Source organism: Aeromonas sp. ASNIH1, from assembly GCF_002934285.1.
Classification (GTDB): Bacteria; Pseudomonadota; Gammaproteobacteria; order Enterobacterales; family Aeromonadaceae; genus Aeromonas; species Aeromonas caviae.
The window spans coordinates 4,683,842-4,740,535 of sequence record NZ_CP026228.1; the positions used below are offsets into that span (position 1 = coordinate 4,683,842).

At 61.1% G+C, this 56,694-nt stretch carries 51 protein-coding genes and 1 pseudogene (1 of these 52 running past the window's edge); 29 read left to right on the forward strand and 23 right to left on the reverse strand.

Annotated features, from left to right (window positions below; all coding sequences use genetic code 11):
- The 3 genes from C2U37_RS22540 to C2U37_RS25405 all read right to left on the reverse strand — a co-directional run.
- Positions 1-129, reverse strand: partial view of a helix-turn-helix transcriptional regulator gene (locus tag C2U37_RS22540; RefSeq protein WP_004883058.1) — the start only. It extends 156 nt beyond the left edge of the window; 129 of the gene's 285 nt are visible here — the first part of the coding sequence; its start codon is at positions 127-129; the stop codon falls past the left edge of the window.
- Positions 130-241: 112 nt separating this feature from the next.
- Entirely contained in the window at positions 242-1,009 is a 768-nt protein-coding gene (locus C2U37_RS22545) for a DUF2285 domain-containing protein (protein WP_004883055.1), read from the reverse strand.
- 343 nt (positions 1,010-1,352) lie between these two features.
- Complete coding sequence (locus C2U37_RS25405) at positions 1,353-1,904, reverse strand: DUF2958 domain-containing protein (RefSeq protein ID WP_004883053.1); 552 nt, start codon at positions 1,902-1,904, stop codon at positions 1,353-1,355.
- Positions 1,905-2,079: 175 nt separating this feature from the next.
- On the opposite strand from C2U37_RS25405, the gene C2U37_RS22555 reads away from it, so the two are divergent.
- Positions 2,080-2,316: an XRE family transcriptional regulator gene (locus C2U37_RS22555; RefSeq protein ID WP_028699140.1), complete on the forward strand. Its 237-nt coding sequence runs from the start codon at positions 2,080-2,082 to the stop codon at positions 2,314-2,316.
- 302 nt (positions 2,317-2,618) lie between these two features.
- On the opposite strand, the pseudogene C2U37_RS25410 reads toward C2U37_RS22555, so the two are convergent.
- The 3 genes and pseudogenes from C2U37_RS25410 to C2U37_RS22585 all read right to left on the reverse strand — a co-directional run bounded on the left by C2U37_RS25410 (position 2,619) and on the right by C2U37_RS22585 (position 6,720).
- Positions 2,619-3,124, reverse strand: a pseudogene (locus tag C2U37_RS25410) (DUF736 domain-containing protein).
- Between the two features lie 618 nt (positions 3,125-3,742).
- The gene (locus C2U37_RS22580) at positions 3,743-5,809 is read right to left on the reverse strand and encodes a ParB/RepB/Spo0J family partition protein (RefSeq protein ID WP_004883050.1); all 2,067 of its coding nucleotides are present in this window, start codon (positions 5,807-5,809) and stop codon (positions 3,743-3,745) included.
- Positions 5,810-5,889: 80 nt separating this feature from the next.
- A complete protein-coding gene (locus C2U37_RS22585) occupies positions 5,890-6,720 on the reverse strand; it encodes a DUF932 domain-containing protein (protein ID WP_004883049.1) in 831 nt (276 codons plus the stop codon).
- 679 nt (positions 6,721-7,399) lie between these two features.
- Here C2U37_RS22585 and C2U37_RS22595 point away from each other — a divergent pair.
- From C2U37_RS22595 to C2U37_RS22615, 5 genes are all read left to right on the forward strand, one after another.
- A complete protein-coding gene (locus tag C2U37_RS22595) occupies positions 7,400-7,591 on the forward strand; it encodes a type II toxin-antitoxin system RelB/DinJ family antitoxin (RefSeq protein ID WP_004883046.1) in 192 nt (63 codons plus the stop codon).
- A 61-nt stretch (positions 7,592-7,652) separates the two neighbouring features.
- Positions 7,653-9,062, forward strand: a complete 1,410-nt coding sequence (locus C2U37_RS22600) for a Shedu immune nuclease family protein (RefSeq protein WP_004883043.1) — start codon at positions 7,653-7,655, stop codon at positions 9,060-9,062.
- A gap of 105 nt (positions 9,063-9,167) precedes the next feature.
- Entirely contained in the window at positions 9,168-11,306 is a 2,139-nt protein-coding gene (locus C2U37_RS22605) for an AAA family ATPase (protein ID WP_004883041.1), read from the forward strand.
- A gap of 2 nt (positions 11,307-11,308) precedes the next feature.
- A complete protein-coding gene (locus C2U37_RS22610) occupies positions 11,309-13,108 on the forward strand; it encodes a UvrD-helicase domain-containing protein (RefSeq protein WP_004883039.1) in 1,800 nt (599 codons plus the stop codon).
- Between the two features lie 288 nt (positions 13,109-13,396).
- Positions 13,397-14,644 (forward strand): hypothetical protein, encoded by a 1,248-nt coding sequence (locus C2U37_RS22615; protein ID WP_004883036.1) that lies wholly within the window; start codon positions 13,397-13,399, stop codon positions 14,642-14,644.
- 239 nt (positions 14,645-14,883) lie between these two features.
- Here C2U37_RS22615 and C2U37_RS22620 read toward each other — a convergent pair whose 3' ends face one another.
- Together C2U37_RS22620 and C2U37_RS22625 are read right to left on the reverse strand one after the other, a co-directional pair.
- Entirely contained in the window at positions 14,884-15,951 is a 1,068-nt protein-coding gene (locus C2U37_RS22620) for a PDDEXK nuclease domain-containing protein (protein ID WP_004883035.1), read from the reverse strand.
- A complete protein-coding gene (locus tag C2U37_RS22625) occupies positions 15,948-17,147 on the reverse strand; it encodes a tyrosine-type recombinase/integrase (protein WP_004883034.1) in 1,200 nt (399 codons plus the stop codon). The genes C2U37_RS22620 and C2U37_RS22625 overlap by 4 nt, the downstream gene beginning before the upstream one ends.
- Before the next feature lie 281 nt (positions 17,148-17,428).
- Here C2U37_RS22625 and C2U37_RS22630 point away from each other — a divergent pair, with 281 nt between their 5' ends.
- Complete coding sequence (locus C2U37_RS22630; protein WP_104452794.1) at positions 17,429-18,766, forward strand: IS4-like element ISAeme15 family transposase; 1,338 nt, start codon at positions 17,429-17,431, stop codon at positions 18,764-18,766.
- A gap of 64 nt (positions 18,767-18,830) precedes the next feature.
- On the opposite strand, the gene carB is transcribed toward C2U37_RS22630, so the two are convergent.
- The 3 genes from carB to dapB form a co-directional block, all read right to left on the reverse strand.
- Positions 18,831-22,055 (reverse strand): carbamoyl-phosphate synthase large subunit, encoded by a 3,225-nt coding sequence (gene carB, locus C2U37_RS22635; RefSeq protein ID WP_010675188.1) that lies wholly within the window; start codon positions 22,053-22,055, stop codon positions 18,831-18,833.
- A 16-nt stretch (positions 22,056-22,071) separates the two neighbouring features.
- A complete protein-coding gene (gene carA / locus C2U37_RS22640) occupies positions 22,072-23,208 on the reverse strand; it encodes a glutamine-hydrolyzing carbamoyl-phosphate synthase small subunit (RefSeq protein WP_104453099.1) in 1,137 nt (378 codons plus the stop codon).
- 659 nt (positions 23,209-23,867) lie between these two features.
- Positions 23,868-24,680 carry a 4-hydroxy-tetrahydrodipicolinate reductase gene (dapB, locus tag C2U37_RS22645; RefSeq protein WP_010675190.1) on the reverse strand — a complete coding sequence of 271 codons (813 nt, stop codon included), beginning with the start codon at positions 24,678-24,680 and terminating at the stop codon, positions 23,868-23,870.
- Between the two features lie 316 nt (positions 24,681-24,996).
- Between dapB and C2U37_RS22650 the strand changes: the two genes are divergently transcribed.
- The 4 genes from C2U37_RS22650 to serA all read left to right on the forward strand — a co-directional run bounded on the left by C2U37_RS22650 (position 24,997) and on the right by serA (position 29,338).
- Positions 24,997-26,343 carry a Na+/H+ antiporter NhaC family protein gene (locus C2U37_RS22650; RefSeq protein ID WP_052816483.1) on the forward strand — a complete coding sequence of 449 codons (1,347 nt, stop codon included), beginning with the start codon at positions 24,997-24,999 and terminating at the stop codon, positions 26,341-26,343.
- Positions 26,344-26,447: 104 nt separating this feature from the next.
- Positions 26,448-27,044 carry a 5-formyltetrahydrofolate cyclo-ligase gene (locus tag C2U37_RS22655; protein WP_039040382.1) on the forward strand — a complete coding sequence of 199 codons (597 nt, stop codon included), beginning with the start codon at positions 26,448-26,450 and terminating at the stop codon, positions 27,042-27,044.
- 142 nt (positions 27,045-27,186) lie between these two features.
- Positions 27,187-27,840 carry a ribose-5-phosphate isomerase RpiA gene (gene rpiA / locus C2U37_RS22660; RefSeq protein WP_039040383.1) on the forward strand — a complete coding sequence of 218 codons (654 nt, stop codon included), beginning with the start codon at positions 27,187-27,189 and terminating at the stop codon, positions 27,838-27,840.
- A gap of 265 nt (positions 27,841-28,105) precedes the next feature.
- Positions 28,106-29,338, forward strand: a complete 1,233-nt coding sequence (gene serA / locus C2U37_RS22665; RefSeq protein WP_039040384.1) for a phosphoglycerate dehydrogenase — start codon at positions 28,106-28,108, stop codon at positions 29,336-29,338.
- Between the two features lie 78 nt (positions 29,339-29,416).
- On the opposite strand, the gene C2U37_RS22670 is transcribed toward serA, so the two are convergent.
- Entirely contained in the window at positions 29,417-29,797 is a 381-nt protein-coding gene (locus tag C2U37_RS22670) for a diacylglycerol kinase (RefSeq protein WP_052816484.1), read from the reverse strand.
- Positions 29,798-29,938: 141 nt separating this feature from the next.
- Here C2U37_RS22670 and C2U37_RS22675 point away from each other — a divergent pair, with 141 nt between their 5' ends.
- Complete coding sequence (locus C2U37_RS22675; RefSeq protein ID WP_041213104.1) at positions 29,939-31,006, forward strand: 3-deoxy-7-phosphoheptulonate synthase; 1,068 nt, start codon at positions 29,939-29,941, stop codon at positions 31,004-31,006.
- A gap of 240 nt (positions 31,007-31,246) precedes the next feature.
- Here C2U37_RS22675 and C2U37_RS22685 read toward each other — a convergent pair whose 3' ends face one another.
- The 3 genes from C2U37_RS22685 to C2U37_RS22695 all read right to left on the reverse strand — a co-directional run bounded on the left by C2U37_RS22685 (position 31,247) and on the right by C2U37_RS22695 (position 33,821).
- Positions 31,247-32,020 carry an ATP-binding cassette domain-containing protein gene (locus C2U37_RS22685; protein ID WP_104453100.1) on the reverse strand — a complete coding sequence of 258 codons (774 nt, stop codon included), beginning with the start codon at positions 32,018-32,020 and terminating at the stop codon, positions 31,247-31,249.
- The gene (gene btuC, locus C2U37_RS22690; protein ID WP_104453101.1) at positions 32,007-33,014 is read right to left on the reverse strand and encodes a vitamin B12 ABC transporter permease BtuC; all 1,008 of its coding nucleotides are present in this window, start codon (positions 33,012-33,014) and stop codon (positions 32,007-32,009) included. The genes C2U37_RS22685 and btuC overlap by 14 nt, the downstream gene beginning before the upstream one ends.
- A 75-nt stretch (positions 33,015-33,089) precedes the next feature.
- Positions 33,090-33,821, reverse strand: coding sequence for a substrate-binding periplasmic protein (locus C2U37_RS22695; RefSeq protein ID WP_104453102.1), 732 nt, complete (start codon positions 33,819-33,821; stop codon positions 33,090-33,092).
- A gap of 112 nt (positions 33,822-33,933) precedes the next feature.
- Between C2U37_RS22695 and C2U37_RS22700 the strand changes: the two genes are divergently transcribed.
- Positions 33,934-34,290 (forward strand): DMT family protein, encoded by a 357-nt coding sequence (locus C2U37_RS22700; protein ID WP_010675200.1) that lies wholly within the window; start codon positions 33,934-33,936, stop codon positions 34,288-34,290.
- 56 nt (positions 34,291-34,346) lie between these two features.
- Positions 34,347-35,483, forward strand: coding sequence for a type IVa pilus ATPase TapW (gene tapW, locus C2U37_RS22705; protein WP_029314740.1), 1,137 nt, complete (start codon positions 34,347-34,349; stop codon positions 35,481-35,483).
- Positions 35,484-35,545: 62 nt separating this feature from the next.
- Here the strand turns inward: tapW and C2U37_RS22710 are convergent, their stop codons facing one another.
- Genes C2U37_RS22710 through C2U37_RS22720 form a run of 3 tightly spaced genes read right to left on the reverse strand, consistent with a single transcriptional unit; the run spans position 35,546 to position 38,328 of the window.
- Positions 35,546-35,788, reverse strand: a complete 243-nt coding sequence (locus C2U37_RS22710; protein ID WP_039041210.1) for a FeoC-like transcriptional regulator — start codon at positions 35,786-35,788, stop codon at positions 35,546-35,548.
- A 45-nt stretch (positions 35,789-35,833) separates the two neighbouring features.
- Positions 35,834-38,104, reverse strand: a complete 2,271-nt coding sequence (feoB, locus tag C2U37_RS22715) for a Fe(2+) transporter permease subunit FeoB (RefSeq protein WP_104453103.1) — start codon at positions 38,102-38,104, stop codon at positions 35,834-35,836.
- A complete protein-coding gene (locus tag C2U37_RS22720) occupies positions 38,101-38,328 on the reverse strand; it encodes a FeoA family protein (protein WP_010675204.1) in 228 nt (75 codons plus the stop codon). Before C2U37_RS22720 ends, feoB begins: the two co-directional genes overlap by 4 nt.
- Before the next feature lie 119 nt (positions 38,329-38,447).
- Between C2U37_RS22720 and C2U37_RS22725 the strand changes: the two genes are divergently transcribed.
- The 7 genes from C2U37_RS22725 to C2U37_RS22755 all read left to right on the forward strand — a co-directional run bounded on the left by C2U37_RS22725 (position 38,448) and on the right by C2U37_RS22755 (position 43,707).
- The gene (locus C2U37_RS22725) at positions 38,448-38,777 is read left to right on the forward strand and encodes a translation initiation factor (RefSeq protein WP_039041208.1); all 330 of its coding nucleotides are present in this window, start codon (positions 38,448-38,450) and stop codon (positions 38,775-38,777) included.
- 253 nt (positions 38,778-39,030) lie between these two features.
- On the forward strand, positions 39,031-39,588 hold the full coding sequence (locus tag C2U37_RS22730; RefSeq protein ID WP_010675206.1) for a TMEM165/GDT1 family protein: 558 nt from the start codon (positions 39,031-39,033) through the stop codon (positions 39,586-39,588).
- A gap of 216 nt (positions 39,589-39,804) precedes the next feature.
- The gene (locus C2U37_RS22735) at positions 39,805-40,743 is read left to right on the forward strand and encodes a DUF2157 domain-containing protein (protein WP_041213112.1); all 939 of its coding nucleotides are present in this window, start codon (positions 39,805-39,807) and stop codon (positions 40,741-40,743) included.
- Entirely contained in the window at positions 40,736-41,743 is a 1,008-nt protein-coding gene (locus C2U37_RS22740; protein WP_103242925.1) for a DUF4401 domain-containing protein, read from the forward strand. The genes C2U37_RS22735 and C2U37_RS22740 overlap by 8 nt, the downstream gene beginning before the upstream one ends.
- Positions 41,740-42,234 carry a GDYXXLXY domain-containing protein gene (locus C2U37_RS22745; RefSeq protein ID WP_104453104.1) on the forward strand — a complete coding sequence of 165 codons (495 nt, stop codon included), beginning with the start codon at positions 41,740-41,742 and terminating at the stop codon, positions 42,232-42,234. Before C2U37_RS22740 ends, C2U37_RS22745 begins: the two co-directional genes overlap by 4 nt.
- 191 nt (positions 42,235-42,425) lie before the next feature.
- A complete protein-coding gene (locus C2U37_RS22750) occupies positions 42,426-43,148 on the forward strand; it encodes a substrate-binding periplasmic protein (RefSeq protein WP_104453303.1) in 723 nt (240 codons plus the stop codon).
- Between the two features lie 280 nt (positions 43,149-43,428).
- The gene (locus C2U37_RS22755; RefSeq protein WP_233768438.1) at positions 43,429-43,707 is read left to right on the forward strand and encodes a hypothetical protein; all 279 of its coding nucleotides are present in this window, start codon (positions 43,429-43,431) and stop codon (positions 43,705-43,707) included.
- A gap of 102 nt (positions 43,708-43,809) precedes the next feature.
- Here the strand turns inward: C2U37_RS22755 and C2U37_RS22760 are convergent, their stop codons facing one another.
- A complete protein-coding gene (locus tag C2U37_RS22760; RefSeq protein ID WP_039041204.1) occupies positions 43,810-44,097 on the reverse strand; it encodes a hypothetical protein in 288 nt (95 codons plus the stop codon).
- Between the two features lie 86 nt (positions 44,098-44,183).
- A complete protein-coding gene (locus C2U37_RS22765; protein WP_104453105.1) occupies positions 44,184-45,242 on the reverse strand; it encodes a GGDEF domain-containing protein in 1,059 nt (352 codons plus the stop codon).
- 918 nt (positions 45,243-46,160) lie between these two features.
- Here C2U37_RS22765 and C2U37_RS22775 point away from each other — a divergent pair.
- The gene (locus C2U37_RS22775) at positions 46,161-47,141 is read left to right on the forward strand and encodes an IS5-like element IS5 family transposase (protein ID WP_026141915.1); all 981 of its coding nucleotides are present in this window, start codon (positions 46,161-46,163) and stop codon (positions 47,139-47,141) included.
- 507 nt (positions 47,142-47,648) lie between these two features.
- Here C2U37_RS22775 and cysS read toward each other — a convergent pair.
- Positions 47,649-49,025: a cysteine--tRNA ligase gene (gene cysS / locus C2U37_RS22785; RefSeq protein ID WP_104453106.1), complete on the reverse strand. Its 1,377-nt coding sequence runs from the start codon at positions 49,023-49,025 to the stop codon at positions 47,649-47,651.
- 190 nt (positions 49,026-49,215) lie between these two features.
- On the opposite strand from cysS, the gene C2U37_RS22790 reads away from it, so the two are divergent.
- The 6 genes from C2U37_RS22790 (at position 49,216) to acuI (ending at position 53,334) form a co-directional block, all read left to right on the forward strand.
- On the forward strand, positions 49,216-49,713 hold the full coding sequence (locus tag C2U37_RS22790) for a peptidylprolyl isomerase (RefSeq protein ID WP_010675220.1): 498 nt from the start codon (positions 49,216-49,218) through the stop codon (positions 49,711-49,713).
- Positions 49,703-50,389 carry a DUF4269 domain-containing protein gene (locus C2U37_RS22795; protein ID WP_104453107.1) on the forward strand — a complete coding sequence of 229 codons (687 nt, stop codon included), beginning with the start codon at positions 49,703-49,705 and terminating at the stop codon, positions 50,387-50,389. Before C2U37_RS22790 ends, C2U37_RS22795 begins: the two co-directional genes overlap by 11 nt.
- 13 nt (positions 50,390-50,402) lie before the next feature.
- Positions 50,403-51,128 carry a UDP-2,3-diacylglucosamine diphosphatase gene (lpxH, locus tag C2U37_RS22800; RefSeq protein ID WP_104453108.1) on the forward strand — a complete coding sequence of 242 codons (726 nt, stop codon included), beginning with the start codon at positions 50,403-50,405 and terminating at the stop codon, positions 51,126-51,128.
- A gap of 128 nt (positions 51,129-51,256) precedes the next feature.
- Positions 51,257-51,505 carry a GlsB/YeaQ/YmgE family stress response membrane protein gene (locus tag C2U37_RS22805; RefSeq protein ID WP_010675223.1) on the forward strand — a complete coding sequence of 83 codons (249 nt, stop codon included), beginning with the start codon at positions 51,257-51,259 and terminating at the stop codon, positions 51,503-51,505.
- A gap of 156 nt (positions 51,506-51,661) precedes the next feature.
- Positions 51,662-52,297 carry an acrylate utilization transcriptional regulator AcuR gene (gene acuR, locus C2U37_RS22810; RefSeq protein ID WP_104453109.1) on the forward strand — a complete coding sequence of 212 codons (636 nt, stop codon included), beginning with the start codon at positions 51,662-51,664 and terminating at the stop codon, positions 52,295-52,297.
- A 53-nt stretch (positions 52,298-52,350) separates the two neighbouring features.
- Positions 52,351-53,334 carry an acrylyl-CoA reductase (NADPH) gene (acuI, locus tag C2U37_RS22815; RefSeq protein WP_104453110.1) on the forward strand — a complete coding sequence of 328 codons (984 nt, stop codon included), beginning with the start codon at positions 52,351-52,353 and terminating at the stop codon, positions 53,332-53,334.
- 401 nt (positions 53,335-53,735) lie between these two features.
- Here acuI and C2U37_RS22820 read toward each other — a convergent pair whose 3' ends face one another.
- A complete protein-coding gene (locus tag C2U37_RS22820) occupies positions 53,736-54,698 on the reverse strand; it encodes an IS1595 family transposase (protein WP_104453111.1) in 963 nt (320 codons plus the stop codon).
- A gap of 69 nt (positions 54,699-54,767) precedes the next feature.
- On the reverse strand, positions 54,768-55,808 hold the full coding sequence (locus tag C2U37_RS22825; protein ID WP_101613896.1) for an IS481-like element ISAs19 family transposase: 1,041 nt from the start codon (positions 55,806-55,808) through the stop codon (positions 54,768-54,770).
- Positions 55,809-55,896: 88 nt separating this feature from the next.
- On the opposite strand from C2U37_RS22825, the gene C2U37_RS24950 reads away from it, so the two are divergent.
- Positions 55,897-56,547 carry a methyl-accepting chemotaxis protein gene (locus C2U37_RS24950; RefSeq protein WP_302058751.1) on the forward strand — a complete coding sequence of 217 codons (651 nt, stop codon included), beginning with the start codon at positions 55,897-55,899 and terminating at the stop codon, positions 56,545-56,547.
- Positions 56,548-56,694 lie beyond the last annotated feature (147 nt).

The following is a 56,694-nucleotide window of genomic DNA, read 5'->3' on the forward strand; positions in this document are numbered from 1 at the left end:
GCGCTGTTTCTCCAGCGTGCGTGGCGACAGGCGCAGGTACTCGGCGGCTTCGTCGTTGGTCAGGTAGCGTTGGGGCTGCGCAGGCGCAGCGACAGCAGCGGCGGCAGGCCGCAAGGGAGCGGGTCGCATGGGATGTACCTCCATCAAGCCCGGCCACACCACGCGGCCGGTTAGAGGCACTTTCAAGAAAGCGAGGCTGCTTGCTAAGGGACGATCTACGGGGGACGCGAAACGTCCCCCCCTACTGCAACGGCGGCGGAAGCTGTGCCAGGCGGCGATAGCCGCCACGCATCAGCGCATCGCCACGACGTACCAGCCGCCGCACGCGGGCACGTAAGGCGCTGTCCTTGTGCCAGTCGGCGGCGACGGCATCGGCGCCGAACAGCCCTTCGGCCACTTCGCGCAATGACGCGCCCGCCAGGGTCGCGTCGAGCGTCTGCAAGGTGTGCAGTTCCAGCACCGCGGCCGTCGTGGGCCTGGAACGGGCCGCCGCCGCAGGCGTGGCAACCGTGGCCACGGCCAATGCGTCCAGCTCGGACGCGAGCGTGCGATAGCGCGCGCAGGGCGTGGCGCAGGCGCGGGTGGCGTAGAGGTAGGCCATGCCGTCTTCCAGGCCCGGCGCGAGCGCGAGCCGCAGGCAGCAGCCGGGCCAATGCGACACCAGCACCAGGCGCTTGCCGTCGTGGATCAGTTGCTTGCGGCCAGGGACGCGCCAGAACTCGAAGGCATGGGCTTCGGGTGGCGGGTCATCGTCCGGGTAAACCTGCACGACGGCATCGTGATCGGGAAACCAGGCCGGATGCGCGTCGCGCGCATCCAGGGCTGGGTCTTCCAGCAGGCGCAGGCCCCACGCCTGCGCCGTGTCCGGCCGGCGGCGGCGGCGCAGCCAGTCGCGGCGGTAGTCGGGATTTCGGCGCAGGTATTCCCACGCCAGCGCAGGGCCGTCAAGGTGCAGAACGTAGAGATAGGCCGCTGTCGGATACCAGTGTTCGGCGCTGCGATCAGTCATGGCGAAACCTCCCTCTGTTTGGGATGCGTCGCCACGATTTCCGCGATGCGGGAACTATCGAAATGCCATCAGGTCGTCATCAAAATTGGTTAGGCTGTAACTGTCGGTGTCAAGACCATTTGGCTCTGCGTGTTGCGGAAATCGTCTGAATGCGACGGCTACGCCTTCAGGAAAATGACGCGCAGCACCGAACACCGTGCCGCAGCCCGCGCCCAAGATCAGGACTGTTTTCAACAGGATCGCACCACTTCGGTGCAAGAATGCGGATTCAGACCTGCACGGTCTTGATCAAGATTGAAATAGTCACGATGCGCCCCGGCTGGCTAGGCCGCGCTGGTTTTCATCAGTCCGTGATCGCGCCGTTCTCCTGCGCCAGCCGGACGTACTCCGATAACGGGCGCACCGCCTGGAAATACCGATCCCGCCGCACCGGCAGCTTGCGCGGCCCGACGATGCCCGCCAGGTCGGACAGCTTGACCATCCCGAGCTCAGGCATACCGATACCGAGGTCGATCAGGCCGTAGGCCGTGTCGCCATCCGCCGGGTCGAGCGACACCAGCAGCCAGGTCACATGCGCGTCCGGGGTGAACAAGCGCACCACGGGCAGCGGGTCGAGCCGCTGACCAGCGGCGAGCGCCGCGCCGTGGGCCAGCAGCCGGGCGCGTTCATCAGCGGTGACAAGCGGCAGGGTCATGGGCAGCTTCTCCACGAAACCGACGATGCGCGAATGCGCTTTGGTGCCGAAGCGCAGAACTGCCGAAACGCATCCGTGCATTCGTGTGGAAGCACCGATGTGCAAGCCATCGCATCCGTAGAAGAACAGAAGCGCCGAAGCGGAATTGTCGGAAGCCGGAAAGACACGGATGCGATTCCCCGGTTCTGTCGGAATCCGCATCTGCGGATTTCCGTAAAAGCACGAAAGCGGGCCTTTCAGCCATGAATGAACACTATAGATTGTAGCCCTATAGGGCGCAATGGGCTGTCATCTTGGTTTTTATGGGGAAACCAAGTTAGTGACAGCGAAACACTCATTGGCAACGGCAATACGGACAGTCAGGAAGGCGCGAGGCTTGAGCCAGGAAGCGTTCTCCGACGTGTCCAGCCGCACCTATATGAGTACGCTGGAGCGCGACTTGAAAAGTCCGACCCTGCACAAGCTGACCGAGCTGTGCGAGGTCATGGAAGTGCATCCGCTGACGCTGTTGACGCTGGCCTACGCCGGCGACGACACGCACAAGGCCGACGAACTGCTGGCGCGGGTGCGCCAGGAGTTCGAGGCCGTGCTGAAAGAGCGCGACGCGCCCTAGCGCGTCTGAATGCCCGCAAGCGGAGCGCGCAGCGCCGCCAGGCGCGAAGGCGTGAGGGATTGAAGCCGAATGGACATGACGCCATTGGCGGCATGGGGCGCAGCCCGAAAGCCCGGCGGCGCAATGCGCCGACACGCCATGCTGTTCCTACTGCCACGGGCTTCGAGCCATTCGACCATCACCAATGCAATGCTGGCCTTGGACATGCGGGACATGGGGCAACTGCCGAAACCCTGTGCGTGCGATGCTGCGATCAGCAGCACCGCGCCCCGCCGCAATGGGCGGGGCGCGGTGGGCGGCCGTCAGGCCGCCTTGGGCTTGCTGCGCGACCAGATGAGGTCGTGCGTGTCATTCTCGCCTTCGATCAGGCGGGCATAGACCGTCGCCGGGAATGAAGGATCGTCGATGGCCACCGACAGGTAACCCGCCCGGCCTCGCTGGTTTTCTTCCACGCCGCGCCGAAGTCGTGGCCGGCCGCTTGCAGGCGGAAGTCCGGGGCGCTTTCGTTCTCGCCCTTGTCGTTGGGAACCAGCTTGACCTTGAAGTTGAGGGTCAGGGTGCGGAGCTGGCCGGTGAAGCCGTCTTTCTCTGCGGTGAAGGTGCCGATGTTAGCCATGATGATTTCTCCTTTCGGGTTGAACAAGGTCGCGCCAGTGCGTCCTTGTTGTGATCCGTCCGGCGGGGGATGGGCTGGCCGCACCGCGCAGCGGTCGCAACACCGTGGAGAACCTGGAAGCGAAAAGAATTTGTCCCGCGAGGAATGCGCGCAGCGCAGGGGGAATTGTTTTCGCTGGAAGGTTGCGGCCATGAAGCCCAGCCACCGCCAGGATTCACAACAACACAAGGACGTACTGGCCGCCCGCTCCCGAATGGAGGCATGGCCGACTCGGCATCCCCGCGCGACGGCTTCACCGGCCTGCGCCCTGACACGGGCAAGGACAATGCCCAGCGACAAGGTGAAAGCGTTCCTACCGCTGCTTGCGGCCCTTTGCGTGAGGCGTGGCGTGGAAGCTCCATTGCAAGGCCGGGCGGCGTGTCGGTGAACCGTCCTTCGTGACGTACAGGCGACGAACCGCCAGCGTCGAGGACGGCACGCTTTCGTGCAACCTGCGGCAGCAAGCCGGGGCGTAGCCCCACACGCCCGTCCATTGCGGTGGGGCGCGTTCGGAATGTCGTCGGCGCTGTGCGCCGACGCACTTATGGGCTTCGAGGGTTTCCCGCGCACAAGGTCACTTGTGCGCCGCCCCTTCGCCGTCCGCCCGAAGGCGGCGAAGGGGCGTTCTGGCTTTGGGCTTGGAAACCGGGCGCGGCCACCGCCGCGCCCGGATTTTTGACCATCGGCACCAGGGCGGAACGGCCTGGGGCCGATGCTGATGGAACAGCGAAGCGCCCCGGCCGAAACCGGGGCGCTCGGTGGTGGTGAAGGTCAGGCGGCGAGTGCGTGGGCCTGCTGCTCGTCGTCGTTGTCGATGGCTTCCGGCTCGTCGTTCGTCACCGCCTGCGGCGCATCCTGCGCCGTGGTGTCGTCGGTGCCTTCGGCCTTGAAGATGGCAGGCATCCAGCCGGTGCCATCGGCCAGCCGCTCGGCTTCGCTGGCAATGTCGGCCTTCTTCAACTTCGCCAGCCGGGTGACGTGCGCCGGGGCGTACTGCTCCACGGCTTCCAGAATCGCGGCCTTCGGCACATGCCGGAAATAACCCTCATTGGTGGGCTTCCACCATGCGGCCATGTCCAAGCCGACAGCCTGCGCCAGTTCCGCGCCCGGTTGCTGCGGCGTGGCGCGGGGTGTCACCACGTCCACCGTGACGGCCACGGATATCGCCAGCAGCCGCACCAGTTCATCTTGCGACTTCGCTAGCAGCACGGCGAACAGTTCGGCGCTGTCCTCCGGCAAGCCTTCGCCTGCTACCTGCTGCAACTCGCGCAGCGCCACGGCGGCGGGCGAATCCGGTATATCCGGGGCGATGCCTTCCAGCCGGTCTTGCGCTTTCAGGCTCACGCCCAGCGGCAAGTCGTGGCCGTAGTGGCTGCCCTGCAAGACGGTCTGCACCATGCCATGCACCAGCGCGGCCAGCGCCACTTGCGGATGCCGGGCGACTTCGATTTGCAGCGCGGCGGTGCGGTGGGCGCTCAACCGCTGCGCCAGCTTGTCGGACATGGCGGCGGTCTTGGGCTGCTCGTCGTCCTCGCCTTCGTCGTCGTTCCCGGCTTCGCTTTCGCTGCCGAAACCTTGGCGCAGGCGTTCCAGTGTGCGCAGCGCCTTGGCCTCGGCCTCGCGCATCAACCCGCGATGAATCACTGCCTGCCCGTTGCGGTCGATGGTGACGATGGCACCGGCTGCGGCCTTCACGGTCGTGCCGTAGTCCTGCAAGCCATCTTCCAGCGCCTGCAACTGCTCGCCCACGGCTTCGCCTTCTTCCTGCAAGGCATCGGCCTTTTCCTCGTCCTCGGTATCAAGCGCGTCATCCACGGCGGCGGCCAGTTCGTGCATCTTGGTTTGCAGCTTCTCGATGCGCTGCGCTTCGCGCTTGTTCGGTTCGCGGCGCTCCCTCGGCGCACGCTGGAAGGCGTGCAGGTCGGCATGGGTCACGGCGGGGGTGGCATCCACCCACGCCCAGCCTTCGTCCTTCACCTCGGCGGCGATACCTGCCAGCTTGTCTTGCGCCAGCCGTTCCAGCAGCGCGGCATCGGTCAGATACACGCCCGCGTCACCTTCCGCGAACAGGTCACGGCGCACACCACCGCCTGCGGCTCCGTAGGTATCCAGCCCCACGAAACGCACCAGCGGATGCCGGTATGCGTCAATCTCGCGCTCGGTGAGGCGGTCGCGCAATTGGGAAGGGTTGCGCTGCCACGTCGGCGCGTCGTAGAACGCGGTTTCCTGCGCGGCGTGGTCGTCGGTGATGGCAAGGGCCATCAACTGATCGAGCGTCACGGCTTCGGCGCGGTAGTCGGCCAGCAGCCGGGGCGAGACGTTCGCCAGCTTCAAGCGGCGCTGCACCACCAGCGGCGTGACGCTGAAATCGGCGGCTATGTCCTCGATGGGTCGGCCTTCGGCCACCAGCGCGGCGAATGCCTCGAACTGGTCGGCGGGGTGCATGGCTTCGCGCTGCACGTTCTCGGTGAGGCTGGCCGTGCGGGCGGTGCCATCGGCCACCAACAGGCAAGGCACTTCCCATTCCTTGCTGATGCGGCGCTTCTTCGCCAGCAGCTTCAACGCGGCCAGCCTGCGGCCACCGGCCACGACTTCGTAATGCTCGCCATCGGCGGCGGCAATGACGATGAGGTTTTGCAGCAGGCCGACACGCTGAATGCTCGCGGCGAGTTCGGGAATGGACATGCGCGGGGTCTTGCGCACGTTGCGGCCAGCAGGACGCGACACCAGCCGCGACAGCGGAACCAAAATCAGGTTCTTGGTCGGGTCGGCGGCTTCCAGCGGGATAGCGGCGGCGGTGTTGAGGGCGCGGGCTTCGGTTTGGGTAATGGCGTTCATGGTGATAACTCCTATCGGTTCAGGGATGCAGCAGCGAAGAAAGCGGCAAGGGCTGCTGCCTGCCCCTGCCGCGTGGGGAATCAGGCCTTCAACTGGCGCAGGCCATCGGCCAACATCCAGAGGGCGCGATTGAGGCGCACATCGGAATCAATGCCCTGCACGGGGCGGGTCTGCTGGCGGCGTCCGTTGGCGCTGCGGCCATGCAATCCGCCTTTGGTCAGGTTTTCTTGGGTGCGGTTGAACACGCTCCACAAGTCCGGGCGGCGGTCGTCGAACCGGCGCGGCATCAGGATTTGGCTTTCCGTGATGGGCGCGGGCTTGTTATCGGTGGGGTCGTACTTGAGGGCCAGCGCGGAACGGGCGAACACTTCGGCTTCGCCTTCGTCCAGCGTGATAGCGCGCATCAGGTCGCGGGATTCCTTCACGCGTTCGAAGCCGCTCAACACCTCGAAAGCGCCTTCGATGACAGAACCGGCCACGTCGCCCTTGTGCGGCACGCGCACATCGGCCACGGTATCGCCGCACACAAGGCCATTGCTGCAAACGAACCGGAACATTCCGGCCAGCATCTGATAGCTGCTGGTGCCGTCGTGCGAGTTCAGCAGCACGATTTCATTGGCTTCCGCGCCGTTGATCTGACTGGCATGGCGCAGGCGAATCATGTGTTTGGTGTAGTCGCGGCGGTCGTCGTGCCGCACGCGGGTTTGCGCTGCCATGAAGGGTTCAAACCCTTCCTTGCGCAGTTCCGCCAGCACGGCGGCGGTGGGAATGTAGGCGTACCGTTCGGAGCGGCTATCGTGCGGGGCCTCCGCGAAGATGGACGGGGCTACGCGGCGGATTTGGTCGTCGGACAGCGGGTAGTCACTGCGCAGCGTCGGGGAATGGGAAGCGAATCGAGATGCGAGTTGCATGGTTTTCTCCAATGAGTTGCTGTGGTTTCAAAGCTGACCGGATTCCAAGATTCGGAGCCCGTTGTGGCTTCGGTTGGTTCGGCGCAGAGACCTGGGCCGGTCCTGTTTGCCGCCGTCTTTCCTGAGTTCATCGCCCGCGAAAAACCGGGCCAGCGAGGGACTGGCCGTCAAGGGAGAAGCGCAGGGTTGGTGCGGCCCGCAGCGCAGCGAGGACTCGGCCCTGCGCGCCTTGACGGCCAGGCACCGCGGGCTACGGTCGCGGGAAAAAGCGATGAACTTGGGGAAAGACGAACAGCGGCCAATGGGCCAGGGGGTGCGCTGAAACCAACGCCGCGCGGCGAGCGCCCCTGCGTGCCAGCGGCACGCCTAGCTGGATGGCTGTTGGTCGATCAGGTGCAACCTGTTCGGTGCATGCGAGGGGCGCCAAGCAAGGCGCGGCGGGGATGGGCTGTCCAGCCGATCCCCTGGAGGGCAAGCGCCGCGCGCAGGCCAGGAGCGAAGAGACGGCCGGAGGCATCAGGGATCAAAGCCGCATGGCCGCGACTCGGCACGAGGCGCGGGGCAACGCCCGCGAGCCCGACGGCGGCACGCCGGGATGCTCTACTGTTCACAACAAAATGTAAGTGACGCAATAGTACTTATGAGCCACAATGTAGCTACATCTATTGTGAGCGCAACAATGGCAAGTAACGACGTCGTTCGTGCCCGGATTGACGGGCAGATTAAAGAAGCCGCAACTGTTGTTCTGGCTGAAATGGGGTTATCAATTTCGGATGCGATTCGGATGCTGCTGACCCGAATCGCGGCAGATAAGGCACTCCCCTTTGACATCAATCGTGTGTCGTCCGATTCTGATCGGAAGGCACCATAAGGTTGCGCTGAGGCAAGGCCCGCAAATCGTTTCTCTGAACAGTAGGGATCAAGAATAGTTCATGGCATCTATCAGACCTTCAGCATTCAATCAACGTGAGCGTTTGGACGGCGGCCCCTTCCTTGTCATTGAAGCAGCCGAACCGGAAGAGGAAGGCATTAACGTTTTCTTCACTGATATTCCCGCAGCGGAGCGCAAGCCGGATTCGCCAATAGCGAGACTGCTCAATGTGTGTCCAGACAGATTGACCATTTGGCCTCTTAATATTCGAGAAGATCGCGACGATTACCTGCAACCTAAATACGGCACCCTTGAACGCATCGTCGTCGCTCGGCCTGTTATCGAGCCCTACATACTGCCAGAGACTACTGACGATGTCGTTGGGCTTCTTGAGCAGTTGCCGGATGGGTTTGCCAAAGATTTTCGATTCGGTTTGGGGCTTCTGTGGGAATATCGGCAAATTTGCGAAACAGCCGCCAGCTTAGAAAACGTAAGCATACTCATTGTCCACAAAGGAAATGACGCGAAAATTGATTCGCCATTCTTTATTCTCGGAATAAGAAGATTTCATGAATTAAGAAAAGAATTAAATCGCATAGCCTCTCGCCACCAGAGAGACGCGCGCAAGGACAAGCAATTTCATGTCTACCAGACCTTATTACATGCTGCCGATTCAGCACAATTTCCCGCTCTAAAGAAGAGCGTAAGACCTGATGCACTAACGGAAATGACCGATGGTGGGCGGCAGCATGTGACGCTTTCCAAGCGTGATCGGCGCGCCGCTGTTCGCATGGTTCAAGACAATATAGAAGCACTGGCGGAATCTGAGCCGCGCTCGCTGCTGGCATTAAAGAATGATATTGAGCTCATCACACTGAATCAACTGATTGAGCGATACCAGGAAATGCTTGGAAAAGGACTGACGGAAAGCAAGTGGCAAAGCTTCTTTCTGGAAAATCCTTTCATACTTAGTCTTGCATTTGCCGTTCCAGCCATGCTGGTTCAGGGGCAAGCTTATGCAGGTGGCAAGCGACTTAACGGGTCCGGCGGAAAATTTTCAGATTTTCTATACGCATCCGCTTCCACGGGCAATCTTGGCCTCATTGAGATAAAAAAGCCGCAAACCGAACTGCTAGGAAAATCTCCCTATCGTGGAGATGATGTTTTTGGCCCATCGACAGAATTGGGTGGAGCGATTGCTCAAATTCTAGATCAGCGTTTCAAATTGCAGAGTGAACTACCCGTCATAAAAAATAACATGAACCGATACGACCTCCACAGCTATGCGGTTCGCTGCATAGTTGTCGCTGGCATGACGCCACAAGAGCATCAGCAAAGAAAGTCATTCGAGCTCGTTCGAAATGCGTTCGCAGAGATCGTGATCGTGACTTTCGATGAACTACTTGCAAGGCTAACCGAGATTAAAAATGCGCTCCAACCGATTCCTACCTTAGACACGGTGCCGTTCTAAAACCAACTGACAGTTGGCCATTCCGTAGTTGGGATCAATGGCTGCAGTGTTCAACCAATCCATCGGCCGATCGGCATGTGGATTTCAACAACAAGATTGAATCAAATGCATATATCCAAGCTCAGCCTGGTCAACTACCGGAACTTTCCCAACACGAAGCTGCTGTTCCAGAAGGGTATCAACACTGTCATCGGCGAAAATGGATCTGGCAAAACCAATCTCTTTCGCGCAATCAGATTGCTGCTTGATGACAACATGATTCGCTCTGCCTACCGGCTGGAGCATACCGACTTTCATCGCGGCCTAGGGCGCTGGCAGGGACATTGGATCATCATCAGTCTTGAGTTTGAGGAAATCTCTGCGGATGAATCAGTGCAGGCGCTCTTCCGACATGGGACGGGCGTAATTGAGGAAGAGGCGAACGGCAAGGCCACTTACAACCTGATCTTTCGTCCGAAGAAGGAAATCAGGCTGCGACTTTCTCAATTGAACGATGGTGATCAGGCAGGCCTCGACGCTATCCTGAACCCGGTCACCATCGACGACTATGAAACGATTTTCACAGGTCGGAGTGAAGCCGACTTCAACGACGAGGCCTTCTATAAGGATGTGGTCGGCGACTTCGCGAATGTTCGATTCAATGAAGAGGTTGAATTTCGTGTTATCGGCGCGAAGATTCCGAACGTGCTGTCCGTCTCCAAAGAAATTTCGTTCACTTTCGTCCAGGCGCTACGGGACGTCGTCTCCGAATTTCACAACAACCGGACAAATCCGCTCTTTTCGCTTCTGAAGGGCAAGAGCGGCGATATCGACCCCGTGGCGTTCCAGGCTATCACCGACGGGGTAAAGGCATTGAATGACTCCATCGAAGCGTTGCCAGACGTGCAGGTCGTCCGGACGGATATCAGAGACACCATCAAGGATGCGGCGGGTGAGGCGTATTCGCCGTCTTCTCTTTCTATCAAGTCGGATCTGCCAGACGAAGCTGACAAGTTGTTCCAGTCGCTCAAGCTGTTCGTTGGCGAATCGGGGGAGAGCCACGAAGGACCGATCCACGAGCTGAGCCTTGGTGGAGCAAACCTGATATTCCTCACGTTGAAACTGCTTGAATTCAAGTATCAAAAGGCTAAACAGTCGATCGCCAACTTTCTGCTTATCGAAGAGCCGGAAGCTCACATTCACACACATATCCAGAAAACACTGTTCGACAAGCTCAAATACGACGACACACAGATCATTTATTCGACCCATTCGACGCACATCTCTGAGGTCAGCAATGTTCAGAACGTGAACATCCTCGGCAGAGAAGGTGATCGTTGCGAGGCATACCAGCCTGCAATTGGCCTAAACCCAGAAGAGATCGGCAACATTCAACGCTACCTGGATGCTGTCCGTAGCAACTTGTTGTTTGCCAAGAGCGTCCTCTTAGTGGAGGGCGATGCAGAAGAAATTCTCGTTCCGATCCTGATCAAGAACGTGCTAGGCGTCAGCCTTGATGAACTCGGCATCAGTTTAATTAATATCCGCAGCACTGGATTTCAGAACGTCGCGGTTCTTTTCGATGATGCCCGAATCCGGAAGCGGTGCAGCATCGTCACCGACCTTGACAAGTCCATCATTGACACAACGCCGGCGGCGGGAGACTCCGAAGGGCTGCTCCGGCGCAAGGGCAAGTATCAGGCATCCCAGGAAAAAGGGGTCGCCAGGAAAGCGTTATTGGAAGACACCTTCAAAGATAACGGGTGGGTTTCTCCATTCTTTGCCCCCCATACCTTCGAGGTCGACTTCATTGCCGCCGGCAATGCGCGTAAGGTGGTCGGCATCCTTCCTGATGTCTACAAGGATGCACCAACCATCGCGACGGCCAAGGCGGAGCTCGAATCAGCGGACATCGCGTTGTTCGGTCAGCGCGCATTGACCATGGCGGACAACTACGGCAAGGGATGGTTTGCCATCTTGCTGGGAAAGAAGATCGATCCGCAGACCGCCATTCCGAAGTACATCTTGGACGCCATCGCTTTTGCGCATCCGGTGGTCACTAAGGAAGTCTGGTTTAACGTGCTGAGCTACCGCGTGAACTACATCGATGCAGAAGATATCTTCACTGCGTCTGCCGTATTCGACGACTTTAGGGCCAAGCTGCTGGCCTTCCGAAATGGAGACATCGACTTCGTCGGCATCCGAAACGAGATGCTTGCCACGTTCCCAGATGATCGCATCAACGATGTACTCGCGGTGTTCTGATCATGTTCATGTGGAACAAAGATGATCTGAATCCCGAGCAGGAAGCAGCCATTCTGAAGCCAGGGAGCGTCTTTCTCATCGCTTGCCCGGGCAGCGGGAAAACGCGCACGCTCACCTACAAAATCGCCTATGAGTTGTCCAGGCTGAAATCGAACAAGCAGTTTGTCGTTGCCATCACTTATACGCACCGTGCCGCCGACGAAATCCACGAGCGCATTGAGAGCCTTGGGGTGGATACATCCCGATTATGGATAGGAACGATACATTCGTTCTGTCTTGAATGGATATTGAAACCGTACGGCATCTATCACGAAGCGTTGGATCGAGGCTTCCGTGTGATCGATCAGCATGAGCGCGAGAAAATCCTGGAGGCATTGTGCAAGCCTTACCAGAAGCCAAAAATAACATTCTGGGATTGTGAGTTTTATTACACCGAAACTGGATATGTGCTCTCCTGCCCACAAGATTGGAAGCATTCGGGTCTTCACGTCATATTGGGCAAGTATTTTGAGATTCTGCACGAAAGTCGGCAGCTAGACTTTGAGCTCATTCTTTACTATGCGTACCAACTGATCGCACGTCATCCTGCGATCAGCACTCTTCTGGCACAGTTGTTCTCTTTCGTGCTGATCGACGAGTATCAGGACACCAAACGAATTCAGTATTCGATCATCACCGCCATTCTGAAAGCTGGTCAAGGTGCGACCAAGGCCTTTATTGTCGGAGATCCTAACCAGGCGATTTATCAATCGCTTGGCGGATATCCGATTGCCTTCGAGGATTTCAAGGCGATGGCCAATATCGATTTGGACGAACTCGAACTGTCGCGGAACTACCGTTCTTCTGAGCGCATCATTGAGTACTTCGGAAACTACAACGTTCACAACACACGCATCGAAGCCGCATCCGAGGACAAGGCGTACCCAAGCCTTATTTCATTCGACGACACAGTGAGCAAAAATGATCTGGACGCTGAGCTCATCCGGCTCATCCGTTTCAACATTGAGACTATGGGCATCTCACCTCACGAGGTGTGCATTCTCGCGCCACAGTGGACGCATCTTGCAAGCATGACACGTCGTTTGGTCGCCAGCATGCCGGAGTACTCATTCGATGGCCCCGGTATGGTTCCCTTTGCACGGGACACAGAGAATTTCTGGTACAGGCTTTCTAAGATTGCACTTACTCAGGCATCGCCGGGAATGTATGTGCGCAGACTGCGGTGGGCCGGGGAGATTCTGAATGACCTAGAGGCGGCCGGGGCTAGCGTGTCGAAGCTCACGCGGAGGTCCTTGTTGAGGGAGTGCAATGCAATTAAGATCGATGAAACAGATGGTCTTACCTACTTGAGCGCATTTTTCGAGCGTCTGTTTGCAAACTTAGCAATCGACTTTCGCCTTTTCACGCTGCTTCAAGAGCATCACGTTGCCTTCTTCGATAGTTCGCAAGCCCGGGTAAATCGATTGAAGAGTGAAGGTAGCGAATTTATAGGCGATATTGAGACATTCAGGAAGGTATTTCAGCATAGGACTGGAATCACCATCTCGACGATACACGGCGTCAAGGGAGCCGAGTTCGATGCAGTGATCGCTTATGCATTATTAGAAGATATGGTGCCGCATTTCAATGATCCGAACGGTCAAGAAAGCGCGATGAAATTGCTGTATGTCATTGGTTCGCGGGCAAGGAAGAACCTGCACCTTGTTTCGGAACGAGGTCGAGTTCGCCAGTATTCTGGCGAAGAGTATCAAGTAACTCGCAAGCTTGCCTCATGCAGTTTTGGATACGATCAAATTCCATAGAAATCACGAGTAGCGCAACCGCGCTCTCTATGGGATGCCCTACAGCTTTGTTTAGCGTTTGGCTGAATCATCTGCGCGCGGCTCGCTCTGCATGCCCTGCTGTCGCCAGCTCAACATGCAAGCGGAGCGCGCAGGCCCGGATCACAGTGTCGGGCCGTGGAGGGCTGGCGAATGCCAGTCCCGTCAGGGATGAGCGAATAGCGAACGTGGAGCAGCGCGATCCACAAAGTGGAGACGCTCAAGGTTCCGTCGCTTACTATTTGGACTACGGCGAGTTGAGTAAAAAATATGAAAAATATCTTTGAAGAAATCAATGAATTTTCTTCGGAAAAAATCGCGTTATTCAGCTTTGGGAAATTTTGCTACGTCTTTCTTAATAAAGACCCGATCTTTGTCAAGAAATTGCTTCCCCTCATCCAAACCTCTCTGGCAAATGAGAGCTTTCAGGCAGACGTAATGCGTGCTTATACGGAGGGCTGCATGAATGAAAAGGCGGCCATTCTGAAAGAATTTGAAGCCAAACGCGACCATCCAAACGCAGCCAAGTTTTATGGGCCACAGCTTGATCTAGTGGACAAGCGATTGGCTATAAAGACAATCCAGCATTTAATGGACTACTTAAATAATTATCTCAACGAGTATCCGGGATCGCTAGAAATTCTCAACAATTCCTACAAGCATATCCATGACGAAGATGGTGTTTCGTACATAAAAGAAAATTACGCAAATTATCGCATTGGCTGCATTTTTTATTCCAAGCACCAATCAATCATGGGGAGGGCTGAGATGCTGGAGCTAAAATATTCCAAGGTAGTTGAACGTGAGTACGAGAAAATTGGAATTGACATAAGAAAGGAAGATGCTCAGTTCTCTAAATATAGTCTTGTCAGCCTGAACGAGAATATTCAGATATTCAACGACAAGGATAGTCAGACAATACGCGATGAACGCATAGGGCGACACTTCTGGATAAAAGTTCCGAGGAAGCTGCTTACCTCTATCGAGGAACTCATTGAAAAAGGAATGCTGTCCGAAATAGCATTCAGGATTGATTACGTCTCCGATTATGTCCCTGCAATGGAGGAGATGGAGTTTGGCGCTCCGTTGCGATTGAAAATATCTTCCCTTCCTAGATTGTCAAAGTTCTACTCCACCGATAAATATGAGAACAATCTATGGATTCACCATGACGCAGAGAAGCTAAGTTTGACTTTTGAAGAATTGATGGAGGACTTTGAGGTGGCAGGCGACGACGTCGTAACGCAAGTCATCCATCTTGAATACAGTTCAAAAGGCGATGATTTTTTTATAACTCACTTGGATCACGAATTTATCGTATATACGTTGGATAGCTATCAAGAAAGATTGAGCAATGCCAACATCAAGGGGCATAGAAAAATAAAGACATTCAAAATAGATAACTCAATGATCCCGTTTGATATAAATATTAGCGGGGATCTTTTTCTGTTTCAGGTTCTCGATTCGTATTTAAAAAATGATGACTTGATTCGTGAATATTTTGAAAAAATTAACTGACTTTATAGTTTGAGATATTTAATTAAAACAGCGATCGGCATAGAACATGGCGCTGCTGCCCGCGATAATCATGTGATTGGGCGCTCGCGCCCACTAGCCCCAGCGCATCCTTGAGCCGCAGGCCAGTTCCTTATCGGCCTATGGCGATTCCACACTAGCATGGAGCCTCGATAGAGCAAGAGATCCGTTGCCACATGCTCGTGCTGTGGTTTGGGTGTACGGTTGGACAGATGCTGCTGTCAGGACTTCTCGCCAGGCTGCCGCTGCTCGATCTGCAACCGCGCCCGTTCGGTCGCCTGCTGCAACCGCTCCCCCAGCACCGCACGCGGCGGCAGGGTCGTCAGGTATTCGGCTACGTGGATGCCCGACTTGTCCAGCTCCAGCAACTCGATCTGCTCTGACTTCTTGCCGGTACAAAGAATGATGCCCAGCGGCGAGGCTTCCTCCGGTTCGCGTTCGTGCTTGTCGAGCCAACGCAAATAAAGCTCCATCTGCCCCTTGTATGCTGCCTTGAACTCGCCGATCTTCAACTCCACCGCCACCAGCCGCCGCAGCTTGCGGTTATAGAACAGCAGGTCCAGGTGGAAATCCTCGTCGTCGATCTGGATGCGTTTCTGCCGGGCTAGGAAAGAGAAGCCCGCGCCCAACTCCAGCAAAAAAGACTCCATTTCGCGGATGATCGCGGCTTCCAGGTCGCCTTCCTGCCAGGTATCGCGCAGGCCCAGGAAGTCGAGGATGTACGGGTCGCGCATGACCAGCGCCGGCGACATGCGCTGCGCATCGCGCATCGCCGCCAGCTCTTGCGTGATCGTCTCGTCCGGCTTCTTGGACAGCGCCGTGCGCTCGTATAGCATCGAGTCGATGCGCTCGCGTAGCGTCCGCACGCTCCAGCGTTCGGCGCTGGCCATTTGCACGTAGTAGTCCCGCTGGAGCGGGTCTTTTAGCGGCAGCAGCGCCACGAAATGCGACCAGCTCAATTGTCGTGACAGCGTCACGACAATTGGCTCGTCCGAGAAGGTGGCGGCGAACTGCACCATCCGGCGCAGGTTCTTGTCCGCGAAGCTACGTCCGTAGTCGCGGACAAGCTGCGCCGCCAGGGTCGGCAGGATTTCGTCGCCGTACCCGGCCCGCTGCCCGGCAAGCACTTCCGTATGGATGCGCTGGCCAATGCGCCAGAACAGCAATGTCAGCTCGGCATTGACCGCCGAGGCGACGCGCTGGCGCGACGCTTCGATCAGTGCCCGGATGTCGCCCAGCAGCGCGGGCGGCGCTGCTGGCGCTGAGACGGATGCCTTGCGCCGGGTCATGCGGCCACCTCCTTGGCTCCCTGCATCCCGGTGATCGTCTTACGCCGATTCGCCACCAGTTCGGCCGCCTCTCGCACCGGCTTATCCTCGGTGTGGACGTAGCGCATGAACATGACGACGGTCTTGTGCGCCGTTAGCGCCATGCCGACCTTGACCGGGATGCCCGAATTGGCAATGTCGGTCGCCGAACGGTGGCGGATGCCGTGCGTGCCCACGTGCGTAGCGCCAGCCGCCTTGAGCGCACGGCTCCAGCCACCGTAATACTCGCCCGTGGTTAGATGCTTGCCAGCGTGGCTAGGAGAAGGCAGCACATAGCGGCTACCCTCCTGCCGGGGTGCCGTCGAGAGTAGCCGATAGGCTTCCTCGCTCATGGGCTTAGACATGCCGCCTGTCTTGCTGTCAGGCCAGACGACGCGCCGGTTCTGCAAGTCAACCCAGTTCCATTCCAGCGCGATGATTTCCGAGCGGCGGCCGGCGAACTCGAACTGCAGGCGGATTCCCAAAGGGATGACGTAGTTCTCCAGCCCCTCCGACTCGATCTTGTCGAGCTGTCGGAACAGGTTGCCCATTTCTTCGTCGCTGATGAGGTGAGTCGATTTGCCGGCAGGGAACATCGGGACGTGACGGCAAGGGTTGGTACCGTCGGGCCGATAGCCCCATACCTCGGCCATGTTGAACATCTTGCGCAAGACGCTGAATACCTTGTTCGCCTCGGTCTGCTTGTACGAAAGCTTTTCCATCAGTCCGGCGATTTCAGGACGCTTCACGTCCTGAACTTTCTTGCGTCCCAGCAGCGGAATAATGTTGCGATTGATGACAGCCTGATAGCCGGCTTGGGTGCTGAGCTTGTTGCGCTTCTTGGAGTAGTCCTCCATGAACTTCGTGCATAGCTCCTTGACCGTAGGTGCCTGGCGCGCCTCCGCCTTCTCTGCGGCGGGATCTCCGCCTCGGCGGACTTGGGCCAGCCATTCCTGCGCCAGCGACCGCGCCTGTTCGACGGTCAGCTCCCCGTACAGTCCTAGCGAGGGCTTGCGGCGCTCGCCAGCGTTCGTCCGGTACTGGAGCATGAACACCTTGCGACCCGCCGGGGTAATCTTGCACAGGAAGCCGGGGACCAGCGTGTCCCGGAGTTCGACGGCCTCTGCCTGGGGTTGCGCCGCATCGACAGCGGACTTAGTGAGTTTGATCTTAGCCATGATGACTCCTTGGAAAGACCTGGATTCCAAGGGCCGGATAGGAGTCAGGCGGTCGGAAGTCAGGTCAGGTTTCGGAAAGCACCGGCATATGTTGAACTCGCTTAAGTCATTGATAAACCTGCTGTATCGGGCTGTAGCGTAGTCCAGCGAATTTCGGTGCTGGAGTCATGGTGAAATAAAAAACCCCGCCATCGCTGGCAATGCTGATCAGTTAAGGATCCATTGACCGATCCTTCTGCTGTAGGACAATCCGGAACCAATCACTGGTTCCGGATTTTTTTATGTCTATTGCAAACGATCTGAACGATGTTGTTGAGGCATCTGGCGACATGCTGGCTCGGCTGGCCATTTTTGCCGACCATATTCCCGACGAATGGATTACTGCCGCTGCCGCCTTGTCTGAAAAGGCCACTATCCGCCGACGCCGCTTACCTTCTGATATGGTCTTGTGGCTCGTCGTGGGGATGGCCTTTTTCCGCAATGAGCCCATCTCCGAGGTCGCTCGGCGCCTCAACATCTGTGCAGAAGGGTTGGCCAATGATGCCTTGCTCGCGGACAGTGCCCTGTCTCAGGCCCGTCAGCGACTCGGCAAACAGCCGCTCGAGTGGCTGTTCAAACAGTGCGCCGATGTGTGGGGGCGGGAACGTTATCCTGAAGACCATTGGCACGGTTTACAGGTCTTTGCCATCGATGGGGCCCTGTTCCGAACCCAGGATATGCCTGAACTCAGAGCACATTTCGGCTCGGGTAACACCTCAACCAACCGGCAGACACCCTACCCGATGCTGCGGTTGGTCACGCTCATGAATGTCCGCTCGCATGTCATTGCCAACGCGGCCATCAGCCCGTACCGCAAAGGGGAAATCCCCCTGGCCAGCGAGTTCATTCACTCATTGCCGGACAAGTCAGTGACCCTGCTGGATAAAGGCTTCTTCGGTGCCGACCTGTTGCTGCGTATTCAGGCCGAAGACACCGACCGTCACTGGCTCATCCCGGAACGCAAGGGGCTGGTATACACGGAACTTGAGCGCTATGGCGACGGTGACCGTCTGTTGCAAATGACGGTCTCGCCTCAGGCTCGCAAGAAAAACCCGGCGTTGCCGACACACTGGCAAGTTCGCGCAGTGACCTATGAGGTGGCAGGCAAGGAGAAAACGGTCTTTACCTCCCTGCCCGTGGCGCGATTCAGTGCAGCTCAGGTGGCGACCCTGTACCACGAGCGCTGGGAAATCGAGCTGGGATACCGGGATATCAAAAGCGCGATGCAGCACAACGCCATCACGCTGAGAAGCAAGAAAGTGGACTTGGTCTATCAGGAGCTGTGGGGATTGCTGCTTGGATACAATCTGGTCAGGCGGGAGGCCAGCCAGGCCGCCGTAGCCCATCAGCGAGCGCCCAATGAGGTGAGCTTTAAGTTTGCCTGTCAGCTCATCGCGAACCAGATGGCAGTGATGGCGGGCGCGTTATCGCCAGCCCATACGCCACGGAGGTTGGCGGAGTTGCGGGGCTGCATAGGCGTCATGTTCATAGAAAAACGCCCCAGGCCATCGAGACCCAGGGCGGTGAAGATATCAAAGACCCGTTTTCCGGTAAATCGCAATGCGGCTCCGCTTAAGTGAACAGCATTGCGCCATCGCTGGCGGGGTTTGCGTGCATCGAGCGGGCAGCGTGCTGCCGGTGCTCTTAGCGGTTGTTCACCTTCTCGTGCAGCTCCTGCACCGAGTTCACATTGGCGGTGGCATCGACACTGATGGCCATGCAGGTGGCGAAGGCCGCGTGCAGCGTGGTGGTGTAGGCCACCTTGTGCTGCAGGGCGCCACGGCGCAGCTGCTTGGAGTCCTCGATGGCCTGACGACCCTCGGCGGTGTTGACGATATAGGTGTACTCGCCATTCTTGATGCGATCCAGAATGTGCGGACGCCCCTCGTGCACCTTGTTCACCAGACGCGGGTTGATGCTCGCCTCGCCCAAGGTCACGGCGGTGCCGTGGGTGGCGTCGAGGTCATAACCCAGCTCCAGCAGCTTGGCGGCCAGGTTGACCACCCGCTCCTTGTCGCCGTGGCGAACGGACAAGAGGGCGCGACCTTCGCTCGGAACCTGGTGACCGGCACCCAGCTGCGCCTTGGCATAGGCCTCGGCGAAGCTGCTGCCCACCCCCATGACTTCACCGGTGGAGCGCATTTCCGGACCCAGCAGCGGGTCCACACCCGGGAACTTGGCGAACGGCAGTACCACTTCCTTCACCGAGTAGTAGGGCGGGATGATCTCGGTGGTAAAGCCCTGTTCTTTCAGGCTCTGACCGGCCATGACGCGGGCGGCGATCTTCGCCAGCGGTGCGCCGGTGGCCTTGGAGACAAACGGCACGGTACGGGCGGCACGGGGGTTCACCTCGATGAGGTAAATCTCGTTGTCTTTCACCGCGAACTGCACGTTCATCAGACCGACTACGCCAAGTTCCAGCGCCAGTTTGCGCACCTGCTCGCGCATCTCGTCCTGAATCGCCTTGGACAGGGTGTAGGGCGGCAGGGAGCAGGCGGAGTCACCGGAGTGAATGCCGGCCTGTTCGATGTGCTCCATGATGCCACCGATGACCACGTCAACGCCGTCGCAGATGGCGTCCACGTCCACCTCGGTGGCGTCGTCCAGGAAGCGGTCCAGCAGCACAGGCGACTCGTTGGAGACGCTCACTGCCTCGGCGAAGTAGCGGCGCAGGTCCTGCTCGTCATAGACGATTTCCATGGCGCGGCCACCCAGCACGTAGGAGGGGCGAACCACCAGCGGGTAGGTGATGCGCGTGGCCAGTTGCACGGCCTGCTCCAGGGCGGTGACGGTGCCGTTTTCCGGCTGCTTGAGCCCCAGGCGCTCGACGGCGGACTGGAAGCGCTCGCGATCTTCCGCGCGGTCGATGGCATCCGGGCTGGTCCCGATGACCGGCACGCCGTTGGCTTCCAATGCCCGCGCCAGTTTCAGCGGAGTCTGGCCGCCGTACTGGACGATGACGCCCTTGGGCTGCTCGACCCGCACGATTTCCAGCACGTCTTCCAGGGTCACCGGCTCGAAGTAGAGACGATCCGAGGTGTCGTAGTCGGTGGAGACGGTTTCCGGGTTGCAGTTGACCATGATGGTCTCGTAACCGTCTTCACGCAGAGCCAGGGCCGCATGCACACAGCAGTAGTCGAACTCGATGCCCTGACCGATGCGGTTCGGGCCGCCACCGATGACCATGATCTTGTCGCGGTTGGTGGGGTTGGCCTCGCACTCCTCGTCGTAGCTGGAGTACATGTAGGCGGTGTTGGTGGCGAACTCGGCCGCGCAGGTATCGACCCGCTTGTAGACCGGGAAGATGTTGTGGCGGGCACGCAATTTACGCACTTCACCTTCGGCCACGCCGAGGATCTTGGCCAGACGGGCGTCGGCAAAGCCTTTGCGCTTGAGGGCGCGCAGGAAGTCGGCGTCAAGACCGGCCATGCCGCGCTCTTTCACCTGCTCTTCGAGCTTGACCAGCTCTTCAATCTGCACCAGGAACCAGGGGTCAATCTTGGTCAGCTTGAACACGCCGTCCATGGAGAGGCCGGCGCGGAAGGCGTCGGCGATGTAGAAGATGCGCTCGGCACCAGCATCCTGCAGCTCGTGACGGATGCGGGTCAGGGAGTCGGGGGCGTTCAGGTCAACCATGGGGTCGAAGCCGGTCTTGCCGGTCTCGAGACCACGCAGGGCCTTGTGCAGGGACTCCTGGAAGTTGCGGCCGATGGCCATCACTTCACCCACGGACTTCATCTGGGTGGTCAGACGGTCGTTGGCACCGGCGAACTTCTCGAAGTTGAAGCGCGGCACCTTGGTCACCACGTAGTCGATGGCCGGCTCGAAGGAGGCCGGGGTACGACCACCGGTGATGTCGTTCATCAGCTCGTCCAGGGTGTAACCGATGGCGAGCTTGGCGGCGATCTTGGCGATGGGGAAACCGGTCGCCTTGGAGGCCAGCGCAGAGGAGCGCGACACCCGCGGGTTCATCTCGATGATGACCATGCGGCCGTCTTTGGGGTTGATGCCGAACTGGACGTTGGAGCCGCCGGTCTCGACACCGATCTCGCGCAGCACCGCCATGGAGGCGTTGCGCATGATCTGGTACTCCTTGTCGGTCAGCGTCTGGGCTGGCGCGACCGTGATGGAGTCACCGGTGTGGATGCCCATGGGGTCGAAGTTCTCGATGGCGCAGACGATGATGCAGTTGTCGTTGCGATCCCGCACCACTTCCATCTCGTACTCTTTCCAGCCGATGAGCGACTCGTCGATGAGCAGCTCCTTGGTCGGGGAGAGATCCAGACCGCGCTCGCAGATCTCCACGAACTCTTCGGTGTTGTAGGCGATGCCGCCGCCCGAGCCACCCATGGTAAAGGAGGGACGGATGATGCAGGGGAAGCCGACCATCTGCTGCACGCCCCAGGCCTCTTCCATGTTGTGGGCGATGCCGGCACGGGGGCACTCGAGACCGATGCTGCGCATGGCCTTGTCAAAGCGGGAGCGATCCTCGGCCTTGTCGATGGCGTCGGCGGTGGCGCCGATCATCTCGACACCGAACTCCTTGAGCACGCCATGCTGCTCCAGCGCCAGGGCGCAGTTCAGCGCAGTCTGACCACCCATGGTGGGCAGGATGGCGTCCGGGCGCTCTTTCTTGATGATCTCGCGCACCACTTCCCAGGTGATGGGCTCGATGTAGGTGGCGTCGGCCATCTCCGGGTCGGTCATGATGGTGGCCGGGTTGGAGTTCACCAAGATGACGCGGTAGCCCTCTTCTTTCAGGGCCTTGCACGCCTGGGCGCCGGAGTAGTCGAATTCGCAGGCCTGACCGATGACGATGGGGCCGGCGCCGAGGATCAGGATGCTCTGTAGGTCGTTACGTTTTGGCATGGCTCTCTTTATCCTCTTAGGCGCGATACTGCTTAATCAATTCAATAAAGTGGTCGAACAGACCGGCACAATCGTGCGGGCCCGGGCTCGCTTCGGGGTGACCCTGGAAGCTGAAGGCCGGACGGTCGGTGCGATGGATGCCCTGGAGCGACCCATCGAACAGGGAGACGTGGGTGGCACGCAGGCTCTCGGGCAGGGTCTGCTCGTCCACCGCAAAGCCGTGGTTCTGGGCGGTGATCATCACGGTGTTGTCGTCCAGACTCTTCACCGGGTGGTTGGCACCGTGGTGGCCGAACTTCATCTTGATGGTCTTGGCGCCGGAGGCCAGGCCCAGCAACTGGTGGCCCAGGCAGATACCAAACACCGGGGTGCTGGTATCAAGGAAAGCCTTGATAGCTTCGATGGCGTAGTCGCACGGCTCGGGGTCGCCGGGGCCGTTGGAGAGGAAGATGCCATCCGGGTTCATCGCCAGTACCTCGGCGGCCGGGGTCTTGGCCGGCACCACGGTCAGGCGGCAGCCACGGTCCACCAGCATGCGCAGGATGTTGCGCTTCACGCCGAAGTCGTAGGCCACCACGTGGTATTTCAGCTCATCGGCCGCCGGGATGACGTGACCCTTGCCGAGCTGCCAGCTGCCTTCAGTCCAGCTGTAGGATTCGCTCACGGTCACTTCCTTGGCCAGGTCCATCCCCTTCAAACCGGGGAAGGCGCGGGCCTGTTCGAGGGCATGGGCTTCATCGAGCTGCTTGCCGGCCAGGATGCAACCAGCCTGGGCGCCTTTTTCACGCAGGATGCGGGTCAGCTTGCGGGTGTCGATGTCGGCGATGCCAACGATGTTGTGGGACTTGAGGTAATCGGAGAGGGATTGCTGATTGCGGAAGTTGGAGGCCAGTATCGGAAGGTCCCGGATGATGAGGCCCTGAGCATGGACCTGACTGGACTCTTCATCTTCGCTGTTGGTGCCGGTGTTGCCTATATGGGGGTAAGTGAGGGTAACGATCTGACGGGAATAGGAGGGATCTGTGAGGATTTCCTGATAACCCGTCATCGACGTGTTGAAAACCACTTCACCAACGGAACATCCCTCGGCGCCTATCGACACGCCTTTGAACACAGTTCCATCTTCCAGCACTAGCAATGCAGTGTGATTCAAGACAACCTCCAGTTATTTAGCTTTAAATTCAGCAATTTACCTGGGTGTTGCGGGCTCGGTTCCGGTCTTTGACAGGACTCGAACCCGGCAGATTTCTGGCAAATTGGGCGCATTCTACTTAAAAACGATCTCATTTCAACGTCTTTTCTCGTTTGAAATGCATCTAAATTCAATAAACAAGCAACATTACCCATTATCTATGCACTCACTCGCTTTGCAACCCCCTCTTCAAAAAGAAAAGCCAAACACAGACAACAAAGCGGCGCCCGATGCCATGCAACGTACAAAAAACCAAATTTACCACTTAATAAACAGCAAGATAGAAAATTAAAAAATAAACTACACAACAGCAAAAACACCATTTAAAGCCAGAAAAGTGAACACCAAGAATAGAAAACGTTTTTCTTGGATTGCATTTTTAGTCTATTTCACATCAAGGCGAAATGCCCCCCGCAGGGGAATATTGAGACCCAAACCCGTTACCCCTTGATGACATTTTTGTCGCAAGAGGGTGGCAGGCTTGTAAGAATGGCAGGATTTAGCGAGGTTCACTCAAAAAGTGATGATTAAGGCTCATTTCTACAAAAAAGTGACAAAAAACCCCGGCGGACCGGGGTTTGGCAACCAGTACGGGAGTCTGCACTCCCCCTGAAGACGGTTTATTTCAGACCGAGCACATCCTGCATATCATAGAGACCGGCCCCTTGCTGGCCGAGCCACTTGCCCGCCCGCACTGCACCGTTGGCGAAGGTCAGACGGCTGGAAGCCTTGTGGCTGATCTCGACCCGCTCGCCGATGTCGGCGAACATGACGGTGTGCTCCCCTACCAGATCTCCGGCGCGGATGGTGGCAAAGCCGATGGTGTTGCGATCCCGCTCACCGGTGATCCCCTCACGGCCATAGACAGCGCACTCTTTGAGATCCCGGCCCAGGGTTTTCGCCACCACTTCCCCCATGGAGAGCGCAGTGCCGGACGGAGCATCCACCTTGTGTCTGTGGTGCCCCTCGATGATCTCGATGTCGGTGTACTCCCCCATCACCCTGGCCGCCTGCTCCAACAGCTTGAACACCAGGTTGACCCCGACCGAGTAGTTGGAGGCGAAGACGATGCCGATCTGCTTGCCCGCCTCGTGCAGGGCCGCCTTGCCCGCCTCGTCAAAGCCGGTGGTGCCGATCACCATCTGCTTGCCATGCGCCAGTGCAAAGGCGAGGTTCGCCAGGGTCACCTCGGGGCGGGTGAAGTCGATGATGAGATCGAACTCGTCCTTCACCTTCTCCAGACTGTCGCTGATGATGACGCCAAGGCGCCCCAGGCCGTTGAGTTCACCCGCATCCAGACCTATCACGGCAGAGCCCGGTCGCTCCAGCGCCGCTCCCACCACCACGCCCTCGGCGTTGGCGATAGCCTCCAGCAGCACCTTGCCCATACGACCATTACAGCCCATCACGGCCACACGGATCGGATTGTCCATCTCCACCCTCTCATCTCTTTATTATGGAAAGAGACCGTTTTACCAGCCCGCGTCCCCTTTGAAAAGCCCGATCTGGCCCGCCAAACCACCCCGACATTTAAACGATAAATTCATTAAAAACAGAATAAATAACGGAATAACCAGACAAGTCAGAATCACGAAGCAAAAAGCCCTATCCATCTGGACGGCTATCTTGACCTGGGCGGGCCGACTCACTACTGTTGGCCCCCCATGGTGGCAGGATGCCCGCCCTGTGCCCGCCCTGGAGGCGCCACAGGCAACGACAGGAGGTCATTGTTCAAGTTTCGAGGAACACATGATCCAGACCCAACCCCGTGCCAGAGCCCTGCTGCCCCTTCTGGTCTTTCTTGCCCTCTTCATCGGTACCGGTACCTGGCTGACCCTGCAGGGGGTCGAGTTCGCCTTCTACCAGCTCCCAGCCCCCGTTGCCGCCCTGCCTGCCGTCATGCTGGCCCTGCTGATGGGACGCGAGGGGTTCAACAAGAACCTCGAGACCTTCTTCAAGGGGGTGGGCGAGAGCAACATCATGGCCATGTGCCTCATCTATTTGCTGGCGGGCGCCTTCGCCACCGTGGCCAAGGCCACCGGCGGGGTGGATGCCACGGTCGCCCTCGGCCTATCCCTCATTCCGGGCTGGTGCCTGCTGCCGGGGCTCTTCCTCATCTCTGCCTTCATTGCCACCGCCATGGGTACCTCCATGGGCACCATCGGCGCCGTGGCACCGGTGGCGCTGGGCGTCGCCCAGGCCGCCGGCATCGATCCGATGCTGATGGCGGGGACCATCCTCTCCGGCGCCATGTTCGGGGACAACCTCTCCATCATCTCCGACACCACCATCGCCGCCACCCGCAGCCAGGGCTGCGAGATGAAGGACAAGTTTCGCGAGAACATCAAGATTGCCGCCCCCGCCGCCGTGCTGGTGATCCTGTTCTATCTGGTGCTGGGCTCCACCGGTGAAGCGCCGGCCCCCACCGCCGAGGCGGACTTGCTCAAGGTCGCCCCCTATCTGCTGATCCTGGTGCTTGCCCTCTCTGGCATGAACGTCTTCATGGTACTGGGGCTCGGCATCCTGGCGGCCGGTGGCGTGGGGCTGCTTGATAGCTACTCCCTCGGCCAGTTCAGCAAGGACATTTACCAGGGCTTTACCAGCATGCAGGAGATCTTCCTGCTCTCCATGCTCATCGGCGGTCTGGGTGCCCTGATGGAACGCCAGGGGGGGCTCGCATGGATAAGTGAGCGCATCGCCGCCCTGATTGCCCGCTTCACCCGCCACCACGATGGCGAGCAGAACGAGAAGGCGGCCGAGCTCGGCATCGCCGGTGTGGTGAGCCTCACCAACCTGTGCACCGCCAACAACACCGTGGCCATCATAGTCGCGAGCAAGGTGGCCAGGGATCTGGCGGACCATCACGGGGTCACCCCGCGCCGCGCCGCCTCCATGCTGGACATCTTCTCCTGCGTGGTACAGGGGCTCATCCCCTGGGGCGCCCAGGCGCTGCTGCTGGGTTCCATCTTCGCCCTCTCGCCGATCCTGGTCGTGAGCATGAGCTTCTACCCCATGGCGCTGGCACTGGCCGCCATCGTGGCCGTCTTCCTCAAGCACCAGATGGGCGCAGTGGCTCCCGCCCCCCACCGCTCCTGACGCCCGACCTCAGGGGCCGCCCGGCTGGCGGCCCCGCCATCGGCTTTTCATCCCATCGGCCCCTTGCTAAGGTAGCGCCAGCCCACCTTTGCCCAGGAGTCCCCATGCCGGATACCCAACCCGAACGCCAGAACCTGCGCCAGCTCATTCGCCAGCGCAGAAAAAGCCTGAGCCAGGCCGAGCAGCAGGCGGCGGCCCAACAGCTGGTCGAGCGCTTCCAGGAACACCCCGGCATCCTCGCGGCCAGGCGCATCGCCCTCTATCTGGCCAACGACGGGGAGCTCGATCCCCTGCCCGCCATCCACTGGCTGTGGGCCCGGCAAAAGGAGGTCTACCTGCCGGTGCTGCACCCCTTCACCCCGGGTCACCTGCTCTTCTTGCGCTACACCGCCACCACCCCCATGACCCGCAACCGCTACGGCATCGCCGAGCCCGAGCTCGACGTGCAGCAGGTGCTGCCCCACAGCATGCTGGACATCATCTGCACCCCGCTGGTGGCCTTCGATGAGGCTGGCAACCGCCTCGGCATGGGGGGCGGCTACTACGATCGCACCCTCGCCTGCTGGCACGAGCACCAGCTCGGCCCAAGACCCCTGGGGCTCGCCCACGATTGCCAGCAGGTGGATGCCGTCCCCCGGGAGCAGTGGGACGTGCCGCTCCCCCAGATCATCACCCCCAGCCGCAGCTGGCACTTTGCCTGATCAGACGGGGCGCCCCCTTCGGTTCAATAAACAGGCAAACGATTTACATCTTGGGGATTTTTGCGCCGGAACGTGAGCACCATGGTCGCTCTGGGGGGGATGCTTGGATATAATGCGCCCGCTTTTTCCATAAGGATCCATCATGACTCAAGATGAAATGAAGAAGGCGGCCGGTTGGGCTGCGCTCAAATACGTGGTACCCGGCACCATCGTCGGGGTGGGCACCGGCTCTACCGTCAATCACTTCATCGACGCACTGGCGACCATGAAAGACCAGATCAAGGGCGCGGTGTCGAGCTCCATCGCCTCCACCGAGCGCCTCAAGGGTCTCGGCATCCCGGTGTTTGACCTCAACGACATCGATGCCCTCTCCGTCTACGTGGATGGTGCCGACGAGATCAACGCCAGCCGCGACATGATCAAGGGGGGCGGCGCCGCCCTGACCCGCGAGAAGATCGTCGCCGCCGTGGCCGACCAGTTCATCTGCATCATCGACAACACCAAGACCGTCGACGTGCTGGGCACCTTCCCCCTGCCGGTGGAAGTGATCCCCATGGCCCGCGAATACGTGGCCCGCGAGATCCGCGCCCTTGGCGGCAACCCGGTGTGGCGTGAAGGGGTGGTGACCGACAACGGCAACATCATCCTGGACGTCAAGGGCATGGCCATCACCGATGCCAAGGCTCTGGAAACCCGCCTCAACAGCATCGTGGGCGTGGTCACCAACGGCCTGTTCGCCCACCGTGGCGCCGACGTTGTGCTGATCGGCACCCCCGAGGGTGTGATCACCAACTAAGGCCTGCTCCCCGGACCTCTCCCTCCGGGCAAGCCCCCGCCCCGGTCAGTCAATCTGACTGCCCCAAATGGACAACGGCGCCTCATGGCGCCGTTTCTGGTTATCCCTCAATGGCTTGTAGCAGCACATCTGCAACAATCGTTGATAACTTCAAAGAATTTGACTTTCGTCACAAATATTCCCTCTCCCAAACGTTTTTGCTACTTTACGGTTTTCTTCACACTGCAAGCCTGAACGCATTTTTCAAAACAATAGAGGGAACGTCATGACAGCCAAGTTTTCGCTGGACAAGGATAAGATCAAGGTACTGCTGCTGGAGGGAGTCCATCCCAATACGGTGGAGACCTTTCGGGCAGCCGGCTACACCAATGTGGAATATCTGAAGACGTCCCTGTCGGAAGAGGAGTTGATCGAGCGCATTCGTGACGTGCATTTCGTGGGCCTGCGTTCACGCACCCAGATCACCGAGAAGGTGCTGGATGCCGCCACCAAGCTGGTGGCCATCGGCTGCTTCTGCATCGGCACCAACCAGGTCTCCCTCGACGCCGCCCACGTGCGCGGCATCCCCGTCTTCAACGCCCCCTTCTCCAACACCCGCTCCGTGGCCGAACTGGTACTGGGGGAGATCCTGCTGCTGCTGCGCGGTATTCCCGAGAAGAACGCCAAGTGCCATCGCGGCGTCTGGGAGAAGCTGGCCAACCGCAGCGTCGAAGCCCGCGGCAAGAAGCTCGGCATCATCGGCTACGGCCACATCGGTACCCAGCTTGGCATCATCGCCGAGATGATCGGCATGAAGGTCTACTACTACGACATCGAGAACAAGCTCTCCCTTGGCAACGCCATCCAGGTGCCGAACCTGGTGGAGCTGCTCAACATGTCTGACGTCATCAGCCTGCACGTACCGGAAACCGCCTCCACCAAGGATCTCATCGGTGCAGAGCAACTGCGCATGATGAAACCGGGCGCCATCTTCATCAACGCCTCCCGCGGCACCGTGGTGGACATCGACGCCCTGGCCGACGTCATCAAGAGCGGCCACCTCTCCGGCGCCGCCATCGACGTCTTCCCGGTGGAGCCCAAGTCCAACGACGAGGAGTTCCTCACCCCCCTGCGCGGCCTGGACAACGTGATCCTGACCCCCCACATCGGCGGCTCCACCCAGGAAGCCCAGGAGAACATCGGTCTGGAAGTGGCCAACAAGCTGGTCAAATACTCCGACAACGGCTCCACCCTCTCCGCGGTCAACTTCCCGGAAGTCTCCCTGCCCGGCCACAAGGGCTCCAGCCGCCTGCTGCACATTCACCGCAACCAGCCCGGCGTGATGAACCAGATCAACCAGATCTTCGCCGACGAGGGGATCAACATCGCCGGTCAGTACCTGCAGACCAGCAGCGAGATCGGTTACGTGGTCATCGACGTCGAAACCGAGCACAGCGAGAAGGCCCTGGCCCGTCTCAAAGAGATCAATGGCACCATCCGTGCCCGGATCCTGCACTGATAAGCCCTTATCTGCGCAGCAAAAAGCCCGTCGTGATGACGGGCTTTTTTATGTCAGGAGAAAGGTTGCTCTCGTAACCTACCACCAGCCCAGCAGGTTGCGGCCCACCAGGGCGCCCCACACCAGGGCATTGAGGGCCAGAGCGATGAAGACGGCGGCGGAGCCCAGATCCTTGGCGCGGCCCGAGAGTTCGTGATGCTCGGAGCCGATGCGATCCACCACCGCCTCCACGGCGGAGTTGAGTACCTCGACGATCACCACCAGCCAGCTGATGCAGACGAGCAGCAGGATCTCGTTGAGGGAGTCACCTATCCAGAATGCCAGCGGCATCAGCAGCAGGATGAGCAGCAGCTCCTGACGGAAGGCGGCCTCGTTGACCCAGGCCGATTTGAGACCTTTCATGCTGTAACCGGTTGCGTTGATGATGCGGGTGATCCCGGTCGCGCCTGGCTTTGCCACGATAACTACCTCATTTGAAATGGCTTTTGGGTTCACATCCTATCAGAGCCGCCCAAGGTTTCCATCGGGTGACTTTTGCTTTATTTTATTCCCTTGCATTTTGGCATCCCGCCCACCTTATCCACTCGAGAATTGAGTCGTATGTCCATTCACACCGATGAATTGCGCACCCGTCGCCTGGAGGCCCTGATCACCCCCAGCGAGCTGGCGCACGCCTTCCCGTTAACCGACACCATCGCCCAGAACCTGCTGGATGCCCGCCGCCAAGTGGAAGCCATTCTGTCCGGTGAAGATCAGCGCCTGCTGGTCATCGTCGGCCCCTGCTCCATCCACGATCCCGCCGCCGCCCACGAATACGCCCTGCGTCTGAACACCCTGCGGGAAGAGTACAAAGAGAGCCTGTGCATCGTGATGCGCACCTACTTCGAGAAGCCGCGCACCATCGTCGGCTGGAAGGGGCTTATCAATGATCCGCGCCTGGACGGCAGTTTCGACGTCAATGAAGGGCTCAAACTGGCCCGCAAACTGCTGGTGGACATCAACGAGACCGGCATGCCCACCGCCACCGAGTTCCTCGACATGGTGACCGGCCAGTACATCAGCGATCTCATCACCTGGGGCGCCATCGGCGCGCGCACCACCGAGTCCCAGGTTCACCGGGAGATGGCCTCCGCCCTCTCCTGCCCGGTGGGGTTCAAGAACGGCACCGACGGCAACACCCGCATTGCCATCGATGCGGTGCGCGCCGCCCGTCACAGCCACATCTTCTACTCCCCGGACAAGGACGGCAAGATGACCATCTACCGCACCGCCGGCAACCCCTACGGCCACGTGATCCTGCGCGGCGGCCACAGGCCCAACTACGACACCGCCAGCATCGACGAGGCGTGCGAGGCTCTGGCCCAGGTGGGCCTGCCGGAGCGCCTGGTGGTGGACTTCAGCCACGGCAACAGCATGAAGGATCACCGCCGCCAACTGCTGGTGGCCCAGGATATCTGCGATCAGCTGCGCCGCGGCCGCACCGGCATCGCCGGCATCATGGCCGAGAGCTTCCTAGTGGAAGGGCGTCAGGACGTGGAGAACGGCTGTGCCGCCACCTTCGGCCAGAGCATCACCGATGCCTGTCTGTCGTGGAGTGACACCGAAACCCTGCTGGCCATGCTGGCAGAAGCCGCCCAGGTGCGGCTGGAGAAAACCCGCCAGGGTTAACGGCTGCGCCATCATCCTTCGGCCAGAGCATCACGGATGCCTGTCTGTCATGGAAAGACACCGAGACCCTGCTCGCCATGCTGGCCGAAGCGGCCAAGGTACGTCTGGACAAGCCGGGCTGAACAGCGAATAAAAGCAAAGGGGCCAGTATTCCTGATACTGGCCCCTTATTCTTGCAGGCGGCCGATTACGCTTCGCTAATCGACCCTACAAACGCTATCTCTCCTCTGCGCCCCGTTCTCAAAGACTCGGCATAAACCAGGTGCGGCCGACCGCCTCGATACGATCGGTGCGGATCTGGAACACCCGCTCCAGCAGCGCCTCGTCGATGATCCCGACGTCCCCTTCCCCCACCACGCGGCCCTGTTGCAGGCAGAGCACGCGATCCGCCCAGTCGATGGCCAGATTGATGTCGTGGATGGCCACCACCACCAGCAATCCCTGCGCGGCCAGTTGCTTGAGCAGCCGCAGCAGCGCCATCTGGTGATGCAGATCCAGCCCCGCCAGGGGTTCATCCAGCAGCAGCACCCGCCCGGTCGGATTGAGGCTTGGCCACAGTTGCAGCAGGGTGCGGGCGATCAGCACCCGCTGCTGCTCCCCCCCGGACAATCGGCTGAAGTCCCGTGCAAGCAGGGGCGCCAGTTCCAGGGCGTCGCACACATCCGCCACCGCCTGCGCCTGGGCATCGGGGGCCCCCTCCTCCAGCCCCAGGCTCAGCACCTGGAACACCGGGATGTGGAACAGCTGGGGCTGGCGCTGGGGCAGCATGGCGCGCCGCGTTGCAAGCTCGGGCCAGCTCAGGGTCGTGATGGCCTCTCCTCCCAGCAAGACGGCGCCATCGGCGGGCAGCAGGCCCGCCAGGGCCCCGAGCAGGGAGGACTTGCCACTGCCATTGGGGCCGAGCAGGGCCACCAGCTGACCACCGGGCCAGGCGAGATCCAGGGGGGCGAGGCGATGGGGGATGGCCAGGGCACGGGCCTCCAGCCGCCAGGGGGCGGGATCAGCGGGACACATCGGCATCTTGCCTCAGCAGCAGATAGATAAAGAGCGGGGCGCCCACCGAGGCGGTGATGACCCCGATGGGCAGTTCACCGGCGTGCAGCGCCGAGCGGGCCACCAGATCGGCCCCGAGCAGCAGGGCGCCGCCCCCCAGCGCCGAGGCGGGCAGCAGAAAGCGCTGATCGCTGCCACCGCACAGGCGCAGCAGGTGAGGCACTACCAGGCCGACGAAGCCGATGACGCCGCACAGGGAGACCGCCACCCCGGTCAGCAGGCAGACCGCCAGCACCAGGCGTACCCGCATGCTGTCCACGTTCAGCCCCATGAGGCGAGCCTGAGTCTCTCCCAGCAGCAGTTGTTGCAGTGCCCGCCCCTGCCAGCAGAGCCAGCCGAGGGTGAGGGGCAGCACCAGCCACCACCAGGCGAGCTGCTGGCTACCGTAGGCGAGGCTCCCCATCATCCAGAACATGAATTCCCGCAAGGCGCCGTCGTCGGCGAAATACATCAGCCAGGTCATGGCCGCATTGGTGAGGATGCCGATGGCGACCCCGAACAGCAGCAGCCGCCCATGGCCGAGCCATGCCCGGCGTGCGAGACGGATGAGCAGCATGGTCACCACCAGGGCACCGCCAAAGGCCGCCAGCGACAGCCCCCAGCCCGGCAGATAGAGCCCGAGCCCCTTGGCCACCGCCATCGCCACCATGGCGGCCAGCCCAGCGCCGCTCGAGACGCCGAGCAGGCCGGGTTCCGCCACCGGATTGTGCAGCATCACCTGGAGCACGGCACCACCGCAGGCAAGGGAGGCCCCCGCCAGCAGAGCCAGCAGGGCGCGCGGCAGGCGCAGCTCCAGCAGGATGCGCAGCTCCAGATCTCCCAGCGGCTGCCAGGGCAGCAGCACGAACTCCCCGAGGGCGAGGGAGAGCAGGAACAGGGCCAGGGTCAGCAGCGACAGCAGGAGCAGCCAGCGGCGCTGCCAGCGCTGCTGGCGACGGATGAGAGCGAGATACACGGGATCCCCAAGAAGCGAGGCCCGCCGGGGGGCAGGCAGGAAAGCTGCATGATAACAGCGCGTTACCACCCAAGGTCAAGGCTGGTAGGGCTTGGCCAGCGCCGCTATCTCGCCGCTCTCCACCATGGCTTGCAACGCCTGCGCCAGCTTGGGGCCCAGCTCATGGTGGGGTGAGTGCTTGCTCATCCCGAGGTAGAGCATCACCGGGTTGGGGGGCTGGAAGGGCGCCTTGACGAGGCCGGCGTCGTTGCGCTGGCTCAGGGCGTAATCCACCTGGCAGTCGGTCCCTATCATCAGGGGCAGGTGGCCCCGCTCCACCATGCGCTGCAACTGGTCTTCGGTGGGGACCCCGTGCTTGTCGAGCTGGGTGTCGCCATCGAAGGGGGGGAAGTAGGCGGAGTTGAGCACATAGCCTATCTCGCGGCCTCGCAGATCCTCGTAGCGCCTGAGACCTGCCACGGCGGCGGGCTTGCCATAGAAGGCAGGCCGGCACTGGTAATAGGACGGCTGCAGGTAGTCGATGAAGGCGGCCCGCTCCTCGGTGTGAGCCAGCCCTATCATCAGATCCACCTGACCGGTCTGCATCTGTTTGAGTGCCCGTCCCCAGGGCACCCGTTTGAGGGTGAGCACAATGCCGCTGCGTGCCTGCAACTGGCGCAGAATGTCGATATCCAGCCCCTGGAAGTCGTCGTTCTCTGCCAGCATGCGAAACGGCGGCCAGACATCGGTGGCCACCGTCAGGGTCGGCGCACCTTGCGCCCAGCAGGCAAACAACAGACAAAGCGCACCCCAGCTTGTCTTGCCCATCCAGCTTTCGCCTTCTTTTGTTACATCCTTGTGAGCTAAAAATACCCTCAAGCACCACTTATGAAAACCCATGGAGTCGAGATAAAATGCATTGATTTAAAAGGAGAACCTAATGAACCCCATCATGACCAGTATCGGCCTGCTCATCTGCAGCAACGTCTTCATGACGTTTGCCTGGTACGCCCATCTCAAGAGCATGAATCACAAACCCTGGATCATCGCCGCCCTGGTGAGCTGGGGGATAGCCCTGTTCGAATACCTGTTGCAGGTGCCCGCCAACCGCATCGGCCACACCGTGCTCTCCGTCGGGCAACTCAAGATCCTGCAGGAGGTGATCACCCTCACCGTGTTCGTTCCCTTCTCCATCTTCTATCTGAAAGAAGACCTGAAGTGGGACTACCTCTGGGCGGGTCTGTGCATCCTGGGCGCGGTCTTTTTTGTGTTCCGCGAAAAACTGACCGGCGCCTGAGGCTGTACACTCAAGCCATTCATCATCCCCCAGCCCTTTGAGCGACGAGGCCCCTCATGGAATTGAGAGACATGCTGCAGATCCTGGCCAAACAGGACGGTTCCGATCTCTATCTCTCCACCGGCGCCCCCCCCTGTGCCAAGTTCAACGGCGCCCTGCGCCCCCTCACCCAGGAGCCCCTGGGGCCGGGCGAGGTGGCCCGCATCGCCTACGACATCATGGATCTCGAGCAGAAACAGCAGTTCGAGAAAGAGCTGGAGATGAACCTCGCCATCTCCCTGCCCCAGATAGGCCGTTTTCGGGTCAACATCTTCAAGCAGCGCAATGAAGTCTCCCTGGTGGCGCGCAACATCAAGACCGAGATCCCCCGCTTCGAGGATCTCAAACTCCCTCCGGTGCTCCTCGACACCATCATGGAGAAGCGGGGTCTGGTGCTCTTCGTCGGCGGCACGGGGTCCGGCAAGTCCACGTCGCTCGCGGCCCTCATCGATCATCGCAACCGCAACAGCGGCGGCCACATCATCACCATCGAGGATCCGGTGGAGTTCGTCCATCGCCACCAGAAGAGCATCATCAACCAGCGGGAGGTGGGGGTGGATACCCGCAGCTTCCACGCGGCCCTGAAGAACACCCTGCGCCAGGCGCCGGACGTCATCCTCATCGGCGAAATCCGCGATCGGGAGACCATGGAGCATGCCCTCGCCTTCTCGGAGACCGGGCATCTGGCCATCTCCACCCTGCACGCCAACAACGCCAACCAGGCGCTGGATCGCATCATCAACTTCTTCCCGGAGGAGCGCAGACCCCAGCTGCTCAACGACCTTGGCAACAACCTCAAGGCCTTTGTCTCCCAGCGGCTGGTGAAGACCACGGACGGCGGACGCCGGGCGGCGGTGGAGGTGATGCTCGGAACCCACACGGTGCGCGATCTCATCAAGCGCGGCGAGTTTGGCGGCCTCAAGGAGATCATGGAAAAATCCAGGGCCCTTGGCATGGTGACCTTCGACAGTACCCTGTTCGATCTGGTGGTCGAGGGGGTGATCGACGAGGAGGAGGCAGTGAAGAACGCGGACTCCCAGAACAACCTGCGCCTCAAGATCAAACTCTGGCGGGAGAAGGGCCAGATTGGCAACAGCGCGGCGGCGAGCGGCTGGAGCCTGGAGCCCACCAAGGACGAGGGTGACCTCTTCTAAGACCGGGCCCGGCGGCCACGAAAAAGGGAACCCTCGGGTTCCCTTTTGCATATGAGCAGGCGTCAGCCCTTCTGGACCAGCCCTATCTGGCCGGGCTCGCACCACTCGAACGTCACCTCTTCGTGCTTGCCGCAGCAGGAGCCGCCACACAGGCGGCTCTCCCGCTTGGCGACGCGCCCCTTGCGCATCCAGACTCCGAGCATGGCCTCTACCGCATCCTCGGAGGTGTGGAAGTGGCGGGCCAGCGCCCGCCGGCTCACCTTCTTGTGCAGGGCCAGATAGTCCCCCAGTTCACGCAGGATCACAGGATACCCCCCTCTCGGCGCACTCGCCCCTGACCATGAGCCCCTTCACAGGGTCACCACCTTGCGGGCGACGATGTCGCCGTGACGACGCCCCAGCCACCAGAGCAGCACCAGGGAGAGCAGATAGCTCAGGCTCCAGACCAGGCTCTGCGCCGGGTGGGCATCGAAGGTCGCCAGTTGATAGAAGAGGGTGGCGCACAGGAAGGCGACGTAGTTGCACCAGGCGGCGGTGAACAGGGCCCACTGGCGACCGGTCTCTCGTACCAGGGCCCCCATGGCGGCAGCGCAGGGCATGTAGAGCAGCACGAACAGCAGGTAGGCAAAGGCCCCGGCCACGCCGTCGAAGTGGGTCTGCATATTGCCGTAGGTGGAGGTATCCACCTCCTGGGCCTCGGCTGCCGCCTGCTTGTCCTCCAGATCCCCTACCTTGAGCCCCATGGGATCGGCGGGGTCGATGTCCGCCAGGTTGGCGGGAATGGTGGCCAGCGCCGCTTTCAGGCTGCCCAGCAGGGAGTATTCACTCTCCTCCTCATCACCGGCGCCGCCAGCGTAGAGGCTGTTGAGGGTAGCGACCACCGCCTCCTTGGCAAAGATGCCGGTGAGGATGCCCACCGTGGCCTGCCAGTTGTCGTCCCGCACGCCTATGGGATGCAGCACCGGGGTCATGGACTGGCTCAGCTTGCTCAGCACCGAGTTCTCCTGATCCTGGTTGCCGAAGCTGCCGTCGGTGCCGAGGGAGTTGAGCACGCTCAGCACCGCCACCATCAGGACGATGGTCTTGCCCGCGCCGAAGATGAAGCCCTTGAGTTTCTGCCAGGTGCGCAGCCCCACGTCCACCGGACGGGGCCACTCGTAATCGGGCATCTCCATCACCATGGAGTCGCTCTTGCCCGGCAGCAGGGTGCTGCGCAGGAAGAGGCCGGTGAGCACCGCCACCAGGATGCCGAACAGATAGAGACCGAACACCAGGTTCTGCCCCGACTCGGGGAAGAAGGCCACCGCGAACAGGGCGTAGACCGGCAGACGGGCACCGCAGGACATGAAGGGCGCCATGGCCGAGGTCATCAGCCGCTCGCGCTCCGACCCCAGGGTCCGGGTTGCCATCACCGCGGGCACGGTGCAGCCAAAGCCCATCAGCATGGGGACGAAGGCCTTGCCGGGCAGGCCGAGGCGACGCATCAGGGCATCCACCACGAAGGCGGCACGGGCCAGATAGCCGGAGCTCTCCAGCACCGCGAGGAAGAGAAAGAGACAGCCCACCACGGGGATGAAGGTCGCCACCGTCTGCAAACCGGCACCCACGCCGTCCGCGAGCACGGCTCCCAGCCAGTCGGGGGCATTCATCAGCCCCAGCAGGTGGTGCACCCCGTCCACGAAGAGGGCCCCCCCGAGGATGTCGAAGAAATCGATGAAGGCGCTACCCACCTTGATGGCGAACATGAACATCAGGTACATCACCAGCAGGAAGAAGGGGATGCCCACCCAGCGGTTGAGCAGCACCCTGTCCAGCCGTTCGCTCTGGGCGACGGTGAGCTTGTCCTGATGGCGGCACGCCTGCTGGCACCAGTGGTGGATATGGCCGTAGCGCAAATCAGCGAGTTGCAGGTCGATGTCCTGGACGTGGTGGGCGCGGCTCACCACGTTGTCGGCCGCCGCCTGCTGCCCCGCCGCCAGGGTCTCCTGCATGGCGATGTCTTCCTCCAGCAGGCGCAGGGCGCGGCCACGGCGATGCAGATGATGGGGGGCGAGCAGGGTCTCCAGCTCGGCGATGTCCCCCTCGAGGGGCTGACCGTAGTCGAGCACCAGGGCGGGCTGGGACTGACCGATAAACTGGTGGATCCCCTCTTTGAAAGCCGCCACCTGCTGGCGATTGTGGGCCGAGAGCGACACCACGGGGCACCCCAGCGCCTTGGCGAGCAAGGCCTCGTCGATGGTGATGCGCCGCTTTTGCAGCAGATCCATCTTGTTGAGCACCACCACCATGGGCAGCCCCAGCTCCCGCAGTTGCAGGGTGAGGTAGAGGGAGCGCTCCAGGTTGGCGGCATCGATGACGTTGAGCAGCAGATCCGGCTGCTGGCGCTGGACGAAGCGACTGGCGATCTGCTCGTCCAGGCTCGCCTCCTGGTTGGCCAGGGCATAGATGCCGGGCAGGTCCACCAGGGTGTATTCCTGCCCGCGGGCAGCAAAGGCCCCCATCTTCTTGTCGACGGTGACCCCGCTCCAGTTCCCCACCTGCTGGCGGGAGCCGGTCAGGGCGTTGAACAGGGAGGTCTTGCCGCTATTGGGATTGCCCACTGTGACCAGGTTGTAGCTCATACCGGCTCCACCTCGATTTGCTGGGCCAGACTCCGCTGCATGGAGAGGCAGATGCCCTGGCACTGGATCTGGAGCGGGTCCCCCAGGGGGGCGGCCCGCAGATAGAGGATCTCGGTCTGGGGCAGCAGCCCCATCACCATCAGCTTGCGCCGCAAGGCGCGGCCAAGGTGGTTCATGTGCGTGATGCGAGCGCTCTGTCCCGGCGACAGCTCTGTGAGTACCATGACGGGCTCCTGAAGTTAAACAAGAATAATTCGCTTTTAATGGGGGGATTATAAGCTGTGCCCTCAACATTTATTTGCGTAAAATCAAACTCCGCTTAGCTAACCGACAAAGTATTGCCATGAGTCACGACAACAACAGCCGCCTGGTCTACAGCACGGACGGCGGCATGATCAAGGAATCCGCCCCTGCCCAGCACGCCTCCCCCTTCCCCGCCGACGGGGTCGTGCGCATCCGCCGCGAGACCAAGGGACGCAAGGGGGCCGGGGTCATCAGCATCCACGGCGTTCCCGCCGACCAGCAGAAGGCCCTCGCCACCCTGCTCAAGAAGAAGTGCGGTACCGGCGGCGGTCTCAAGGAGGGGATCATCGAGATCCAGGGGGACAAACGGGACCTTATCAAGGCCGAACTGGAGAAGGCCGGCTTTCAGGTCAAGCTGGTGGGGGGATAATTCCCCATCCCGCGCCTTGCCTCACCGGGGGTTTTTCCCTAGAATGCCCGCTCCCATCGAGGGGGAGTAGTCTCGCCACGGACCCGTTTCGTGCGCGATCCTGATCAACATACTTGGTGCCAACTCACCATGGTCAGGGTGATCCGGGCAATGCCGGATTTGACAAGACCTTTGACGGGCCAGTGCCAAAACCGGGGACGGATGGCGCAGGCTTGTCTTTGGTTTATAACAATTCCGTCCCCCGGTCATTTTTATGGAAGCCTTGTTAACCTCCACCATCAGCGTTGCCATCGCCGAGATCGGCGACAAGACACAGCTGCTGGCCCTGTTGCTCATCTGTCGTTTTCGCAAACCCTGGCCCATCATCGCCGGCATGCTGGCTGCCACCCTGCTCAACCACGCAGGTGCCGCCTGGATAGGGGAATTCATCAGTCGCTGGATGGATCCCAAGGTGATGACCTGGCTGGTCGCTGGTGCCTTCATCGCCATGGCCGCCTGGATCCTGGTGCCGGACAAGATGGACGATGAAGAGAGTTCCCTGGACAAGTACGGCCCCTTCATGGCCACCTTCGTGCTCTTCTTCATCGCCGAGATCGGTGACAAGACCCAGATAGCCACCGTGCTGCTGGCAGCCAAGTACGACTCCCTGATCCAGGTGATCACCGGGACCACCCTCGGCATGATGCTGGCCAACGTGCCCGTGGTGCTGCTCGGCAAGCTCGGGGCCGACAAGCTCCCCCTCAAGGGGATCCGTATTGCCTGCGCCATCCTCTTTGCGGGGCTTGGCATCTCCACCCTGATCTTCGCCTGACCTCCAAAGAAGCCGGCGGGGATCAGCGTGAGCACTGATCGCCACCGCCGCCCCGGACGTCCTTCAGGCCCCCTCCTCACGGCGGGGGCCTTTTTAGTGCAAAGACATGGCCCCGTGCCGCGACCTGTGTCGCAGCGCCGACGGCGCCCCTGCCCCGAGACGCGTCGCCGTGCCATAATGCCTTATCTTTCAGGCATCACGGCTTCAGGAGCCCCCATGCATCTCACCTCAAGACAGACCCTGCTCGACTGGGTCAGGCGCGGCCGCCTGCCACGGGCCTCGCTGCCTGCCGCCCTGGCCCTGTGCGATCTGCCCCCCGGCCCTGCCCGCTGGCAGTGGCTGTTCGACAGGCTGCTGCTCTGGCTCGGCTGCCTCTGCCTTGGCGCCGGCCTCGTCTTCTTCGTCGCCTTCAACTGGCAGGCCCTGGGGCGCCTCTCACGTCTCGCCCTGCTGGAGCTGCCGTTGCTCGCCATACTCCTGGTGCTCTGGCGCAAACCCATGAGTGACACCCCGCGCCAGGCCCTGCTGCTGGCCCTGGCCCTCAACCTCGGCGCCCTGCTCGCCCTGGTGGGTCAGACTTACCAGACCGGCGCCGACCCCTGGCAGCTCTTCGCCACCTGGGCCCTGATGCTGCTGCCGCTGGCGGCCCTTGGCAGAAGCCCGCTGCTCTGGACCCTGGCCTGGCTGCTCGGTCAGCTCGCCCTGGTGCTCTACTGGCGGCTCGGTCTTCTCGATCTCTTCTTCTCCTTCAACGAGGAGGCCCTCGGCTGGTGCCTGACCCTGCTCAACGCCGCCCTCTGGGGTCTGCTCATCCTGGTGCCCGCCCGCTACGCCCTGATGCCCTCCTGGCTCGCGGGGCTGGCCGCGGGGCTCGGCATCACCCTGCTCACCCTGCTGGCCCTGTTCGATGCCGCCTCTCCCTGGGTCTGGCCTGCCTGGCTCGCCTGGCTCGGCGCCGCCTACCTGCGCTGGCACCACAGGTTCATCGCCGGGCTCGCCATGGGGTGCCTGAGCCTCATCGCCGTGCTCCTCGCGGCCCTTGGCAAGTGGATGGAGCCGGACATGAACGGCTTTTTGCTGCTGGCCCTCATCGCCATCGGCCTGTCGGTGATGGCCAGCCGCTGGCTGCAACAACAACGGAGGCAGCATGTCTGATCTCACCCCCTGGGAGCGCCTGCGTGCTGCCCAACTTGTGGAAGGGGATGCCCCCCGGGATGAACAGCCCCATTGGTCGGGCCGTTTTCTGCTCGGCATGGTGGGCTGGATAGCCGCCCTCTTCCTGCTCTTCTTCCTCTTCATGGCCTTCGAGCAGCTGACCCGCGACCCCAACAACGCCCTCACCATGGGGATGGTGCTGATGGCCGCCGCCCTCGGTCTCAACCGCATGGCGACCCGCAGCGATCTCTGGGATCAGTTCGTGCTGGCGCTGGCGCTGGCGGCAGATGCCTGGCTGCTCTACGGCCTGCTGGACAGGCTGGATCTGAACGTCGCGTGGCTCTGGTTCGGTCTGACCGCCTTCTCCCTCGGGGTGGCCGCCCTGTTCGAGCACTGGCTGATCAGGCTGTTCCACAGCTTCGCCGCCGCCATCCTGCTCACCCTCGCCCTCGCCTGCCTCGGCCTGCACCTGCTGGCCCTGCCGCTGGTGATGGGCGCCGTCGCCCTGTGCTGGCTGCAGGCGGAGCGCGATCCCGCCCGCCATCTGCTCTATGAATCCCTCACCCTGGGGCTGGCACTCTCCCTGCTGGTGCTGGGACGGCTGCACCACCCCCTGTGGGAGGGAGGCACCAGCGTGCTCAATGAGCTCGGCAGCTCCCGCCTGCCCCTCTGGCTCAATCCCCTGCTCTGCGCCGCCCTGCTGCTCGCGGTCATGGTTCGCCTCAGGCTGCCGCTGCGCTACGGGCTGCCGCTGGTGGTGATCAGCGCCATCATTCCCGGCATGGGGGCTGGCGCCCTGGTGCTGGTGCTCGGCTTCTACGCCGGCAGCCTGGCCCTGATGACCCTGGCAGGCCTGCTGCTGCTCGGCTTTGGCTCCCTCTATTACTACGATCTGGGGCTGACCCTGATGACCAAGTCCTGGCTGCTGCTCGCCTCGGGGGCCCTGCTGCTCGGTACCCGTCAGTGGCTCAAGCACCTTCACCACAGGAGCCCCTCATGAGACGCCTCGCCTTTTTGCTGACCGGTCTTGCCCTGCTCGCCGGCATCAACGCCGCCGTCTGGCGCTTCGAGCACGCCATGAGCCAGGGGGAGGTGGTGCTGATCGAGCTGGCACCGGTCGACCCCCGCTCCCTGATGCAGGGGGACTACATGCGCCTGAACTACGCCCTCGCCCGCCAGCTGGCGGGCCGCCAGGCCGCCGCCGGCCCCCACACCCTGGTCATTCGCCTGGATGAACATCAGGTGGTGCACTGGGTGGAAGGGGGCAAGCCCGAGGCCCCGGGCCCGGAGGAGCGCCTGCTCAAGGTGCGCCAGCGCGACGGCCAGTGGTTTATCGGGCCAGACGCCTTCTTCTTCGAAGAGGGCACGGGAGATCAATATGAGTCGGCCCGCTACGGCGAGTTTCGCCTGCAAGAGGATGGCAGCACCCTGCTGGTAGGGCTGAGGGATGAGGCGTTCACCCCCCTGGGTCACACCCGCCCGGCCTGGTAAAAAGGGGGCGCCGACCCGGTTGTGAGTGGCAAGATGATGACGGCCCCCGGCGGATAACGTCTTCGCCGGGTGGCGAAACGCCGTGACTTGGCAACACTTGAAACTGGGCACTCGGCAGCAGGACGGTCAGGATGAACACAGACATTGCAGTCCCCCTTCGCAGACTGGTCGCTTGCGCCGCCCTCGCGGCCATGGTCTGGGGCACTCCCGCGACCCAGGCCAGCCCGGCGCTCGCCAGCCTGCACTACCTCACCGAAGAGCACAAACTCTACAACTTCACCGGGGAGGATGGCGCCCCGACCGGCTTTGCCATCGACCTGCTGCACCTGGTGTGGCAAAAGACCGGCACCCCTGTCCAGCCCGTCAGCATCCTCCCCTGGGCCAGGGGTTACTACCTGCTGACCCAGAAACCCAATGTGGTGCTCTTCTCCACCGCCCGCACCGAGGCGCGCAATCCCCTGTTCAAATGGGCCTGCCCCATCGGCTATGCCGAGATAGTGCTGATGGGGCTCGCCAATCGCCCCCTGACCCTGACCAGGCTGGAAGATGCCCAGCGCTACACCATAGGCGCCGTGCGATCCGATGTGGTGGAGCAACTGCTGCTCAACGCCGGCTTCGACGAGCAGAAGATCATGACCGCCAACCGCCTCTCCCAGGCCCTGCGCATGCTCACCTCGGGCCGCGTCGAGCTGGTCTCCAGCAACAAGTCCACCCTGCTGGATCTCATCAAGACCCAGCAGCTGGACCCCGCCCAGTTCGAGGTGCGCTGGATGTTGAGTTCCGAGCAGTACTGTTTCGCCTTCAGCCACCCGGTGGACGATGCCCTGGTCAGGGAGTTCCAGCTCGGCCTGACCCAGGTGCTGGCCAGCAGCGACTTCCAGCAGCTCCAGCACAAATACTTCCCCTCCCCCTGACCCCTTCCCCCGCCGGGGCCGCCATGGCCCCGGCCCGCCTTTGAGCCAGCGCACGAAACCCGTTTAATGTTCGCCACTTGCAACGACAAGGGGTGACGCAGACCGCCTCGGGTCCGTAATATAGGGCGCAGGAGCCTGTTGGCCCCTTTTTCACGGCAAGGGGCAGGGCGCACGGTGGCAGCGACAGTCAGGGGCGGCAGCGTGCCCGCTGGCCGCCTTTATCGGGCAGCACCGCGCTCACACCCTTCCCCGCCATCTCTCCGATCTCTTGGGAACACACATGCACAACACAGCGAAATGGTTGATGAGTCTCTCGGTCTGCGCCCTTCTGATGGCCTGCGGCGGTGACAAGACCACCGGCAAGGCCTGTCTCGGGTCAAACAACGACACCCTGGTGGAGGGGATGCAGGACAAATGCAAGACGGGGGACATTGTCGCCACCAAGCACCCGGCCTATTTCTGCGATTTCAACTACGCGGTCACCTTCAACAGCTACAACTCCGCGATTTGCGTCTACTCCGGCGGTCTGAAACCGGAGAGAACCACGGAAAAATCATAACTGGCGACCCATTTGCCCCGTCTGACACGAAGAGGGCGGCAGTATATGTGGTCAATGCCCGGGCGGCGGTGCCGCCCAGGCCATCCGGGGGCGGCTTCGCCCCTATTTCACCCGCATCAGACGGTGATGCTGCCCGGCGCACTCGAGCTGGAGCACCTGGGATCGGGCCATGGCCTCCACCCTGGCCAGCATCTCGGCGCTGTAGCCCTTGCGGCGCATCCATTGCAAGGGCTCCTCAAAGCCCCCTTCGTTGACCACGAAGGTATCTGTGTAGGACTCCTTGACGATGCTGACCACCCAGATGCGCTGCTGAAACTCGCAGAGTCCGGCCACCAGGGTGGCCGCCCGCCCGGCCAGGGCGCGCACACGGCGGGCAAGAAGATGAACCATGGTATGGGCTCCGAACTGATAAAAGGGAAAACAGACTGGCACCCGGGTGGACGCGCCACCCTGTGCCCTCTCAACCCGCCCCGCTCCTATCGCGGGGCAGACACCTGACTGGAAGGAGGCGGGTTCCCGCCCTCCCCTGCGGCCCGGCGCTGGCGCTTGACCGCATACATGCTCGCATCGGCCCGGTTCAGCGCCTCCTCGACGCTGACCTCGGCCGGCATCACGGCCACCGCCCCCACGCTGGCACCGGGATAATGGATCACCTTGTCCCCCACCGGCAGTGACAGCACGCTGTGCTCGAACAGGCGCTGGCGAAACGCCGCCACCGCCCCGTCCAGCGTGTCGGCGCCCGGGAAAGGCCCCATGCCCACGGCCACGAACTCGTCCCCCCCAAAGCGGGCCAGCAGATCGCCGCCGCGCAGGGTCTCGCTCAGTTGCCGCGCCATGGCGGTGAGCAGCCTGTCCCCCGCCTCGTGGCCATGCTCGTCGTTGATGGCCTTGAAGCCATCGAGATCCACAAAGGCGATGAGCACCGGATGCCCCGCCCGCTCCGACAACGAGAAGAGGCGGGTGAGTTCGAGCATCAGGGCGCGGCGATTGGGGAGCCCGGTGAGGGGATCGGAGAGGGCCAGGCGCGAGAGCTCGTCGTTGGCCTGCTGCAATTGCCGCAGCAGTTGCTCCCGCTCCACCTGTTCGGCAATCAGGTGCGCGAAGAAGGCAATGAGCTGCTGCGCCCCCGCCACCGCGGGTTTTTGTTCGGTACTGGCGCCGCACAGGGTGCCATAGAGGGAGCCGGTAGAGGTGCGCACCGGGCTGCTCAGATAGGAGCGAATGCCGAGCTCGCTGGCCGCCTGGGAGTCCCCCCACAGAGCGGCGACGTCGTCGGTGTAGCCAATCTCATCGTCGATGGCACGGCGACACAGGGTATCGCTCCACTCCACCGTCATCCCCTCGGGGATCTGCAGCCCGGCCGCATTGCGGGCAAACAGAACATGCTGGCTGCTTTGCCCGAGGTCAATCTCGGTGAGATAGGTCGACTCCAGCCCGGTCACCGACGCCAGCATCTCCAGCAAGGGGCGGGTCAGGCTCTCCAGATCCCGCGCGTTTATCATCTGCTCCGAGAGCGCCAGCAAAATTTTATCCATGCCTACCTCCACTACTGCGTGCATCTGATGGGCGGCTACCTTAGCCAACTCGGGGCGGGCCCGACAAGTGGCAGACCGCGATTGACCGGGGGAAAGATCGATTTGTTCACATTTTGGCATAACCGGACCCCAAGCGGCGTCGCCATGCGAAACACAGGGGCACAACTCTGCCCTCGCCCCTGGGTGCCGGGTCGATTCCCGCCACGTATTCGTCCACGGTAATCATCCCCTCGCCCCTTGAGGGAGAGAGTCAAGGTGTGGGGTCATTCACCGTCATTTGGCATGGCTACGCCGTAGGGTCGGTAGGGTCGGTAGGGTCGGTAGGGTCGATTAGCGAAGCGTAATCGTCCGCAGTAACCATCCCCTCTCCCCTTGGGGGGAGGGTTAGGGTGAGGGAGCGGTAACCTCATTGCCTGGCGAATGCCGCCCCACGCCTCAATGGCACGGCTTCGCCATGCAGGACGCGAGGACTGAGTCCTCGACGGGGTTTCGCGCGCCAGCCTCGGCGACTTCGGTTTGATCCCCTCTCCCCTTGGGGGAGAGGGTCAGGGTGAGGGGTCGGTAACGTCATTGCCTGGCGAATGCCGCCCCACACCTCAATGGCACGGCTTCGCCGCGCAGGACGCGAGGACTCCGTCCTCGACAGGGTTCCACCCGCCAACCTCGGCGACTTCGGTTTGATCCCCTCTTCCCTTGCGGGAGAGGGCTAGGGTGAGGGGTCGGTAACGGCATTGCCTGGTGCAATGTCGTCCCACGTGTGAATGGCATGGCTTCGCCATGCAGGACACGAGGGCGCGGCCCTCGACAGGGTTTCGGCTTTGTCCCCTCTCCCCTTGGGGGAGAGGGCTAGGGAAGGTGCGAACAAGTCCCTGATATGAGATCATGTTTGTCATCTGGAGCCATGAAAAAGGGTTCATCATGAGTCATCAGCTCACCTTCGCCGACAGTGAATTCAGCAGTAAGCGCCGTCAGACCAGAAAAGAGATTTTCTTGTCCCGCATGGAGCAGATTCTGCCATGGCAAAACATGGTGGAAGTCATCGAGCCGTTTTATCCCAAGGCTGGTAATGGCCGGCGACCTTATCCGCTGGAAACCATGCTACGCATTCACTGCATGCAGCATTGGTACAACCTGAGCGATGGCGCGATGGAAGATGCTCTGTACGAAATCGCCTCCATGCGTCTGTTTGCCCGGTTATCCCTGGATAGCGCCTTGCCGGACCGCACCACCATCATGAATTTCCGCCACCTGCTGGAGCAGCATCAACTGGCCCGCCAATTGTTCAAGACCATCAATCGCTGGCTGGCCGAAGCAGGCGTCATGATGACTCAAGGCACCTTGGTCGATGCCACCATCATTGAGGCACCCAGCTCGACCAAGAACAAAGAGCAGCAACGCGATCCGCAGATGCATCAGACCAAGAAAGGCAATCAGTGGCACTTTGGCATGAAGGCCCACATTGGTGTCGATGCCAAGAGTGGCCTGACCCACAGCCTAGTCACCACCGCGGCCAACGAGCATGACCTCAATCAGCTGGGTAATCTGCTGCATGGAGAGGAGCAATTTGTCTCAGCCGATGCCGGCTACCAAGGGGCGCCACAGCGCGAGGAGCTGGCCGAGGTGGATGTGGACTGGCTGATCGCCGAGCGCCCCGGCAAGGTAAGAACCTTGAAACAGCATCCACGCAAGAACAAAACGGCCATCAACATCGAATACATGAAAGCCAGCATCCGGGCCAAGGTGGAGCACCCGTTTCGCATCATCAAGCGACAGTTCGGCTTCGTGAAAGCCAGATACAAGGGGTTGCTGAAAAACGATAACCAACTGGCGATGTTATTCACGCTGGCCAACCTGTTTCGGGCGGACCAAATGATACGTCAGTGGGAGAGATCTCACTAAAAACTGGGAATAACGCCTTAAATGGCGAAGAAACGGTCTAAATAGGCTGATTCAAGGCATTTACGGGAGAAAAGATCGGCTCAAACTGAAAAAATGAAATGACTGAGTCAGCCGAGAAGAATTTCCCCGCTTATTCGCACCTTCCCAAGATGAAGCCACGGACTGGCACGGTATTGGCTCCCCCTGCAATCCGCCGAGTCGAGTTCAGCGGGTCAGGAGCGCCATCAGGGATGATGGCGCAGCCGCAGTCGGCACAGGGATGTGCCGTCTGCTGCGCTCCGTCCGACCCGTTGGACGAGACGAGGGAACCCGCGAAGCGGGCGGTTTGCCGGGGGAGAAGACCTTTGGTGACTTTGGGTCTTTCCAAAGTCACTCGCCCCAGCCCGAAGGGCGGGCGAAACACCTTCGAGGGCAAGGCCCTCGCCCAAACAAAAACCGCAGCCCCAGGGCTGCGGTTTTCTTATTGGCTCAACCTGTTGGCACTAGGCGCCAACAGGGCCACCGGCCTTAGGCACGGCGCCAGCTGGTCTTGCCGGCGCTGTCTTCCAGCACTATGCCCATCTCGGTGAGACGGGCTCTAGCGGCATCGGCAGCAGCCCAGTTCTTGTCGGCGCGGGCCTGGTTGCGCTCGGCGATCAGGCGCTCGATCTCGGCGACCTCTTCGTCCGCTTCGTCACCCTTGAGGAAAGCATCCGGATCCTGTTGCAGGATGCCGAGCACGGCGCCCAGTTCCCGCAGACGGGCGCCCAGTGCGGCGGCAACGGCCATGTCTTCACCCTTCTGGCGGTTGATCTCGCGCACCAGATCGAACAGGGCGGAGTAGGCTTCCGGGGTGTTGAAGTCGTCGTCCATGGCATCAACAAAGCGGGCCACCTGCTCGTCGCCACCGGCAGCAGCGGCCAGCGGCAGATCCCGCAATGCGGTGTACATGCGCTCCAGGGCGGCGCGGGCCTGCTTCAGGTTGTCTTCCGAGTAGTTGAGCTGGCTGCGGTAGTGGCCGGACATCAGGAAGTAGCGCACGGTTTCGGCGTCGTAGTGGGCCAGGACGTCACGGATGGTGAAGAAGTTGCCGAGGGACTTGGACATCTTCTCCTTGTCCACCATCACCATGCCGCTGTGCATCCAGGTGTTGACGTAGTCGCCGCCGTGGGCGCAGCAGGACTGGGCGATCTCGTTCTCGTGGTGGGGGAACTGCAGATCGGAGCCGCCGCCGTGGATGTCGAAGTGGTTGCCAAGGTGCTTGGAGTTCATGGCGGAGCACTCGATGTGCCAGCCGGGGCGACCCGGACCCCAGGGGCTGTCCCAGGTCGGCTCGCCGGGCTTGGACATCTTCCACAGCACGAAGTCCAGCGGGTTGCGCTTGGCATCCACCACGTCGACCCGGGCACCGGCCTGCAGCTGCTCCAGATCCTGGCCGGACAGCTTGCCGTAGTCGGCGTAGGAGTCGACGATAAACATCACGTCGCCGTTGTCCGCCACGTAGGCATGCCCTTTTTCCAGCAGGGTTTCGACCAGGGCGATGATCTCGCCGATGTGCCGGGTGGCGCGGGGTTCGATGTCAGGGCGCACCATGCCGAGGGCGTCGAAATCCTGGTGCATGTCGCCGATGAGGCGCTCGGTGAGATCGTCACAGGTCACGTGCGTTTCGGCGGCGCGCTTGATGATCTTGTCGTCCACGTCGGTGACGTTGCGCACATAGTTCAGCTCGTAGCCGCTGTAGCGCAGGTAGCGAGCGACGACGTCGAAGGCGACGAAGGTGCGACCGTGGCCGATATGACAGTGATCATAGATAGTGACGCCACACACATACATGCCCACCTTGCCCGGGTGGATAGGTTTGAATTCTTCTTTTTGACGAGTGAGTGTGTTGTATATCTTCAGCATCTTATGACCACTGCCTGTGAGTAAAATGGCCTGCCATTCTAACCGCATCCGGTATAGAAAACGAGGCGCAAAAGCCGACTCTCCCCCCTGCCATCTATGCCGCAGGGCCCTGATGGGCTAGAATTGCCACCACTTTATGCCATACACCTGCGAGCACCTTGCCGCTCGCGTCAAAATGAAAGGACAACTCATGGTCACTCTACACACCAACCACGGCGACATCACCCTCACCCTGAACGCGGAAAAAGCCCCGGAAACCGTGGCCAACTTCCTGCAATACTGCCGTGACGGCCACTACGACAACACCATCTTCCACCGCGTCATCGACGGCTTCATGATCCAGGGCGGCGGCTATGCCCCGGGCTTCGAAGAGAAAGAGACCCGCGCCCCCATCAAGAACGAGGCGGCCAACGGCCTGTCCAACAAGGTCGGCACCATCGCCATGGCCCGCACCATGGAGCCGCACTCCGCCAGCGCCCAGTTCTTCATCAACGTGAACAACAACGACTTCCTGGACTTCAAGTCCGCCACCACCCAGGGCTTCGGCTACTGCGTGTTCGGTGAAGTGACCGCCGGCATGGACGTGGTCAACAAGATCAAGGGCGTGAAGACCGGCAACTACGGCCGCATGCACCAGGACGTCCCGACCGAAGACGTGGTGATCACCAAGGTGACCCTTGCCGAGTAATCCCTGCCGGCCAGGCTCTGATACCACTGCGGCCCCGGCCGCAGTTTTTCCATCTGCCGCCCCCAACTGGCGCCGCCTCGACTATCTGGCCCGTGGCAACGCACGCCAGCGCTCGGCCCATGCCCTGCTGAGTGCCGGCCTGTGGGATGAGCTTGGCCGCCTGTGCGACGATATGGCCCTGGTGAGCACGGTCGCCATCGGGCTCGACCGGCCCGGCAGCGATCTCGACATCCTCTGCCAGCACCCGGACCCGGCCTCTCTTGCCGCGACGCTGGCAACCCAAGGCTGGCAGGTACGAAGCAAGGGCGAGCAGGTCTGGATCGCCGAGCAGAGCCGTCGCGGGCCCGATGGCCAGTGCTGGTCCCTTGAGCTCTATATCACCCCAGATCCCCTCGAGCACCTCAACGGCTGGCGCCACCTCAGCCTGATGGCCGCCCTGCTTGAGCGCTTTGGCGCCCCCTTCCACCGGGAGGTGCTGCGCCTGCGCGTTGATGAAGGGCTCAAGGGGGAAGCGGCCATGTGCCGCCTGCTGGGTCTGTCCGGCGACCCTTACGAGGCGTTGCTGACCCTGGAGGGCGTCAACCTTGCGGGGCTCTGCTGCCCTTCCCTCCCCCACCCGCTCGACGAGCAAGGTCACAGGCCTTGTCCGCCCCCAGGCGGGACTCTCTTACCATGATGCCCAGGAACTCATGAGCACCCTCTTTATCAGTGACATTCACCTCAGCCAAGGCAGGCCAGACATGACGGCGGCCCTGGTGCGCTTTCTGGCCGAAGACGCGCCCGGCGCCGACGCCCTCTATGTGCTGGGGGATCTGTTCGAATTCTGGATTGGGGACGACGACCCCAACCCGCTCCACCGCGAGGTGGCCGATGCCTTTCTCGCCCTGAGCCAGCAAGGGGTGCCCCTCTATTTCATTCACGGCAACCGCGACTTCCTCTTGGGGCGCCAGTTTGCCAAACGGGCCGGCATGACCCTGCTCGGCGACCCCTGCGTCATCGAGCTGTACGGCGAGCGGGTGCTGCTGAGCCACGGGGATCTGCTCTGCACCCGGGACGAGGGCTACCAGAAGTTTCGCCGCATCACACAACTCAAATGGCTGCGCTGGCTCTTCCTGCGCCTGCCGCTCTCGCGCCGCCAGGCCATCGCCCACAAGATGCGCGGCCAAAGCCAGATGGAGAATGCCCAGAAGAACCAGATCATCATGGACGTGACCCCGGAGGCGGTAGACGAGATGCTGCGCCAGCACGGTTGCCGCCTGATGATCCACGGCCACACCCACAGGCCCGCCATCCACGACTTCACCCTGGATGGGCGTGCGGCGCGGCGCATCGTGCTGGGAGACTGGTTCGAGCAGGGGTCGGTGCTGGTGTGCTCCCCCGCCGGGCAGCGCCTCGACACCCGCGCGCTTGGCTGAAGTCCTCTGCCTGCCATGGTCATGAGCGAGTCTCATATGACCGTTTCTGACTCACGCCGTGCTGCGGCGGGATACAAGCAGGATCCCTGCATATACTCTGGTTCTCTGCACACAATGAGGAGATGACCATGGGATTTCTTACTTGGGTGGTACTGGGGCTGATCGTCGGCATCCTGGCCAAATGGATCATGCCGGGCAAGGATGGCGGCGGTTTCTTCATGACGGTGATCCTGGGGGTGGTCGGCGCCATGGTGGGGGGCTATGTCAGCACCTTGCTTGGGATGGGAACGGTCACCGGCTTCAACCTGCCGAGCATCATCATCGCCACCGTTGGCGCCCTGATCGTGCTGTTTGTCTACAACAAGCTGCGCAGTTGAGACCCAGCCACCCATCGATGAGAGGGCGCCAATGGCGCCCTCGCTGTTTTCTGCCCCGCTGGCGCCAGCTTGCTGCGACCACCCGATCTCATCCCCCGCACCTTAGCCCGGCGCCGGGCTTGCATCATTTCTAGTAGAGGCGTCTAATAACCCCCCATGCCAACCAGCGACGCTCTGCCCCGCCGCCCTCGCGGCCGCCCTGCCCAGCACGGGCACACCTATGCCGACACCCGGGATCTGTTGATCCGCCGGGGCATGGAGCTGCTGACCGAACAGGGCATCGCCGCCACCTCCATCGAGCGGGTATTGCAGTCGACCGGGATCCCCAAGGGCTCCTTCTATCACTACTTCGCCACCAAGCACGACTTCACTCTGGCGGTCATGGATGCCTATCACCATTACTTCTGCCGCAAGCTGACGCGCTATCTGGAGGATGAGAGCCTGCCTCCCCTGGCCCGCCTTGTCGCCTTCGTCGACAGCGCCTGCCGGGGCATGACCCGTTATGCGTTCCAGCGGGGCTGCCTTGTGGGCAACCTGGGTCAGGAGGTGGTGCAACTGTCCCCCGAGCTGCGCCTGCGCCTCGAGCAGATCCTCCTCGACTGGGAGGCGCTGCTCGCCCGCTGCCTGAGGGATGCCGTGACGGCGGGGGAGCTGCCCCCTGATTGTGACTGCCCTGCCCTCGCCCATCAGTTCTGGATCGGCTGGGAAGGCGCCGTACTGCGCGCACGCCTGGTGGGCGATACCGAGCCCATGCTCTCTTTTCTCCGCTTTTTCATGACCTTGGCCAAATAGGTTTTTTTACGAAGATTAATAGTCAGTCAGTCCAATTAATGGGAGTAGACAAGATGTTCAACGGTATTCTGATCGAGAAAGACGAGGCGGGTTATCGCGCCAGCTACCAGAGCCTCTCCGAGGAGATGTTGCCTGCCGGGGATGTGACCGTGGCGGTAGAGTGGTCTTCCCTCAACTACAAGGATGGCCTGGCCCTCACCGGCGCCTCCCCTGTGGTACGCCGCTTCCCTCTGATCCCCGGCATCGACTTTGCCGGTACCGTGCTGGAGAGCCAGCATCCCGACTGGCACCCCGGCGACAAGGTGGTGCTCAACGGATGGGGCGTGGGCGAGACCCACAGTGGCGGGCTGGCAGAGCGGGCACGGGTCCGGGGCGACTGGCTGGTCGCCCTGCCTGAGCGCTTCCAGCCCCGGGACGCCATGGCCATCGGCACCGCAGGGTACACCGCCATGCTCTGCGTGATGGCATTGGAGAAGCACGGCATCACCCCCGGTGACGGTGACATTCTGGTGACGGGCGCCAACGGCGGTGTTGGCAGCGTGGCGATCACCCTCCTGGCCAAGCTGGGCTATCGAGTGGTGGCCGCCACCGGGCGGCTGCACGAGGCCGACTATCTGACGTCCCTCGGCGTCGCCGAGGTGATCGATCGCGCCGAACTGGCCGCGCCGGGACGCCCGCTGGGCAAGGAACGCTGGGCCGGCGTCATCGACACCGTCGGCAGCCACACCCTGGCCAATGCCTGCGCCACTACCCGCTACGGCGGCGCCGTGGCCGCCTGCGGTCTGGCGGGAGGGATGGACTTCCCCTCCACCGTCATGCCCTTCATCCTGCGCGGCGTTACCCTCTATGGCATCGACAGCGTGATGGCACCGCGCCCGCTGCGTCAGCAGGCCTGGGCCCGACTGGCCGAGGATCTCGACCTGACCCGCCTCCATCTCCTCACCCGGGAAGTGCCTCTCTCCCAAGTCGTGACCCTGGGGGATGCCTTCCTGGCAGGCCAGGTGCGCGGCCGGATCCTGGTCAATGTCCAGGGGTGATGACTGACGCGATATGAGCCTGCTCGCCTGACCAGGTCAGGCGAGCCTCTCCAGGGCATTTCGCAGCTACACGGAACGTCACCCCTCCTTCCCATCGTCCATGACAATGGACAACAGATGCGTTCAAATACTCAAGTGCAGGTTTCCCGGACAGAGGGACCGAAACACCTCTATATGCCGCACCTTCCCGCTGCACGCCCTCCCCCATCGATGCAGACAACCGTCACTCCTCACCGACAAGCCCCTGCCCTGGATACCCGTATTCGCCGAAATGAAGCCCTGTTCGCCCACGACTGCGAACCATTGTCTTGCCCACTGACAGACCCCCGTTAAACAATCGATGCATCGAACAAATAATTCAGAATAGGAATACGTTTTATTTATCACCGCATATAAAAAGGCTATGTCCCAATTACGTGTTGCATCGGGTGCCCTAGCGCCTCATGCAAACACATCTTGGTATTTACCTCCCTGCCGTAACGTTCCAGCATCCTGCGCCAGCCCAGATAATTCCTCAGGTAGTGGGTTGCGACTCCATGGAATCGTTCCATCCACTCCTTCAACCGCCGGTGATATCCGTTCACATGCTGGATGTGGTATGCCCCAATGACTCGCTCACCTCGACGGTTGTACACCACCTGATGTGTTATGCCCCGCGCTTGGCTGAAACTGGCATACACCCCTGCACCATCACTGCAAAGCACTGCATCGGGCGCGATGAGTGGCTGCAACACCGCTTTCACCGTCTGCGCATCCAGCCTTTCCAGCTGAAAGTCGGCTTGATGGCCCGCCCTGTCCTGCACCACCATCACCGGGATGTAATCCCGCCCGGTCCCCCGGGTACGCCCTTTCCCGCCACGATGTCTTGCCGGACGAGGCAACCCTCGCTGCCCCTTGAACGATTCGAGGAAGAAGGTTTCATCCACTTCAACAATGCCTTCTTCCCGTGTTGCCTGGTGGTTTGCCATCGCCTTCAGGAAGCGGTGACGCCACAAGAAGGCGGTGTTCTTGCAAACACCGCAGCGGACGGCGGCCTGGCGGACAGTGAGCCCGTCGATGAGAGCCTGGGCGTAGTCCTCCCAATGCTCAGCCTTACGTAATCTGGCCAAAGGCGTCTTGGTGAGGAGGGAGCTGGTTCGCCGACACTGCTTACCACGGTAACGACGCAGCCCACGGCTCCAGCCCCAGGGGGCCAGCTGGGTGGCATACGCCTGGCAGTGGGGACAGCCGCAGCATGTGGGTAACTGGGCATGGAGGGACGTAATCGGGTGTGGAGCGGCGAGCTCATGCTGAGCGACACGGCGCTGACGCAGAGTAAGTAATGGAAAGAGGGACAACAGGTGTTGGAAGGCTGGCGTATCCATGATGAAGGTCCTCGCGGTGATGTACAGATCTAGTTATCACCTGACACCGGCCTCAAACCGGTGTCTTGTTTACGCTACTTTAGTGCGCACTTCCTTCGGTATCAATTTCAGACCCTTTTTGAACATGCTGTAGGGGGTTTGACCCTCCATCATCCTGCCCTGATGTGGCCGCTGGGTGTTGTAGTGATCCAGATAGCTGTCCAGGTCTGTCTGCATCTGCTCCACTGATTCATACCAGGTCGTCCTCCCCTTGATACGGAAGTGTTCATCCAGCAGGGTGCGATGTAGCCGCTCGATAAAGCCGTTGCTCTGCGGCCTGCGTACCTTAGTGGTCCGGTGCGCAATCCCCTCCAGTTGCAGGAACAGCTCGTAGGGGTGATGGTCAGGGCGCCCGCAGAACTCGCGCCCGTTGTCCGACAGGATGGTATAGACCCGCGCCTCGTGAGCCTCGAAGAACGGCAGGACCGTTTCGTTGAGCACATGGACCGAGGTCACCGGCAGCTTGCTGGTGTAGAGCCGTCCCCAGGCGTGGCGGCTGTAGCAGTCCAGTACGGTTTGCAGATACACCTTGCCCACCCCCTTGAGTGCGCCGACGAAGAAGGTGTCGACCGCCACCAGTTCCCCGGTGTAGTGAACCTCAATTTGGCGTTCGCGAAACTCGGGGCTGAAGCGCTCGAGCAGGCGGATCTGCTCGTCATTGAGCTCAATCGTCTGTTCCCTGTGGGTTTTCTCGAGGCGCAACAAGCGGTCATGCTTGGAGAGCAAGTCGTGCCGTTGCCATACGCCACGCACACCGCCCGCACTGACGTTGATGCCTTGCAGAGCCAGTTCTTGCGCGACCCGCAGCGGGCCATGGGTTGGTCTGGTGAGAGAGTAATCGAGGATGGCCTGTTCAATCTCGGGAGCGACCCGGTTGGGATGAGCGCCTTTACAGCCGGGGAGTTTGTCGAGCAAGCCCTCGGCGCCATAGGTCTGATAGTTACGGCGAATTTCGTAGAACTGCTGACGGCTGTAGCCGATGAGCTTGCAGGCTTTGCTGACGTTATTGAGCTCTTTGGCGAGCTCTAGCAGGCTGAGTTTACGACGTGCTACTTTCTCGTTGGTGGTCATACGGTGACTCCGGATAACACGGTAGGGGTACCGTTTTGTTATCCGGTTTGAAGCCGTATGACCACTCCCTTTTGTGGGCAACTGTCAGGTGAATACCATCTCCATACAAAAAGGCCATGAAGTCTGGCTGGAGGCAACCTACAACGCTGTGCGGGGCAGCCATGGCAAGGTGATCAAGGTCATCAAGTTTGCCTCCAATATCACCCCGCAGATCAGCAAAGATCAGGCCGTACAACATGTGGCCAAGGTGGCAAATGAAACATCTGTCACAACCAAATCCTCCGCCATCAAAGGAGAGGATATGTTGACCACCGTCGTCTCCACTTCGGACAATATTGTCAGGCAGATGGAACATGCCAGCACCTTGATGAGCAAGCTCCACGCTCAATCCCAAAATATCACCGCCATCGTATCCACCATCAGCAGCATTGCAGACCAGACCAACCTGCTCGCGCTCAATGCCGCCATCGAAGCGGCGAGAGCCGGCGAACAAGGCAGGGGCTTTGCCGTCGTGGCCGATGAAGTTCGTCAACTGGCGGCAAGAACCTCCCTATCGACCAACGAAGTAGCCAATGTCGTCAGCCAGAATCAGCAGCTCACCAGGCAGGTCAGCGAGCAGATCCAGTCCGCGGCAGACGGCGCCATCCACGGGCAAAAGCAGATCGATGACGTTGCAAAAGTGATGGAGGAGATAAGACACGGAGCAGAAGAGGTGTCGACCATCATCTCGGAACTCTAGATAAATCTGGGAAGCACTCCGGAGCCTGCCATCGAGCAGGCTCTTTGATGTTCACACCAGGGGCCGTAGCTTGGCACTTGCAGATTCAAGAGATGAACCGGCTCTTCAGGTCGCGGCCATTCTGACAGTCAATTGACTAGAAACAAA

What these genes read in the sequence shown, in the direction of transcription:
- tapW (WP_029314740.1), top strand. Translation starts at nt 34,347, where the DNA reads ATGGAATTGAGAGACATGCTGCAGATCCTGGCCAAACAGGACGGTTCC.
- C2U37_RS22620 (WP_004883035.1), bottom strand. Translation starts at nt 15,951, where the DNA reads ATGACCCGGCGCAAGGCATCCGTCTCAGCGCCAGCAGCGCCGCCCGCG.
- C2U37_RS22725 (WP_039041208.1), top strand. Translation starts at nt 38,448, where the DNA reads ATGAGTCACGACAACAACAGCCGCCTGGTCTACAGCACGGACGGCGGC.
- C2U37_RS22630 (WP_104452794.1), top strand. Translation starts at nt 17,429, where the DNA reads ATGTCTATTGCAAACGATCTGAACGATGTTGTTGAGGCATCTGGCGAC.
- dapB (WP_010675190.1), bottom strand. Translation starts at nt 24,680, where the DNA reads ATGGACAATCCGATCCGTGTGGCCGTGATGGGCTGTAATGGTCGTATG.
- C2U37_RS22655 (WP_039040382.1), top strand. Translation starts at nt 26,448, where the DNA reads ATGCCGGATACCCAACCCGAACGCCAGAACCTGCGCCAGCTCATTCGC.
- serA (WP_039040384.1), top strand. Translation starts at nt 28,106, where the DNA reads ATGACAGCCAAGTTTTCGCTGGACAAGGATAAGATCAAGGTACTGCTG.
- C2U37_RS22545 (WP_004883055.1), bottom strand. Translation starts at nt 1,009, where the DNA reads ATGACTGATCGCAGCGCCGAACACTGGTATCCGACAGCGGCCTATCTC.
- C2U37_RS22750 (WP_104453303.1), top strand. Translation starts at nt 42,426, where the DNA reads ATGGTCTGGGGCACTCCCGCGACCCAGGCCAGCCCGGCGCTCGCCAGC.
- C2U37_RS22585 (WP_004883049.1), bottom strand. Translation starts at nt 6,720, where the DNA reads ATGCAACTCGCATCTCGATTCGCTTCCCATTCCCCGACGCTGCGCAGT.
- C2U37_RS22825 (WP_101613896.1), bottom strand. Translation starts at nt 55,808, where the DNA reads ATGACCACCAACGAGAAAGTAGCACGTCGTAAACTCAGCCTGCTAGAG.
- C2U37_RS22760 (WP_039041204.1), bottom strand. Translation starts at nt 44,097, where the DNA reads ATGGTTCATCTTCTTGCCCGCCGTGTGCGCGCCCTGGCCGGGCGGGCG.
- rpiA (WP_039040383.1), top strand. Translation starts at nt 27,187, where the DNA reads ATGACTCAAGATGAAATGAAGAAGGCGGCCGGTTGGGCTGCGCTCAAA.
- acuR (WP_104453109.1), top strand. Translation starts at nt 51,662, where the DNA reads ATGCCAACCAGCGACGCTCTGCCCCGCCGCCCTCGCGGCCGCCCTGCC.
- cysS (WP_104453106.1), bottom strand. Translation starts at nt 49,025, where the DNA reads ATGCTGAAGATATACAACACACTCACTCGTCAAAAAGAAGAATTCAAA.
- C2U37_RS22650 (WP_052816483.1), top strand. Translation starts at nt 24,997, where the DNA reads ATGATCCAGACCCAACCCCGTGCCAGAGCCCTGCTGCCCCTTCTGGTC.
- feoB (WP_104453103.1), bottom strand. Translation starts at nt 38,104, where the DNA reads ATGAGCTACAACCTGGTCACAGTGGGCAATCCCAATAGCGGCAAGACC.
- C2U37_RS22755 (WP_233768438.1), top strand. Translation starts at nt 43,429, where the DNA reads ATGCACAACACAGCGAAATGGTTGATGAGTCTCTCGGTCTGCGCCCTT.
- carB (WP_010675188.1), bottom strand. Translation starts at nt 22,055, where the DNA reads ATGCCAAAACGTAACGACCTACAGAGCATCCTGATCCTCGGCGCCGGC.
- C2U37_RS22700 (WP_010675200.1), top strand. Translation starts at nt 33,934, where the DNA reads ATGAACCCCATCATGACCAGTATCGGCCTGCTCATCTGCAGCAACGTC.
- C2U37_RS22740 (WP_103242925.1), top strand. Translation starts at nt 40,736, where the DNA reads ATGTCTGATCTCACCCCCTGGGAGCGCCTGCGTGCTGCCCAACTTGTG.
- acuI (WP_104453110.1), top strand. Translation starts at nt 52,351, where the DNA reads ATGTTCAACGGTATTCTGATCGAGAAAGACGAGGCGGGTTATCGCGCC.
- C2U37_RS22730 (WP_010675206.1), top strand. Translation starts at nt 39,031, where the DNA reads ATGGAAGCCTTGTTAACCTCCACCATCAGCGTTGCCATCGCCGAGATC.
- C2U37_RS22820 (WP_104453111.1), bottom strand. Translation starts at nt 54,698, where the DNA reads ATGGATACGCCAGCCTTCCAACACCTGTTGTCCCTCTTTCCATTACTT.
- C2U37_RS22805 (WP_010675223.1), top strand. Translation starts at nt 51,257, where the DNA reads ATGGGATTTCTTACTTGGGTGGTACTGGGGCTGATCGTCGGCATCCTG.
- C2U37_RS22685 (WP_104453100.1), bottom strand. Translation starts at nt 32,020, where the DNA reads ATGTGTCCCGCTGATCCCGCCCCCTGGCGGCTGGAGGCCCGTGCCCTG.
- C2U37_RS22790 (WP_010675220.1), top strand. Translation starts at nt 49,216, where the DNA reads ATGGTCACTCTACACACCAACCACGGCGACATCACCCTCACCCTGAAC.
- C2U37_RS22720 (WP_010675204.1), bottom strand. Translation starts at nt 38,328, where the DNA reads ATGGTACTCACAGAGCTGTCGCCGGGACAGAGCGCTCGCATCACGCAC.
- C2U37_RS22580 (WP_004883050.1), bottom strand. Translation starts at nt 5,809, where the DNA reads ATGAACGCCATTACCCAAACCGAAGCCCGCGCCCTCAACACCGCCGCC.
- C2U37_RS22735 (WP_041213112.1), top strand. Translation starts at nt 39,805, where the DNA reads ATGCATCTCACCTCAAGACAGACCCTGCTCGACTGGGTCAGGCGCGGC.
- C2U37_RS22615 (WP_004883036.1), top strand. Translation starts at nt 13,397, where the DNA reads ATGAAAAATATCTTTGAAGAAATCAATGAATTTTCTTCGGAAAAAATC.
- C2U37_RS25405 (WP_004883053.1), bottom strand. Translation starts at nt 1,904, where the DNA reads ATGCGGATTCCGACAGAACCGGGGAATCGCATCCGTGTCTTTCCGGCT.
- C2U37_RS22600 (WP_004883043.1), top strand. Translation starts at nt 7,653, where the DNA reads ATGGCATCTATCAGACCTTCAGCATTCAATCAACGTGAGCGTTTGGAC.
- C2U37_RS22765 (WP_104453105.1), bottom strand. Translation starts at nt 45,242, where the DNA reads ATGGATAAAATTTTGCTGGCGCTCTCGGAGCAGATGATAAACGCGCGG.
- C2U37_RS22745 (WP_104453104.1), top strand. Translation starts at nt 41,740, where the DNA reads ATGAGACGCCTCGCCTTTTTGCTGACCGGTCTTGCCCTGCTCGCCGGC.
- C2U37_RS22605 (WP_004883041.1), top strand. Translation starts at nt 9,168, where the DNA reads ATGCATATATCCAAGCTCAGCCTGGTCAACTACCGGAACTTTCCCAAC.
- C2U37_RS22675 (WP_041213104.1), top strand. Translation starts at nt 29,939, where the DNA reads ATGTCCATTCACACCGATGAATTGCGCACCCGTCGCCTGGAGGCCCTG.
- C2U37_RS22625 (WP_004883034.1), bottom strand. Translation starts at nt 17,147, where the DNA reads ATGGCTAAGATCAAACTCACTAAGTCCGCTGTCGATGCGGCGCAACCC.
- C2U37_RS22595 (WP_004883046.1), top strand. Translation starts at nt 7,400, where the DNA reads ATGGCAAGTAACGACGTCGTTCGTGCCCGGATTGACGGGCAGATTAAA.
- C2U37_RS22695 (WP_104453102.1), bottom strand. Translation starts at nt 33,821, where the DNA reads ATGGGCAAGACAAGCTGGGGTGCGCTTTGTCTGTTGTTTGCCTGCTGG.
- lpxH (WP_104453108.1), top strand. Translation starts at nt 50,403, where the DNA reads ATGAGCACCCTCTTTATCAGTGACATTCACCTCAGCCAAGGCAGGCCA.
- C2U37_RS22775 (WP_026141915.1), top strand. Translation starts at nt 46,161, where the DNA reads ATGAGTCATCAGCTCACCTTCGCCGACAGTGAATTCAGCAGTAAGCGC.
- C2U37_RS22610 (WP_004883039.1), top strand. Translation starts at nt 11,309, where the DNA reads ATGTTCATGTGGAACAAAGATGATCTGAATCCCGAGCAGGAAGCAGCC.